The organism is Corallococcus sp. CA054B (assembly GCF_003611625.1).
Taxonomy (GTDB): Bacteria; Myxococcota; Myxococcia; order Myxococcales; family Myxococcaceae; genus Corallococcus; species Corallococcus coralloides.
In genome coordinates this window covers 1-41,325 of record NZ_RAVY01000069.1, presented here as the reverse complement: position 1 = coordinate 41,325, position 41,325 = coordinate 1, and the positions used below count along the sequence as shown (strand labels likewise).

Sequence of the window (41,325 nt, the reverse complement as noted above, 5' to 3'; positions counted from 1 at the left end):
TCCCTCCTCGCTGCGCTTTTCAGCGCTGCTCTTGGAGGTGAAGATGCCCTCAAAAAATTGACTGCGGTTTCCGCAATCCATTACTGCTTGGGCTTGCTATTTGGTTTTCAAAGACCGAGCCGCTTGTTTTGCTTCGCGACTTTTGCTACCGTCTACTTCGTTGCCGGTTTTGTTTCAACCGGCGGGGTTGCAGCTTCTATTTCAGTTCGCAGTCAGCGTCAACTTCGCTTTTGCGTCCTGCGGGCTGCGGGCTGCTTCGAAGTTCGTCGGCGCCGTCCAGTGACTTCCGCCGCTTCTTTTCGAAGGGGAGCGGCTTCTACTTCAGCGCCGCGCTCCCTGTCAACCGCTTGCTGTCAGCTTTTCCCACCACTTTGCGTCCGTCGTGTTGCCTTCCGGACTGCTGCTGCTTCGGTGGGGCGCGGCTTCTATCTCTTCGCCGCGTTTGCTGTCAACTCGCTCGTTGACTGCCCTATTTCCTTGTCGGTGCCGATCTCTCCTCGAAGTTCCTTCCGCGCCAGTGCGCGGGCTTCGAAGCGAGGGGCGCGGCTTGTACCACCACCGCGTTTTGTGTCAACCGCTCGACTGCTGCTTCTGCTTCCCGATCTGCTCCGCCTCCCGTGAGGCGGCAACCCGCTCCGACACCTTCAACGCCCGCTGATCGACTGCCCTGCTGCGGCGAACATCTAAGAATCGGATCGGAGAATGTCAACTTCCCGTCACCGCCACCGCATCGCACAGGTGCCACCGAGGTGACGCCTGCGTGTCGCCGCGAGGTGGGCGGCTTATCCATCAGGCGATCGGGCAGCGCAAGATATTTGATGCAGGCTGCCAGCGCGGTGCGACGTGGTGGAGGGGGAACCCGTGGGGCGGCTCCACCCATTCCCCGGCGGATTTCAGCTTCCGAGCTTGAGCTTGGAGAGGTCCACCCTCCCCCGCCGGCACTTCTCCGCGACCACCACCGAGCGCAGCTCCTGATAGGCGCGCTCGAAGTCGTCGTTCACCACGACGTAGTCGTAGGACGCGATTCCCCGCTCGATCTCCGAGCGGGCGGCCAGCATCCGGCGGCGGATGGTTTCGTCCGAGTCCGTCTGACGATCCCTGAGGCGCCGCTCCAGTTCCTCCATGGAGGGGGGCAGCACGAAGATGAGGACCGCGTCGGGGTGCTTGCGCTTGATGGCCTGCCCGCCCTGGACGTCGATGTCGAAGATGGCGGTGCCACGGCGCGTGCGGGCTTCATCCACCACCGACTGGGGGCTGCCATAGAAGTGGCCGTGTACCTCGGCCCACTCCACGAACTCGCCCTTCTCGATCTTCTCCTGGAAGGCGGCGACTCCCACGAAGTGGTAGTCCACGCCCTCCTGCTCCTTGCCCCGGGGGCGCCGGGTGGTGACGCTGGTGGAGAAGATGCCGTCCGGCATCTCCTTCAGCAGCCGGTGCGCGAGGGTGGTCTTTCCAGCTCCGGACGGCGCGGAGAGGACGAGGAGCAGGCCAGGCTGGAGTCCAGTGGGTTCGTTCATTCGACGTTCTGCACCTGTTCGCGGATGCGCTCGACCTCGGCCTTCATCGAGACCACGCGCGCGGAGATCTCCGCGTGCTGGCTCTTGGAGCCTGTCGTGTTCACCTCGCGGTGCATCTCCTGCACGAGGAAGTCCATGCGCCGGCCCACCGGCTCGGGGCTCGCCATCAGGAGCCGGAACTGCTCGAGGTGGGTCGCGAGCCGGGTCACCTCTTCCGCGATGTCCGTGCGCTCGGCGAAGAGGGCCACTTCCTGCGCCAGCCGCTGCGGATCCACCGCGACGCCGCGCGCGAGCTCCGCGACGCGATCGGTGAGCCGCTGCTGGTAGTCACTGACCGCGCGAGGCGCGAGCCGGGCGACCTCCTGGCTCCAGCCCTCGATGAGCTTCATCCGGGCGTCCAGGTCCGTGTGGATGGACTCGCCTTCGGTGTTCCGCATCGTCTCCAGGGCCGAGAGCGCCTGCTGGAGCGCGGTCTGCGTGGCCTGGGTGGCGGACTCCACGTCCACGCCCTTCTCCTCCAGGCGGATGACGCCCGGCTGGTTGGCCACCTGCGACCAGGCGATCTCCACCGACTGGCCCATGGCCTCGGCGACCTCGCGGAAGGCGCGCGCATATTCGCGGGCCAGGGCGACATCCACCGTGGGGACGTTGCCCGAGACGGTGGCGGCCTGCCGGCGCACCAGGATCTCCACCGAGCCTCGCGCGAGGCGATCCTTCACCTGCTTCACGAGGGCGGGCTCGAGCGCGGACAGCTCGCGCGGAAGCCGGACCTTCACTTCACAGAACTTGTGGTTGAGCGAGCGTGCTTCCACGGAGACCTCTTCGTCCCCCACGCGGGCGCGGCCCGAACCAAATCCGGTCATGCTTTTGAGCATCGGGCCGGGTGCTAGGGGCTTTCGGTCCCAAGGTCAAGCCAGCGTCTTGTGTCCGTTCCAATTCTGGTAGGGTCCGCCGCCGATGGCGTGGCACAAGCGGCTTGAAACGTGGGCGAAGCTGGCACTGGCGCTCCTGGCTTCCCTCCTGTTCTGGCGCCCCGGACGTCGCCGTTCTCCCGGGACGCCCCTCCCCCACCCGCGAAAGGTCCTGCTCGTCCGGCCCGACAACCGCGTGGGCGAGGCCCTTCTCACCACGCCGCTGATGCGGACCCTCAAGGCGCACCTCCACCCGCCGCCGGAAGTGCACGTGCTGGTGCACGCCAAGGTGGCTCGCGTCCTCCAAGGCCACCCTGACGTGGACGCGGTCCTGGCGTTCGACCGGCGCCTGCTCTGGCTGGGGCCGCTGGCGCCTGGCATCCGTGCACTTCGCCGCGCGGGCTATGACATCGTGGTGGACTGCGCCAACTGGAGTGCTCCGTCCGTGACGAGCGCGCTCGTCGCCCGGATGGTGGGCCCCAAGGCGGTCGTCATCGGGCCCGGCATCTGGCCGGTGTCGCTGTTGCAGTCGGTGTCCGTGCCCGCCCGGTCCGATACGCGGCATGAGGCCATTCAGCGCACCCACCTGCTGACACCCCTGACGAAGGGTGCTGTCGCCCAGGGGCTTTCGTTCCGGGAGCCGGTGCTCGGCGAGGCGTTCCGCGGCTATCTGGCGACGTTCTCCGGGCCAGGTTCGCAGCGCGCGGTCATCAACCCAGGGGGGCGGTTGGGTGAGCGCCGCATTCCGGCGGAGGCGTTCGCGGCGGCGGCCCGGGAGCTGATTTCGCTCGGATATTCGCCTGTCGTGACGTGGGGGCCGGGAGAGGAGGCCCTGGCTCGCACCGTGATCTCCGGCGCTCCGGGCGCGGAGCTGGCTCCGGCGACGAGCATCGATGAGCTGGGGGCTCTCATGCGGACCGCGGGCCTTACCATCTGCAACAACACCGGGCCCATGCACCTGTCGGTCGCCGTGGGTGCACCCACGCTCGCGTTCTTCCTACGCATCGAAATGGAGCGCTGGGGCCATGCGGTGTCGCCTCACCGGATGGTGGACCTGACGCCCATCGTGGATGGGGCTTCCGGCGTGGGATTGGAGCAGCGCGTGGCCTCGGAGGTCCGGGCGTTCGTCGCGGAGCGGGTCTCGCTCACGGGGTGAGCGGTCGCTCCCGCTCGGGCACCATCTGGGGGACGCCTTCCTCCACGGGCCAGGCTCTCAGGCAGTTGCCGCAGCGGACTTCGGGCAGGGGGCCCCGGTGCTCTTCGAGCCGGCCCTTGCAGTGGGGACACCCCAGGATGGACCGCAGCGCCGGGTCCAGGACCATGGGCTACTTCGCGCCTTCGCGGCCGAGCCTGCGGGCCAGCTCCGTGGTGCTGTGGTCCTTCGGGTCTCCCGCCACCGCCGTCCTGCCTCCGTAGGCCCGGACCTCGTCACCTTCCGGAATGGAGTCCGGCGTGTAGTCCGTCCCCTTCACGTGCACGTCGGGCTTGAGGGCTCGGATGATGGTCCGCACGTTCGGCTCATCGAAGACGACGACGCGGTCCGTGCAAGCCAGCGCCGCGACCAGCTCCGCGCGCTCCGCTTCCGGGATGTGCGGACGGCCCGGCCCCTTGTAGGCCCGGGTGGAGGCGTCCGAGTTCACCGCCACCACCAGCACGTCCGCCAGGGCCTTTGCCCCTTCCAGGTAGCGGACGTGACCGACGTGCAGCAGGTCGAAGACGCCGTTGGCCAGGGCCACCGTGCGGCCCTGCTCGCGCCAGCGTTCCCGTTCCTCCGCGATGGCGGCGAGGGGCCGAAGCTTGTCCAAGGTGTTCATCTTGAGCTCCGCAGCGCTTCGAGGAGTTCTTCGCGGGAGACCGTCGCCGTGCCGGGCTTCTGCACCACCAGCGAGCCCGCGACGTTCGCGAGCCTGGCGGCTTCACCGAACGAGGCTCCGGCCGCGAGTGACAACGCGAAGCTCGCGATGACCGTGTCGCCCGCTCCCGTCACGTCCACCGCCGACTTCGCTCCGTGCACGGGGATGAGGTCCACGCCGCCCTTCGCGTCGAAGACGGCCATGCCATGCCGGCCTCGCGTCACCAGCAGTGCCTGGCAGCCCAGCTTGCGGACCGCTTCGTGGCCTGCCTCCAGGAGCTCTTCCTTCGTGCGCACCGGACGGCCCGTGAGCGCTTCCAGCTCCGGCTCGTTGGGCTTGCACACCGTGAGGCCCGCGAAGGCGGCGAGCGCGTAGCGGCTGTCCACGCAGACCGGGAGGCCGTCCGCGGCGAGCTTTCGCAACACGGTCCGGACCTCGTCGCTGACGACGCCCGCGCCGTAGTCAGAGACCACCACCGCGTCCGCTTCCTTCGCCGCGACCTCCACCTGCCTGGCGATGGCCTTGCGCATCCGGGGCGGGAGGGGGCCTCGCTGGCCCCGGTCGACCCGGAGCATCTGCTGCCTCGTCGTGCTGATGCCCCCCGCGAGGATGCGCGTCTTCGTCTCCGTCTGGATGCTCCGGCTGCTGACCGCGTCCAGCCGGATGTCCGCGGCTTCGAAGAGCTTGCGCAGCTCGCTGCCCATCGAGTCCACGCCCAGGGCGCCCACCGCCGTCACCTGCCCCGACAGCGCGCGGATGTTGGCCGCCACGTTGGCCCCGCCTCCGAGCTTCACCTCCGAGGACTCGTACCGGACGATGAGCACCGGGGCCTCGCGGCTCACCCGGTCCGTCTGTCCGTAGAGGTAGTGGTCGGCGACCAGGTCTCCCACCAGCAACACCCGACGGCGCGCGAAGGCGAGTGGCAGGCGCGAGGACGAAGCTGCCGGACGTGAAGACGGGGCCGCTGGCATGGCCGCGCGTTGTCCCACAGCGGTCCAGCCCTCACAAGTCGCGCGTCTCTCCCGCAAGCCCGAGCGCCCGCTTCAGCTGCGCTTCGCCCTCCAGGACCTCCACTCCCAGGCGCACCACCCAGGCCTCGAAGCCGGCGGGCAGGCGCACCGCGTCCTTCTCCGTCGTCACCACGAGCGCTCCCTGCTGGCGGGCCCGGACTTCGACCTGGCGAAGCTCGTCCGCCGTGAAGCGATGGTGATCCGGGAAGAGGGCCGCGTCCCGGACCTCCGCTCCGAGCGTGGTCACGGTCTTCAGGAAGCCTCCGGGCCTGGCCAGCCCCGCCAGGGCGAGGACCGGCTTTCCTTCGAGCGCGTTCGTCGCGTGCTCGATGCCTGAAGGATCCCACCACCCCGTGGGCCCATAGCGCGTCCGGACCCTGGGGGCGGTCACTGCTTCGAGCCAGGGGTTGGGGGCGGCGTCTCCCGAGGCGGCTCTCAGCCAGAGGAGCGTGGCGCGGCGCAGGGCCGATGGGGGCTCTCGCAGCGGGCCTCTTGGGAGCAGCTGGCCGTTGCCCAGCCCCACGGCTTCGTCCACGACCACCAGGTCTTCGTCACGGTGCAGGCGGCGGTGCTGGAAGCCGTCATCCAGCAGGACCGTGTCCAGGCCGAAGTCGTCCCTGGCCCGGAATGCAGCCGCGACGCGGTCCGCTCCCACGAAGAGCCGGGCCCTCGGACACCGGCGTGCGAGCAGCAGGGGTTCGTCTCCGGCTTGTGTCACCTCGGGCAGGGGCTCCGCTCCCGTGAAGGTGAGTGGCTCCTGGGACTCACGTCCGTAGCCTCGGGTGAGGATGCCGACCTTGCGCCCTTCGCGGATCAGCAACTCCGCGAGATGGAGGACCGCCGGTGTCTTGCCCGTGCCTCCAACGTTGAGGTTGCCGAGGGAGATGACCCGCAGGCCTTCGACTTGTTCAGCTCGCTTCAGTCCCGAGTCGTAGAGGGCGCCACGGAGGCGGACCGCTCCGCTGTAGGTCCAGGACAACAGCGTGAGCGGTGACAGGAGGGCACGACGGGTCCAGGGCTCCGGTGCCGGCGGATAGAAGATCCGCTCCAGGGCCGTGGGTCCGCCCGTCATCGCCGTGGCTCCGCTGCCTTCTCATAGAGGGCCAGGATGTCCCGGGCGATGTGCTCGTTCGTCGGGTGCCGGGTGCCTGCCTTTGCTCCGGACAGCGCGGCGGTGAGGACGGCTTCCACCGTGGGCGCGTCCACCTTCGCGTCCGCCAGTTCGGGGAGCGCTCCCTCGTTCACCGCGACCACTCGGACTCCGCAGGCCCTGGCCTGGGCCGCGGCCCTCGCGCTCCAGTCGTTTCCCAAGCCGAGGATCCAGACTTCATCCAGGGCCTGTAGCCACTTCGCGAAGTCCGCTCCCTGCTGGTAGCCCGCGAACGTCACCTGTTCGGTGAGGCCTCGCTCCGACACCTGCTTCCGGGTCGCTTCGAGCAGCGCCCCATCGCCCACCAGCACGAGGCGGGCTTCGGGACGTTGCTGTCGGAACGCGGCGAAGGCTTCGACTCCCAGCGAGTGCCGGCGGCTCTGCTGGAACGTGGAGATCATCCCCACCAGGTGCGTGTCCTCGAGGCCCAGGGTCCGGCGGAGGGCCTTGCGGTCCTTGGGGGGCTCGAACATCGGGTCCACCAACGCGGGCAGGACCTGGACGGGGCGATGCCGGCCTTCGAGCTTCTGCGTCAGGTGGCTCGCGGGCACCGTGTACGCGGCGGCTTCGGGCAGCGAGGAGCGCAGCGACCGGGGCGCGTGGATGGAGCGGATCCGCACCGCTCCTTTCGGCGTTCCCCAACGCGCCACGAGATGATCATGGGTGAAGTGGGCGTGGACCACGTCCACCGTCCTGCGGCGGAGGGCTCGCAGGTCGCTCCAGATTTCCCAGGGTGGGGACTTCACGGACAACGTCAGGCCTCCGTCGTCCAGGAGGCCCAGCTGTTGGAATCTGGGGACGGCGGGCTCCTCGGCGGCGATGTCCCGGCGCTTGCGGTCCACCGCCACCGTGACTTCGTGGCCCAGGGCCCGCTGCGCCTGGGCCAGCAGCGCGACGTTCTCCGCCGGGCCGCTCCAGAAGGGACTCGCCAGCAGGTGCAGGATGCGCATCAGCGGTTCACCAGCGAATGGTAGAGGTCACGGAGCGCCCGGGCTTCGTGCTCGACGCCGCAGCGGCTGCGCGCTTCCTCTTGTGCGTTGCGGCCGACCTGACGAGCCCGCTCCGGTTCGCGGGTCAGTTCGTCCAACAGGTCGCGCAGGCCCTTCACGTCTCCGGGCTCGAAGAAGAAGCCCGTGCGGCCGTGCTCGATGAGGGTGTCCAGGTACGGCAGCTTCGAGGCCACCACGCAGCACCCGGAGGCCATCGCCTCCATGTGCACCAGCGAGTAGCCCTCCGCGTAGGAGGGATGCACCAGGATGCTCAGGCCCTGGTACCAGGGCTCGATGGTGGACTGCTCTCCCGCGAGGAGCACCCGGTCCTCGATGCCCTGGCGCAGCCCGTTCACCCAGGCCAGGTCCGGCCCCTTCGCGAGCCCCACCAGCACCGCCTGCCAGTCCGGCCGCCGCGGCAACAGGGGCCTCAACGCTTCGATGAAGTCGCCCTGCCCCTTCTCCTTGCGGATGCGTCCGATGACGCCAATGCCGTAGCGGCCTCCCTGCTGGAGCCGGGCCCAGGCCGCGTCGCGGTCCTCCGGTGGATGGAAGCGCTGCAGGTCGATGCCGTGCGAAATCACCGTGGAGGGGAGCGCGATGGCGTCGGAGACCTGCTTCGTGAGCGACACGAGCGCGTCCGCGCCCCGGGCCAGCCAGCGGGTGAAGCGCGTGGGGGCCACCGACGTGTGTCTCGTGAAGACAAGTTGGACCCTTCCTCCCAGCGCCTTCAGGAGCATTCCCGCCAGCAGCTCGTTGTTCCGGTGCGCGTGCCAGACGATGGGCTCCTGGTGCGAGCGGCGGATCAGCTCTCCCCAGGTGATGCGCGGCAGGGCTTCCGTCAGGCCGGAGCCGATGACCCGTGTCTCGTCGCCCTGGGCCAGCGCTGGCACCACGGACTCCACGTGCCGGGTCACTCCCGTGTAGCGCTTGTGGAAGTGTGGATGGACGATGAGTGTCATCGAGGCGCCCTCCTTAGCGCGGCCATTGCCTCCGCGTTGCGTTCACTGGCTCCGGAGATGCGGCGCACCGTGGCTTCGGCCCGGGCTCCCAGCTGCTGCCGTCGCTCGGGATGGGCGAGGAGGTCCTCCAGCGCGGCGTGCAGGGCTTCTCCGTCCGCCACTTGAATGCCTCCGTTGCCTTGCAGCACCGCGACGCTGTCGCGGAAGTTGTCCATGTGCGGGCCGAACAACACCGGCCTGCCCTGCCCCGCTGGCTCCAGGATGTTCTGGCCGCCTCGCTTCGTGAACGAGCCTCCCACGAACACCACCGTCGCCAGGCGATAGGCTCGCGACAGCTCGCCCATCGAGTCCATCACCACCACCGGCGCTCGCTCCGGGTTGCCCCGCGAGCGCAGGCCCACGGTCAGGTTCCGCTCCCTTGCGAGGGTCTGGATCCGCTCCGCCCGGTTCAGGTAGCGCGGCGCGATGACCAGGCTCAGCGTGGGCCAGCGTTCCCGTAAACGCTGATACACCTGCAATAGGATTTCTTCCTCGCCCTCGTGCGTGCTCCCCGCGAGCCACACGGGATCCGCTGCGGTCAGGCCGAGGGCGGCTCGCAGGGCTTCATCCTCGGGGGCCGGTCCCGCCGCGAGGGCGTCGAACTTGGTGTTTCCGGTGGTGAGGACCCGCTCGGATGGTGCTCCGAGGGCCTTCGCTCTTTCGGCTTCCTCGTCCTGCCGCATCAGCAGCAGGTCCAGGTCCTTCAGCGGGTTCTCGATGAGGCCGAAGAGCGTCCGGTACTTCCCCACGTTCGCGGGGGAGAAGCGCCCGTTGGTCATCACCACGCTCGCTCCGGATTGCTTCGCGGCTCGGATGAGGTTGGGCCAGACCTCCGTGTACTCGAGGACGAGGAGGTCCGGTTGGAGGGCTCGCACCGCCCTTCGCGTCGCGCCCCAGAGGTCGTAGGGCACGTACACGACTCCGTCGATCTGCTTCGCCAGGCGGTCCCTTGCCATCGCGTGGCCGCTGTCCGTCATGGTCGAGAGCACGATGCGGCAGCCGGGGAAGCGCTGGCGCAGGGGGCCGAACATGGGCGCCAGGGCCAGCAGGTCTCCCGCGCTGGCTCCGTGCAGCCACAGCAGCGGGCCTTCTCCCCTTGGGATGTCGCCCGGCCCGTAGAAGCCCAGCCTCTGCTTCAGCCCGTGACGCGTCTTCCGGTACACGCAGAGCACCGGAAACAGCAGCGCGAAGAGGACGTAGGTGGCGACGACGTAGAGCAGGCGCATGGGCGACGTCCCGCGCTCTATCAGATGCCCGGCGGTCTCGGCACCACTCGCACCGGGCTGGGGACCAGCCAGGGCCGCCACTCATGGCCGAAGAAACGTCCGGGCGCGTGGGCCCAGACCTCCACCTGGACTGCTCCGGGACCGGTCAGCTCGATGTGCTGCCCGTCGGGTTGCAGGCGGCCGTCGCCCCACACCCGGACCTCCAGCGTGCCTGGGGTGTGTTCCGGGAGGCGGACCGTCAGCACCGTGCCCACGGGGGCTTCCCTCGTGTTCGCGTCGAAGCCTTCCAGGGTGAAGCCCTCAGGGGCTCCGAGCGCACGGAAGACGCAGAGGGCCTGACCACTCGCCAGCGCCTGCGTGACCTGGGTCGCGGCTTCTCGCGCGTTCTGGGACAGGGGGCCCTTCAGCACGTCCGGCGGGAGTTCCATGTCGAGCGCGTTGAAGATGTCCTCGTACGCGGGCACGCCGTGCGCGTCATTGCCACACAGGGCGATGCGCTTGCGCTCTCGCGCCAGCTCCAGGAAGCGCTCTGTCGGGCGTGGCTCCGGGACCGCGAGCAGCATCACGCCGTGCACCGGATTCACCAGGGAGGCCCCCACCGCGGGCAGGAGCCGGCTCACGGGGCTTCGCAGTGCCTGCCGGAAGAAGGTGTCCGCGGAGTACAACTCGAAGCCCGAGACCTGATGCGCTGTCGCTTCGTCCTTCCAGGGGTTCTTCGTCTGGACCGGATGCGCGAGGACCGCCGTCCCTCCGGCGGCTTCCACCGCGGCCACCGCCTGCTCCGGTGGCCCCCAGGGCTTCACGCCTTCGATGGGCCGCTGCATGCCGAACGCGGCCAGGTGGCCCGCGTTGGTCGAAATCTCCACTCCGGGGATGAGCAGCACGCCGTCCACCCAGGTCGCGGCGGGCGGCTTGAAGTCGTTGTGGTCGGTGAGCACCACGAAGTCGAGGCCCGCGGCCTTCGCCGCCCGGGCGACCTTCGCGGGCGTCCCGTTCCCGTCCGAGCGCGTGGTGTGCACGTGGTACGCGCCGCGGATCCACGGCTTCGTGTTCGGTGCGGGCTCGACCACAGGGTAGTCCGCGAAGCCCGCCGCGAAGGCGAAGAAGCCCGCGACTCCCAGGAGCAGGAACAGCACACCGAACACGGCTCGGATCGCCAGGGCGAGGGGCCGCTTCGCCGTGCCCGCCTTGCTCACGCCGCTCCCCGCTCGACAGGGCCTGACGTCTGCAGGCGCCACATGGCGGCGTAGCGGCCTTCCTTCTGGAGCAGGTCCGCGTGGCGTCCGCTCTCCACGATGCGGCCCGCCTCCACCACGTGGATGACGTCCGCGTTCGTCACCGTGGACAGCCGGTGCGCGATGACCAGCGCCGTCCGGCCGGGGAGCACCTTCGCCAGCGCGGCCTGCACCTCTCGCTCGTTCTCCGGATCCAGGCTGCTGGTCGCTTCGTCCAGCACCAGCACCGGGGCCTTGGACAGCACCGCCCTCGCGATGCACAGGCGCTGGCGCTGGCCTCCGCTCAGGGTGACGCCTCGCTCGCCGATGCGCGTGTCGTAGCCCTGCGGCAGGCCCTGGATGAAGGCGTCCGCGTTCGCCACCTTCGCCGCGGCCTCCACTTCCTCTTTCGTCGCTTCCGGCTTCGCGTGCCTCAGGTTCTCCAGCACGGTGCCGTGGAAGAGCAGCGGTTCCTGCGTCACCAGCGCGAACTGACTCCGGACGCTCGCCGCCGTGTACGTGTCCGCGTCCACGCCATCCAGGAGGATGCGCCCCTGCTGGGGACGCTCGAAGCGCAGCAGCAGCGAGGTCACCGTGCTCTTGCCGCCTCCGCTGCCTCCCACCAGCGCCGCCACCTGCCCCACCTTCAGGTCCAGGGTCAGCCCGTCCAGCGCGCGGCGCTCGCCGTAGAAGAAGCGCACGTCCTCCATGCGCAGCGACTCATGCAGCGCGGGCGCCGGCACCGCGTTCGCGGCGTCCTCCACGGGGTGCTTCAGGTCGAGCAGCGCGAAGAGGCGCTCTCCCGCCGCTCCCGCCTGCACCGCGAACTGCGTCACCCGGCCCAGGTCCTTCACCGGCTGGTACACGAGGATGACCGCCGTGAGCAGCGACAGGAGCGCCTCCGGCTCCATCGCCCGCGTCGCCGCCGCGTACCCCAGCGCTCCCGCGAGCGCCGCCGCGGCGAGCACCTCCATCACCCCCGGCACACCACCTCGCGCCCAGGCCGCGCCCACCACCGCTTCCTCGTGGGCCTTCGCGTAGGACTCGAAGCGCGCCAGCTCCGCCTCCTGGCCGTTGAAGGCCTGGATGGTGCGCAGGCCTCCGAGCCCTTCGTGCAGCTGGCCCGCGAGCTGCCCCAGGTGGGCCTGCCCTTCTCGCGTTCCCTTCAGCACCTTGCGCGTCAGCTTCGAAGCGGGCAGCGCCGCCAGCGGAATCACCGCCAGCATCAGCCCTCCGAGCACCGGGCTCATCGCCAGCGCCACGCCCGCGAGCACCACCACCTGGATGGTGTCCCGCAGGTACGAACCCACCGTGTACATGGCGGCCAGCTCCACCGCCATCACGTCCGAGGAGAAGCGGCTGAGCAGGTCTCCCGTCCGCTCCTTCGAGAGCTGCGACGGCGACAGCGCCGTGAGCCGCAGGAACAGGTCGCGCCGCAGGTCCTTCACCACTCGCTGCGCGAACAGGCCCATGAAGTAGAACTGGCCCAGGTACCCCACGCCCTTCACCGCGCCCACCGCCAGCACGAACACCGGGAAGCCCCAGAGCGCCGCCTCGCGCGGCAGGTCCGCCAGCCACGGCACCCGGTGCGCGCTCGCGAAGCCTTCCTCTCCTCCCGACAACAGGAAGCGCAGCGCCGGGCCCAGCAGGTACGCGTACGCGCCCGTCGCGAGCCCCAACACCGCCATGCACGCGAAGGCCAGGGCGAGGATTCCCGCGTGCGGCTTCGCGTACCGGAGCAGCCGCCAGAGCGCGTGATGCATGACTACTTCACCACCTTCTGCAACGCCGCCCTCGCGAGCACCGAATACGGGTTCAGCTCCAGCACCTTCATCAGCTTCTTTCGCGCGAGCGGCGCGTCAGCCAGGTCGATCTCGATGATGGCCGCGATGATCTGCGCCCGCTCCAGGTACGGGTCCAAGGTCAGCGCCTGCTTGAGCACCTTGCGCGCCGCGAGCGCCCGCTGCATCAGCGACCCGGGCGACCCCCGGTATTTCGCCCAGGCGAGGTACGAGTAGTACTCGGGCTCGCTGCCGTTGAGCGACACCGCTTCCTCGAAGCCCTGGATGGCCGCCTTGTAGTCGCCCCGCTTCATCGCGGACTCGCCCCGGCGCAGCGCGAGCTCCGCGTCCACGTTGATGGCGGTCGCGCGGCCCACCACTTCCTGCCGGCTGAAGAAGTACTGGAGATAGGCGCGGCGCTTCTCGTCCACGCTCAGCACGCGGTACGCCGCGGACAGCTTCTCCTGCACCTGCTCCAACAGGTCGCGCAGGTCGGAGATGTCGAACTCCGCGTAGGTGTCCGGGTGAAAGCGCATCGCCGTCTCGTGGTACGCGCGCTCCACCGCTTCCTTGTCGGCCGCGAGGTCCAGGCCCAGCCCGCCGAAGTAGCTGCGCGTGATGATGCGCACCGCTTCCTCGCGCAGCGCCGCCGCCGTCTCCGCAGGCAGGCTCTTGCGCTTGCGCGGCGCGATGACGTCCGGCACCGCCGCCGCGCTCAGCACGTCCGACCCCGTGGCCACCGGCGTCGCGGAGAACGTCACGCCGCCCGTCAGCTTGAGGAACCACAGCAGTGTGTACGCCGCGCGCAGCTCCGCGCGCCCGTGCGCCAGCAGGTCCTTGAGCACGATGCGGCCATTCACCTGCATGGCCAGCTTGATGTCCTCCGTGTCCAGCGCCATCGACTGGAGGTCCCGACCGAAGTCCGCCGAGCGCACCGGGTACTCGTTCAGGTGCGCCTTGAGCGCGCCCGCCACCACCCGCAGGGGCATCCGCTTGCGCGCGGCCTCCAGCAGCGGCGCCAGGGCGGGCTGATCCACGGAGGCCACTTCGGAGGAGAACTCGTCGCCCGCGTAGAACGCGTAGCGGCCCTCGCGCATGGCCAGCACGCGTCCGAGCCGATCCCTCGTGAAGTCGCGCAGGAGCGCCAGCAGGTCCTCGCCCACCGCCTCCACGCCCACGTCCGCCAGCGCCGCGCCGATGCGCAGCCCGGAGGCGAGCGACTCCACCACCGGCTGCTCCTGCGCCTCCGTGAGGACCTTCCGCTCACGCAGGAAGCGGGGCAGCGCGTCCTCCCTCGCGGAGGAGTCGAAGTTCACCGGCCCGCCTCGCAGGAAGTACACCCGGCGCGACAGCCCCTTGAGGGCCACCACCAGCACGCCGTCACGGCGCAGCCGGTAGAGCGAGTGCAGCAGCGCCGGCAGCGGGAAGGCCTTCAGCTCTCCCGCCGCCACCGCGGGGCGCGACAGCGTGGCGGCCAGGCCCGTGAGCGGGACGGCCTGGGCGGCCTTCACCAGCGCCTCCAGGCGGGGCACCAGCTCGCCCGGCTTGAGCGGATCCGGGATGTACGCGTTGACCTTCAGGTCCAGCACCGAGCTCACGCCCTTCGCGCGGCCCAGGTGTCCCTTGTCGATGGCCACGATGGGCACCCGCCCGCCCTGGCTGTGCCCTCGGATGAGGTGCACGACGTGCTGCCCCTCCACGCGCGGCAGGTCCACGCCCAGCACCACCACGTCCGGGTTGTCCGCCGAGAAGTGCTCCAACGCCATCACGGCGTCATTCACCGCCCGAACGGTGTACCCGGCCTGCGAGAGCAAGCCCGTCAGGTGCTCCAGGGTCGGGGGGTGGCTCTCAGCGAGCAGAAGCGTCTTCAAGGGGGCCGCAGTCTACAACCTCCCTCCCTCCGCGCATCAGCTACGATGAGGGTCTTGCCTCCCATGACGCAGCCATCCTCCCCCCGCATCCTCGTCGTGGCCGGCGAGGCCTCCGGCGACACCCACGCCTCGGAGCTCGTCGCCGCCCTCCAGGCCCTGCGCCCGGACCTCACCTTCTTCGGCATGGGAGGCGCCCGGCTGGCCGCCCGGGGGGTGGAGCTCATCCACGACGCCCGGGAAGTGTCCGTCATGGGCATCACCGAGGTGCTCCCCCGCATCCCCCGCATCCTGCGGATCATGAAGGACCTGGCCCAGGCCGCCGAGGAGCGCCGCCCCGACTGCGCCATCCTGGTGGACATCCCGGACTTCAACCTGCGGCTGGCCAAGAAGCTCAAGGCCCTGGGCATCCCGGTGGCCTACTACGTGTCCCCGATGATCTGGGCCTGGCGCCGGGGTCGCGTGCGCACCATCCAGCGGCTGGTGGACCGGATGCTCTGCATCCTGCCCTTCGAGGAGGACTTCTACCGGGAGGCCGGGGTGCCCGCACGCTACGTGGGAAGTCCCGTGCTGGAGCAGATGCCCAAGTCCGCCAGCGCCCGCGAGTTCCGCCAGCGCCTGGGCCTGCCCGAGGACGCTCCCACGCTCGCGCTGCTGCCCGGCAGCCGGATGAGTGAGATCCGCCGCATCCTCCCCACTCTCGTCGGGGCCGCGAAGCAGCTCGTCTCCGAGCGGCCCGGCCTCCAGGTGGTGGTGCCGGTGGCGCCCACCATCGCGAAGGAGGAAATCCTCTCCCGCTTCGAGGGCAGCGGCGTGACGCCGGTCCTGGTGGTCGGGCGCGCCCCGGAGGTGGTGGGCGCGAGCGACGCCGCGGTGGTGGCCTCCGGCACGGCGGTGCTGGAGGCGGGGCTGATGGAGCGGCCGCTCGTCGTGGTGTACCGCGTGTCGCTGGTGACGTACTGGGTGGGCCGGCTGATGCTGAAGGTGGCCTTCGTGTCGCTCATCAACCTGCTGGCGGGCCGGCGCGTGGTGCCGGAGCTGCTCCAGGGGGAGATGACTCCGGAGAACATCGCCTCCGAGGTGCGGCGCGTGTGGCTGCCCGGCGAGCCCCGCGACGCCATGGTCCAGGGCCTGGCCGAGGTGCGCGGGCGCCTGGGCGAGGTGGGGGCCGCCCACCGCGCGGCCCAGACGGTGCTGGAGCTGCTGCCCCCGCGCCCTGTCTCCTGAGCCGGAGAACCGACCGGGTTGGCGTCGGTTCTGCTGTTCCAGCGCCGGGTTTGGGGTATGTCCGCCGGGTCATGAACCGTGCGCTGGTCTGCATCCCCACCTACAACGAGCGGGAAAACATCGGCCCCATCACCCAGGCGGTGCTGGCGGCGGACCCCCGTGTGGACATCCTCGTCGTCGACGACAATTCGCCCGACGGGACGGGGCAGCTGGCGGACGAGCTGGCCGCGAAGAACCCTCGCGTGCGCGTGCTCCACCGCGAGAAGAAGGAGGGCCTGGGCCGCGCGTACCTGGCCGCCTTCCGGTGGGCCCTGGCCGAGGGCTACACGTTCATCCTGGAGATGGACGCGGACTTCAGCCACGACCCGCGCTACCTGCCCACCTTCCTGGATGCCGCGGAAGGCGGCGCGGACCTGGTGCTGGGCTCGCGCTACGTGGATGGCGGCGGCACGGTGAACTGGGGCGTGGGCCGGAAGATCATCAGCCGCGGCGGTTCGCTCTACGCGCGCAGCATCCTGGGCGTGGACGTGCGCGACCTCACCGGCGGCTTCAAGTGCTTCAACCGCCGCGTGCTGGAGAGCATCAACCTGGATGAGGTGCGCAGCACCGGGTACGCGTTCCAGATCGAGTTGACCTACCGCACCCTGCGCAAGGGCTTCACCGTGCGCGAGGTCCCCATCGTGTTCGAGGACCGGCGCGTGGGGCACTCGAAGATGAACAAGAAGATCTTCGTCGAAGCGCTGGGCATGGTCTGGAAGCTGCGCTTCACGGTCTAGAGCACCATGACGATGTCCGGGATGGTGTCCACCTTCCTCGTGTCGCTGTCCGCCATCTTCTTCGTGGTGGACCCGATTGGCGTCGTGCCGCTGTTCCTGGCGATGACGGCGGGGGACACCAAGCAGCAGATACGAAGCACCGCCCTGCGCGCCTGTCTGGTGGCGTGCGGGATGATGCTGTTCTTCGCCGTCTTCGGCCGCGTCATCTTCCAGGTGTTCGCCGTGTCGCTGGGCGCCTTCCGCGTGGCGGGCGGCATCCTGCTCCTGATTACGTCCCTGGACATGCTGCGCGCCCGTCCGTCCTCCACGCGCACCAGCCCCACGGAAGAAGAAGAGGGCGTGGTGAAGGAGGACGTGGCCATCGTCCCGCTGGCCATTCCGCTGCTCGCGGGGCCGGGCGCCATCGCCACCGCCATGGTGCTGATGGCGCGCTCCGGGACGTCCTTCGTCTCCGCGCTGCCGGTGGTCGCGGCGGTGGTGCTGACCTTCACCGCGACCTACTTCATCCTCAACGCGTCCAGCCTGGTGCAACGGGTGCTGCGTCAGTCCGGCGTCGCCATCCTGGAGCGCGTGTCAGGGCTCATCCTGGCCGCCATCGCGGTGCAGTTCATCGCGGACGGGGCGAAGGACCTGCTCAAATAGCGTCCGCGCCCGCCACCCACACGGCGCCGTCCTTGCGCACGGTGCCCTGGGGACGGCCCTCCATGGTGAGGCGGTCCGGGCTGGAGCGCTGCGCGTCGTACGCGTAGCCGCCCTGGACCTCCTGCAGGTACACCACCACGGCGTCCACCACGTTCTCCTGCACGACCTTGAACGACTCGTTCGCGCACTGGGTGTCGCCGGTGAAGAAGCGCTCCAGCGTGGCCTCCTCCGGGTGGCGCACGTAGACGACCACGGGGGCCCTCTCCTCCTTGCCCTCGGCGACGAACTTCTGGATGGCCTTCGCGGGCGCGGGCTGGCGCATCAGCGCCTGGAGGAGCGTGCACTTCTCGTCCTCGACCTCCACGCGCTGCGCATACGGCACGGTGCGCACGCAGCCCACCGTCCCCAGCAAGCCCAGGCCCGCCACGGCGAGCGCCCAACGGATGCGAGGAAGTTCCACCATGTGACACCTCAAGGCTTGCGCCAGCGAGGGGCGAAGGGCGCGTTCGTCAGGGACGGGTCCTCCACCGCGATGATGTATTCGGCGCGGCGGTTGGCCGCCTCCGCCGTCTCGTCCGGCGTGGGCACCGCCGGGGACTGCTCACCAAAGCCCTCGTAGAACACTGGTACCTTCAGGCCGCGCTGGCGGAAGTAGGACGCGATGCTCTTCGCCCGCTTGAGCGAAAGCTCGCGGTTGTCGTTCGTGCTGCCCACCGTGTCGGTGTGCCCGAGCACGTACAGGCGCAGCGACGCCCACCGGCCATACTTATTCAACGCCTCCGTGATGCTCTTGTAGCTGGCGTCCAGCTTGCCCTTCTCCGCCGGAGGAATGTCCGAGCGGCCGGAGGCGAAGGTCACCTCCTCATGCGGGATGTCCACCTGCCACGGGTACAGGTCCACGCCCGTGTAGAAGTCGGAGGTGTCGTAGGCCCTCAGGCGGATGTGCATCACCTTGCCCTCCGCCGGCAGCCACTTCACTTCCAGCGGCGTGCCCGCGGGCGCGCCCTTGAAGTCCACGTCGCCCGCGAAGGCCGTCTTGCCGGTGTCCATCTTCACCGTGACTTCCGTCTTCGCGGCCGGGCGGGACAGCGTGAAGCGCAGCTTGCGGCCGGGCACGTCCACGTCCTCCGGGCGCACCTCCATCTTCAGCGGGCCATTGAGCTCCGTGTCGAAGGAGAGCGGCATGGAGCCCGGCTCCGCCCCGCCCGGGAAGCGCACGGTGAGCTCGCCCTCGTAGTGGAACTTCCCTTCCGGCTGCTCCAGGGCGACGCGGCGGGTGATGCCCGGCTTGCCGCCCCCCTTGAGTTCCACCGTCTTGCCGTCGCTGCGCTTGAGCTTCACCTCGAAGCCGTCGATGGGCTCCTCGATATGGATGAGCAGCGCGGGCACGCCTTCACCCAGCGCTGCCTTGCCTTCCAGTGACACCCGGATGGCCTCCGCGGAGGCAGTGAGCGGCAGGCCCAGCAGGGCCACGAGAGGTAGGAGTCGGACGGACATGCGGCGTCAACCTCGGCGTCGCGGGGGGAGGTGGGGAGGCAACTCCAGCCCGGGGGAACGGATTCCCGCGGAAGCCTACCGCACGCCCACCAGGGTGATGCCCCGCGCGGTGGCCCCTGCGAAGAGGGCGGGTGCGTCCAACAGCACCGTGCGCCCTACCTCCAGCGCCAGCACCCGGGCGCCCACCTCCGCCATGACCTCCAGCGTGCGAGGCCCCACGGCGGGCAAATCAAAGCGCAGGTCCTGCTCCGGCTTGCAGCGCTTCACCACCACCGCGCCCGGGCCGCCCAGCTTCGCGCCCCGGCGGATGGTCTCGTCGGTGCCCTCCACGGCCTCCAGCGCGAGCACGTGGCCATCCCGCACCACCACCGTCTGGCCCACGTCCGCCTGCCCCAGGAGCACCGCGACCTCCCTGCCGAGGGCCACGTCCTTCTCCTGCGCGGGCTTCAGCGCGGGGCCGGCCAGGTGCCCTTCGGGGCACAGCACCTCACCCAGGAAGTCCGTGGGCGCGATGATGGTGATGCCCTGGGCCTCGAAGTCCGCGGCCACGGCGCGCAGGAGCGCGTCATCCCGGAAGCTGCGCAGGCGGGAGATGATGCGCACCGCGCCCAGGTCCGGCCGGGCCTCCGTGAGCGCGCGCACGTGGCCGATGCCGCCCGCCATGGCCGCCCGGGTGACGCCCGCCTGGCGGAAGACCTTCTGGATGCGGCCCACCTGCCCCACGCGCACCCAGGCGAAGTGGCCGACCTCCTGCTCCAGCGCCGGGTCCGTCTCTCCCCGGTGCGCGGCCACCACCACCTCCAGGCCGCGCGCACGGGCGGCCCGCGCGAAGAGGAAGGGAAGCTGGCCGTTCCCGGCGATGAGCCCGATGCGCTCCACCCACTCCCCTTTCGTTCCCTCGTGAAAGGGCCTAGCGCGTGACGCCGCGCTTGCTCGTCTCCACGAACCGGACCAGGTGCTCCACCTCCGGGTGGCCGGAGAGCTCCCCGCGAAGCTGCGCGAGCGCGTCCTGGAGGCCCAGCTTGGAGCGGAAGAGGATGCGGTAGGCCTCCTTCACGCGGCCAATCTGCTCCTCGGTGAAGCCGCCGCGCTCCAGGCCCACGGTGTTGAGGCCCACCAGCGTGGCCCGGTCCCCCTGCACGGTGCAGTACGGGGGCACGTCCATGGTGACCATGGAGCCGCCGGAGATGAACGCGTAGCGCCCCAGCCGGGTGAACTGGTGCACCGCCACGAGGCCCGAGATCTTCACCGAGTCCTCCACCACCACGTGGCCCGCGAGCGCGGCCCCATTGGCGAGGAGGACTTCATTGCCCACGATGCAGTCGTGCGCGATGTGGCTGTTGGCGAGCAGCAGGTTGCGGTGGCCCAGGCGAGTGGCCCCGCCGCCGGCCACCGTGCCCAGGTTCACCGTGACGAACTCACGGATTTGGTTCTCGTCGCCAATGACGAGCTCCGTGTCCTCGCCCGCGTACTTCAGGTCCTGGGGCGCCGCGCCCACGGAACAGAACTGGAAGAGGTTGTTGCGCTCCCCCAGCGTGGTGCGGCCCTCGATGACGACGTGCGGCCCGATGCGGGTGCCCGCGCCAATGACGACCTGCGGCCCGATGACCGAGAACGGCCCCACCTCCACGGTGTCGTGGAGCCGGGCCCCCGGATGGACGACCGCGGTGGGATGAACCTGCGCCATGTCCTTCTCTCCTCAGCAGCGCGAATGACGCGCCCTACGGCGCCGCGCTCTCGTCGCCCTTGGCGGCCTTGTTCTTGTCCACCACGGTGGCGAGGAACTCCCCTTCCGCCACCTTGGCGCCATCCACCGACGCCACACCCTTGGTCTTCCAGATGGCGCCCTTGTGGCGGATGACTTCAATGTCCAGCTGGAGCCGGTCTCCGGGCACCACCGGCTTGCGGAAGCGCGCGTTGTCCACGCCCATCAAGTACGTGACGAGCCGCGTCGGGTCCATGGCTTCCGTCTTATACGCAAGGATGGCCGTCGCCTGGGCGAGCGCCTCCAGGATGAGCACGCCCGGCATCACCGGGTGCCCCGGGAAGTGGCCGTTGAAGAAGGGCTCGTTGATGGTGACGTTCTTGTAGGCCGTGAGCTTCTGGCCCGGCACGATTTCCACCACCCGGTCCACCAGGAGGAACGGGTAGCGGTGCGGCAGCAGCGCCTGGATCTCGCCAATGTCCATCATCCGCCCTTCTCCTTCTCCAACAGCTCCACCCTCTTGCGAAGGGCACGCACTTCCTTGAGCAGGTCCGCCAGCTGCCCCGACGCGGCGCTGGCGCGCAGCCATTCCTTGTGGGGGATGGCGGGGCTGCCACTGACGACCTGCCCGTCTGGAACGTCATGGGCGACGCCGGACTGCGCGCCCACCTTGGCCAGGTCTCCCACGCGGATGTGGCCCACCACGCCCACCTGCCCCGCCAGCACCACGCCGGTGCCCACCTCCGCCGAACCCGACACACCCGCCTGCGCGCAGATGAGCGACAGCGGGCCCACGCGCACGTTGTGGGCGATCTGCACCAGGTTGTCGAGCTTCGTCCCGCGGCCCACCACCGTTTCACCCACCGTCGCGCGGTCGATGCAGGTGCAGGCCCCGACTTCCACGTCGTCCTCGATGCGGACGATGCCCACCTGGGGAATCTTGAAGTGGCGGGGGCCGTCCTCGCCCTCCGCGTCGAAGGCGAAGCCGAAGCCGTCCGCGCCCACCACCGACGAGGCGTGGAGGATGACGCGCGAGCCCACCACGCACCCCTCACGCACCGTGGCGTGCGGGTAGAGCACGCAGTCGTCGCCGACGCGCGCGTCCTCCCCCACGTAGGCGCCGGGGTGCAGCACCGTGCGGGCGCCGACGTGGGCGCCCTTCTCCACCACCGCCCCGGCCTTCACCGTGGCCTCCGGGTGCACCGTGGCCTCCGGGTGCACGTGGGCGGCCGGGTGGATGCCCGCGGCGGGCCGGGGGGCCGGGTGGAACAGGGTGAGGAGCTTCGCGTAGGCCAGGTGCGGGTTGGGCACCCGCACCAGGGCCACGCCGTCACGAGCGGGGGCATCCGTCCCCACCAGCACCGCCGAGGCGCGGGTGGCCTCGAACTGCTTGCGGTAGCGGAGGTTGCCGTAGAACGACACCTCCCCCGGGACTGCCTCCTCCAGGCCGTTCAGGCCATGGACGAGCAGTCCGGGGTCGCCGAGCAGCTCACCCCGGACGTGGGTGGCGATGTCCCCCAGCCGGTGCGCGTTGGGTGCGGAAGGCACGGGGGTGTCCAACGCCTACTTCTTGACCGGGGCGTCCTTGGCCGCCGGCGCAGGCTTCTTGGAGGCGCTGTTGTTGTAGCTGCGCACGACCTCGTTGGAGATGTCGTACTGGGACAGCGCGAAGACGATGCCGGAGTCGCGCTTGTCCAGCACCATGCCCAGGCCGTCCCGCTCCGCGATGGACGCGATGACCTGGTCGATGCGGTTGACGATGGGCTCCATCTCCTGGCGCTCCTTGTTGGCGGCCTCGGCGCGGCTGCGCTCGTACTTCTGCGCCAGCTCCATCACCTTCTTCTGGAGCTCGGTGGCCTTCTGGGTGCGCGTGGCCTCGCTCATGGCGCTGGCCTGCTTGTCCAGGGTGTCCTTCTCCTTGCGGAGCGTCTCCTGCTCCTTGTCGATCTCCTTCTGGCGGTCCTCCAGCCACTTCTGGAGACGGGCCTTGGCGGCCTTGCCGTCATCCACCTCCAGCAGCACGCGCTGCAGGTCGACGTAGGCCACCTTGAGCTCGGCGGCCGAAGCGGCAACCGGGAGGGCGAGCGACAGGACAGCGGCGGCGGCCGCCAGGGTGCTTCGAAGCGACATGGGTCAAGGCTCCTCGGAAAGGGTGCTGCAGGCTCCGACGTCCGCCATCCCGGCCTGTTCACTTCCGCCCGGGTGGGGCGGAAAAGGGGTGGGCCGGGAAGGCCTTGGGGTCAATGCCTATCAGAAGAAGTTACCGATCGTGAACTCGAACAGGATGTTGTCGTCCGACGGCCGCTTGGTCAGCGGGATTCCCCACTCGAAGCGCAGGGGCCCGATGGGCGAGAACCAGCGGAAGCCGAAGCCCGCCGCGTGGAAGAGGCCCAGCGGCAGCTTGTCCTGCCGGTCCTCGAAGAACTTCTCGTTGGAGCCGAAGGCATTGCCGGCGTCGTAGAAGAGCACGCCGCGCAGGCCGGCCTTCTCGAAGATGGGGAACTCCAGCTCGAAGTTGAAGATGAGCTGCTTGTTGCCGCCCACCCGGAACTCGGTGACGTTGGCGTCCGGGTTGTCCGCGCGCGGCACGAGCAGCGTGGGGCTGATGCTGCGCAGGTAGTAGCCGCGGATCGTGTTGATGCCGCCCACGTAGTAGAGCTCGCTGATGGGCAGCGGCTTGCTGGAGTCCAGCTGCTGCACGTAGCCCAGCGTGGCGTTCGTCTTGAAGACGAAGCCGAGCGGCATGGGGAAGTACAGGCGCGAGTAGGCGGTGTAGCGGTTGAAGAGGAACGTGCCGCCCAGGAACGAGGGCGCCGTCTCCACCGAGCCGTAGTGGATGAAGCCGCGCGACGGGAAGAGGCGGTTGTCGCGCCGGTCGAAGGACACGGACAGGCGCAGCGCGCTGGTGACGCCGGACTGGAACTGGTTGGCGAGCAGCACCGCGCCAATGCCCTGCCCCGCCTGCACGTCCACGTACTCCCGCGAGTAGCCAACGGTGGCGAGCACGTCGTCCACCAGCTGGCGGCCCAGGGAGATGGTGCCGCCCGTGGAGTTGCGGATGAAGCCGTCATAGTCCGCCTGGACGCGGAAGAACTCCGCGGACAGGAGGTAGTTCGTGTCCAGGAAGTACGGGTCGTAGAACGACAGCTGGACAAGGGAGCGCAGGCCCGAAATCTGGGCGGACGCGGACACGCTCTGGCCCCAGCCGAGGAAGTTGTTCTGCGACACCTGGGCCGTGAAGATGAAGTTCTCCACGTTGGAGAAGCCCAGGCCCACCTGGAAGGTGCCCGTGGCCTTCTCCTTCACCTCCACCTGCAACACGATGGCGTTGTCGGAGCTGCCCGGGTGCTGGGTGATTTCGACGGTCTCGAAGAAGCCCAGCGCGGTGACGCGCTCGCGGCTGCGCTTCACGCCGGTGCCGTTGTAGAGCTCGCCTTCGTAGACGCGCAGTTCGCGGCGGATGACCTTGTCGCGCGTCTTCGTATTGCCGACGACGTCGATGCGCTCGATGTTGACGAGCGGGCCCTTCTGGATGTCGAAGGTGAGGTCCACCGTCCGGTCTTCCGCGTTCACGGAAGTGATGGGGTTGATGTTGGCGTACGCGTACCCCTTGTCGAAGTACACGTCGGAGATGTTGGAGATGTCCGTGGAGAGCTGGCCGCGGTTGAAGCGCTCCTTGGGGCGCGACTTCATCAGCCGCAGCAGCTCTTCCGGCGGGCGCTCCAGGTCGCCCGCGAAGTCGATCTTCCCGATGTCGTACGGCTCACCCTCGGTGATGTGCAGGGTGATGTAGATGTCGCGCTTGTCCGCGGACAGCTGCACGGTGGGCTTGTCCACGCGCACGTTGATGAAGCCGCGGTCGTAGTAGGCGATCTGGATGACGGCGAGGTCGCGCTGGAAGGCCTCCTCGCGGTAGGTGCCCTCGCCGGTGAAGAAGGACAGGAAGCCGCCCTCCTTCGTGATCATGGTCGCCTTGAGCTCCTCCGGGGACACCTTCTCCGCGCCCTGAAGGACGATCTGCTTCACCATCACCTTCGAGTGCTCGTTGATGATGTAGACGACGGTGACCGCGGCGCCGCCATCCACCGGCTCCAGCTTGTAGGTCACCTCCGCCAGGAAGTAGCCCTTCTCGACGTACTTCTCCTGGATCTTCTTCTGCGTGGCGCGCACGGCCTCGATGTCGAGGATGGTGCCGATTTTGAGATCCAGCTGCTCCTTCAGGTCCTCCGCGTTGAGCTCCTCGTTGCCCTGGAGCGCCACGGCGCGGATGGTGGGGCGCTCCGCCACGCGCACCACGTACGCGATGCCGTTGGCCATGCGCTGCGCGAGCAGCTGCACGTCCGTGAAGTAGCCCAAGGCCCAGATGGCGCGGAGGTCCTCCGCGGAGCGGTTGAGCGGATCACCGACCCGGGTGCGCATGGCACGGCGGACGGCCTCCGACTCCACCCGCCGGTTGCCCTCGATGCGGATCTCCACCACGCGATCCGAGGAGGAGACGTTCGTGTCCTCGTCGTCCGGAGAGGACGCCAGCGGCGCGTCCGCGCCCGAAGGAGAGCCCCCATCCGGAGGCGAAACGGGCGTGGCGGCGGGAGTGGACGGGGGGACGACGGCGGGCGAACCCGCGTCCACGTCCACCTGGGCGTAGGCGGAAACGGGCCCGAGCGCCCACAGGGCGACCGCCAGCAGCGGGAGCAATGACTTGCGCAGAACGGTGAGCCTCAAGTGCAGTCCGGCCAGGAAAAGGCGGGGCAATGTACGGGATGGGGGGAGGGCCCCTCAATCCAAAAGCGAGCGGCCATCAGGCCTCCGACACCTGCCCGCCAGCCAGTCTCAGGCGGCGGGGCATGGAGCGAGCAAGCGTCTCGTTGTGCGTGACGACGACGGCGGTGATGCCCAGGTCCCGGTTGACGTCCCGGAGCAGCTGGTGGATTCCCTCGCCTGTCGTGGGATCCAGGTTGCCCGTGGGTTCGTCCGCGAGCAGCACCGCGGGCTTGAGCACCAGGGCGCGCGCCAGGGCCACGCGCTGGGCCTCGCCGCCGGACAGCTCGCCGGGGCGGTGGTCCACGCGGCTGCCCAGGCCCACGCGCTCCAGGAGCTCCCGGGCGTAGGCGTACGACGGGCCGCGGTCCCTGCGCTGGATGAGCGCGGGCATGGCCACGTTCTCCAGCGCGGTGAACTCCGGCAGCAGGTAGTGGCTCTGGAAGACGAAGCCGATGGTGCGGTTGCGGAACTCGGCGATCTCCGCGTCGTTCATGGAGAAGACGGACTTGCCGTCGAAGAGGACTTCACCGGCGGCGGGGGCGTCCAGCGTGCCCAGCACGTGCAGGAAGGTGCTCTTGCCCGCGCCGGACGCGCCAATCATGGAGACGAGCTCGCCGGCGTTGATGTCCAGCGACACGTCGCGCAGCACGTCAATGCGCTTGCCGTGCAGGAAGTAGCTCTTGAAGACGTTGCGGATGGACAACAGCGCCATGGCTACTCCGCCTTCAGACCTTCCACCGGTTCCACGCTGCTCGCCTTGAGGGCCGGGTAGATGGACGCCAGGTAGGTGACGAGCACCGCGATGATCACCGCCAGCGCCGTCTGCACCGGTTCGATGCGCACCGGCAGCGCGGGGATGTAATAGACCTCCGGATCCAGCTTGATGCCGACCTTCTCGATGAAGAGGCACCACGCGAGGCCGGAGAACAGGCCCAGCACGCCGCCGGCCACGCCAATCTGGAGCCCTTCGGCGAGGAAGATCTTCACGATGCCGCCGTCCGGGACGCCCAGCGCCTTGAGGACGGAGATCTCCTTCCGTTTCTCCAGCACCAGCATGATGACCGTGGCGACGATGAGGCCCGCGGCGACGATGATGATGATGGACAGGATGATGCCCATCACCAGCTTCTCCAGGCGCAGCGCGGAGAAGAGGTTCTTGTTCATCTCGCCCCAGTCGCGCGCGCGGTAGGGGTAGCCGCCCAGCACGCGCACCACCTGGTTGGCGATGCGGCGCGCGTCGTCGATGTCCGCCACCTTCAATTCGATGCCGGTGGCGCCCTTCACGGCGAAGAAGTCCTGCGCTTCCTTGAGCAGGATGTAGACAAACTTGGAGTCGTACTCGTACATGCCCGAGTAGAAGACGCCCGCCACCCGGAACGCGCGGCTCTTGGGGATGGGCCCGGACGGCCCCAGCTCCGTGCCCAGCGGGGAGACGACGTTCACCCGGTCCCCCACCACCACGCGCAAGGACGCCGCCAGCTCCCGGCCGATGATGATGCCCGGCAGCACCGTGGGCTTCGCGGGCTTGGAGGGCTTGCCGATGATGGGGTCCTCCTCCTCGGCGTCCTTCCGGCCATCCGCGTCCTCCACCGCGCTGCTGGGGAGGATCTTCGCGGGCTGCTCCAGGTGGCCCAGGTCGCCGCCGGGCAGGATGTTCTCGGGCAGGTCCGTCACCGAGCCGACCGTGTGCGGGTCGATGCCCTTGATGATGACGCCGTCGACGTTGCCCTCCGAGGCGATCATCACCTGGTTGATGATGAAGGGCGTCTGGCCCACCACGCCGGGCACGCGCTTCACCTGCTGCATCACCTTGTCGTAGTCCGGAAGGTCCCCGGCGTAGCGCGACACCACCGCGTGCGCGTTGGTGCCCAGGATCTTCTGCTGGAGGTCGGCCTCGAAGCCGCTCATCACGCTGAGCACGATGATGAGCGCCATCACGCCCACGCCCACGCCGCCCACGGACAGCGCGGTCATCATCATGGTGGGCGACTGCTCATGCAGCTTCATCCGGTGCTGCGCGGACGCGGCGGCGAGCGGATCCGCCAGGCCCAGGGACTTCACGCGCGTGCGCTCCACGGCGGCTTCCGCCCCGCGGATGATGAAGTAGACGATGAGCGGCGGGATGATGCCGAACATCAGCACCGCGAGCGCGCCCAGCAGCAGCGACGGACGGAACACCGCCACGTGCCGGCGCGCGACGAAGAGCTCGAACCCCAGCCGCAGGTCCACCCGGCCGCTGCCCGCCGCGATGAAGCCCGTGTTGATGCCCAGGACCAACGCCAGCACCAGCGCCGCGAAGACGAGCCAGTACGCCAGCTCCGGCCGGCCGATGAGCCCCGCGACGTACGTCACCTCGCGCAGCCGGTAGCCCAGCGCCAGCTGCAGGGACGGCACGCGCTCCATCAGCGACAGGAGGATGGGCACCGGCAGGCCCAGGTAGAACACGCCGATGGTGGCTTCCGGGAACGACAGCCGCTGCGCCCGGGACGCGCCCACGAAGCCGGACGCGAACGCCACGCCCATGCTCACCATGAACGCGATGGCGAAGGCGATGGTGGGCGGCAGCGAAAGCCCCCCACCCGCCTCGCGCGCCGCGCCGCCCAGGTCCGACGGCACGCCGCTGGAGAGGACGGTCTGGAGGAGCAGCAGCACCAGCTCCGCCAGGAGGATGCCGCCGCCGTAGGCCCCCAGCGTGCTCCAGTAGAAGTCCCGGTAGCGCGCGAGGCGCGGGTACAGGGGCGCACCGGCGGCGGGGCTCGGCCCCTCACCGGAGGCTGGCGCCCGGCGGATGCCGGCGGCGATGAGGCCCCAGCCGGCCAGCCAGACGAGCGTCCCGGCCACCAGCGCCTTGGGGCCGGCCACGGCCGTGGCCTTCTGGGCGCCCAGGGCGAGCGCCCCGGCGTCGAAGGACTGGACGAGCCCGCCCCACCCCACGAAGGAGAGGCCCAGGGCGCCGGCCACCTCGGCCCACGCCTCGGACTCGGAGATGGCCACCCCCAGGAGGATGGCTCCCACGAGGGCCACGAGGGCGCCGGCCCACAGGAGGGGCCAGCGATAGTCGGTCTGCCGTTCGGCGGGGTGCACGAGGCCTCGTGGCTACTTCGCCAGCGGCTTGAGGAGGGGGAAGAGAATCACGTCACGAATGCTGGCGGCGTCCGTGAACAACATGGCGACGCGATCAATCCCGATGCCTTCACCGGCCGTGGGCGGCATGCCGTGTTCGAGGGCGCGGATGTAGTCCTCGTCGTAGTCCATGGTCTCCTGCTGGCCCCGCTGCTTCGCGTCCAGCTGGGCCTGGAAGCGGCCCTTCTGGTCCAGGGGGTCGTTCAGCTCGGAGAAGGCGTTGGCGATTTCCCGGCCCGCGACGAAGAGCTCGAACCGGTCCGTGATTTCCGGGTTCTGGTCGTTGCGGCGGGCGAGCGGGGAGACGGCGGTGGGATACTGGGTGATGAAGGTGGGATGGATGAGCGTGTGCTCGACGTGGGCCTCGAAGAGGGCGCCCACCAGCTCACCGTGGTTCATGGCGTCCACGGCGCGGCGCTCCACCTCCGAGTGCACCGTCTTGAGCAGCTCATGGCGCAGGCGGTCCACGTCCACCATGTCCTTGTCGGACAGGCCGGGGACGGCTTCCCGGATGGCCTCCGGCATGGGGATGCGCTTCCAGCCCTTGCCGAAGTCCACCGTGTGCTCGCCGTACTTCACCTTGGAGTCGCCGGTGACGTGGCGGGAGGCTTCCGAGAGCATCTCCTCCGTGAGGTCCATCAGGTCCTCGTACGTGGCGTACGCCTGATAGAACTCCAGCATCGTGAACTCCGGGTTGTGCCGGGTGCTGATGCCCTCGTTGCGGAAGTTGCGGTTGATTTCGTAGACGCGATCCATGCCGCCCACCACGAGCCGCTTCAGATAGAGCTCGGGCGCGATGCGCATGTAGAGGTCGATGTCGTACGTGTTGTGGTGCGTGATGAACGGCCGCGCCGCCGCGCCCGTCACCAGCGGGTGCATCATCGGGGTCTCCACCTCGACGAAGTCCCGCCCGTCGAGGAAGCTCCGGATGAACTTCACCAGCTTGCTGCGCTTGAGGAAGACCTGCTTCACGTCCGGGTTGGAGACGAGATCCAGGTAGCGCTGGCGGTAGCGGACCTCCACGTCCGTGAGGCCGTGCCACTTCTCCGGCAGGGGGCGCAGGGACTTGGTGAGGGGCACGAACTTCGTGGCGGACAGGGACAGCTCGCCCGTCTTGCTGCGGAAGACGGGGCCCTGCACCGCGACGAAGTCGCCCAGGTCGCACTGCTTGAAGACCTCATAGAGGTCCCCGAGCGCGTCCTTCTTCACGTGCGCCTGGATCTCCCCGGAGCGGTCGCGCAGCTTGATGAAGGCGGCCTTGCCGAACGAGCGCATGGCCACGATGCGGCCGGCGACGTCGTAGACGGGCGCGTCCTTCTCCAGGTCCTCCATGGAGCGGTCGGCGTGCGTGGCCAGGATGTCCGCGGCCCGGTGCTTCGGGGCGTAGCCGTTGCCGTAGGGGTTGAAGCCGGCCTCGCGCCACTTCTGGGCCTTGTCCAACCGCTGCTGGTAGATCTCCTGCTCCTTGGAGCTGGAGTCCGCCGCTTCGCCGCTCTTCTCACCTGGGGGGGTCTTGTTCTCGGGGTCGGCCATGACGCGCTCGTATGAAAGGCGCGGCACCGTAGCCAAGCCTCCCCCGGTACGCAACGCATCCCAGGGGGTGGCGGCCCCGGAAATGACCGTCAGGAAGACATCAAGAGAAATGCGCCCACCGCCGCGGCCAGGAGCAGCGGGATGAGGATCTCCACCGGGAAGCGGTGCTGGGCATGCGCCAGGTGCAGGCCCTTCAGGCCGAAGCGGCGCTGGCGGCGCACCCGGGCGGCCACGAGCGACGCGAGCGCGGGCGGGGCCTTCTCCCGCTCCACCGTGCGCACGCGCTCCACCGTGCGGGCGTACCGGTCCCACCCCTGGCGGCACTCCTCACAGCCGTCCAGGTGGCTGCGCACCGCCTGCTCCTGGGGGGCGGCCAGCTGTTCGTCGGCGAGCGCTAGAAACAGCGCCCTCGCCTCACGGTGATCCAATCGCGGTTCCACGTCCGTTGACCTCCACCCGCCGCCGCTCATGGTTCGAAGCGCCCCAGCAGGTCCGCCAGCTTCTCGCGTGCCCGGTGGAGCCGGCTCTTCACGGTTCCCTCGGGCAGCTCGGTGATGTCGACAATCTCGTCGTAGCTCAGGCCCTCGATGTCACGCAGCGCCACCAGCATGCGCGCATCGGGGTCCAGTTGGGAAATGGCCCGCTGCACCCGGGCCCGCTCACGCGCCGCTTCCAGGGCGGCGTCCGGCTGCGGCGGGGCGCCCCCACCCTCCGCGATGGCGGCGGCGCTCACCTCGTCGAAGACGTCCGAGCGGCCCCGCCCCCGGCGCTGGAGGTACTTCAGCCGGTTGAGGCATTGGTTCTTGGAGATGCGGAACAGCCACGTGGACAGGCGCGCGTCCTCGCGGAAGCGCCGGACGTTCTGGTGCACGCTGACGAAGATCTCCTGCACCAGGTCGTGGGCCTCCTCGCGGTCGCCCAGCATGCGGAAGCAGAAGTCGTAGAGGCGGTCCTGGTGCTGGTGCACCAGCGACTCGAAGGCCTCCGGGTCGCCGCGCCGCAGCCGGACGAGCAGCGCCTGTTCCTCGCGGCGCGGGTCGGCCAGGGCCTCGGAGGCCAGGGCCTGCTGTCCGACGTCGAGCACTCCGCCCGGTGACACCCGCGCCTCCTGTGGGTACGGCCTACTCCATCCTACCGCACCCCCCTGCCCCGCCCCCTGACACCGGCTCCGGGAAAAAGGTTCCCGGGCCAAGAAAAACCCCTCCCGGACCTCAGGGCCCGGGAGGGGTGGGATGCGTCCGGACAGGACTTGGGCGCCCTTAGTCCGCGGCGGCGTTGCGGTTGGGGTTCTTCACGCCCAACAGCTGCGCGGTGACGAACTCCTCCAGGTCACCGTCCAGCACCTTGTCCACGTTGCCCGTCTCCACGCCGGTGCGCAGGTCCTTGACCATGCGGTACGGCGCCAGCACGTAGCTGCGGATCTGCGAGCCGAAGGAGATGTCCTTCTTCGCCGCCTCCGCCGCGTCGCGCTCGGCCTCGCGCTTCTTCATCTCCAGCTCGTACAGGCGGCCGCGCAGGATCTTGAAGGCCATGTCCTTGTTGGCCGACTGCGAGCGCTCCGTCTGGCAGGTGATGATGATGCCCGTGGGCAGGTGGCGCAGCTGCGCCGTGGACGACGTCTTGTTCACCTTCTGTCCACCCGCGCCACCGCCGCGGATGAACTTCAGCTCGATGTCCTTCTCCGGCAGGTCGATTTGAATGCTGTCGTCGACCTCCGGGTACACGTCCACGGACGCGAACGCCGTCTGGCGGCGGGCGTTGGCGTCGAAGGGGCTGATGCGCACGAGCCGGTGCACGCCCACCTCCGCCTTGAGGTAGCCGTAGGCGTTCTCGCCCTCGATGCGCAGGGAGACGTTCTTGAAGCCCGCCTCTTCGCCCGGCACCTCGTCGCTGAGCTCGACCTTCCAGCCCTTCGTCTCACCGTAGCGCGTGTACATGCGCAGGAGCATGGCGGCCCAGTCCATGGAGTCCGTGCCGCCGGCGCCCGCGTTGATGTCCATGAAGCAGTTGCTGCGGTCCTGCGGCCCGGAGAGCATGCGCGCCAGCTCCAGCTTGGCGACCTCGCCCTCCAGCGACGCGAGCGTGCCTTCCGCTTCCTGCGCGCTCGCCTCGTCGTTCATCTCCGCCGCCAGCTCCAGCAGCGTCTGCGCGTCGTCCAGCCCGCGCATCGTCTTGTCGAAGGCACCCACGCTGGCCTCCAGCGTGGACTTCTCCTTCAACAGGCCCTGGGCCTTGGTGTTGTCGTTCCAGAAGTCAGGCTGCGTGGAGTCGCGTTCAATCAGCGCGATGCGGGACCGCTTGCGGTCGAGGTCAAAGATGCCCCCGGAGCGCGTTGAGGCGCTCCTTCAGGGCCTGGATCTTCTCCATCGAATCGTTCGCCATGGTGTTCGTCGTCTCCTTCGTTGCGAAACAGTTGGGAAAGCCGGGGTGTTTCAGGAGGCCTTGAGCGAGGTCACCTGCGCATCCTGACGGGGCGGCGTGCGCGCCGTTCCTGGCACGAGCGCCCGGAGCCGGTCCAGCCAGAACGCGCCGGCCATGCCCAGGGAGATGGGCAGGATGAGCGCGATGGCGCGCCAGTTGTCCTGGTCGAACCAGGGCAGGACCTTGAGGACCAGGCCCAGCGCGCCCGTGGCCGCGAGCAGGCCCCACACCCACTTGAGCCGCGCCCGCGCCTTCGCGCTGTTCCAGGTGAGGCGCAGACCGTACGGCACGGCCAGCAGCGTCAGCGGGTTCGCGAGGAAGAGGTTCTCGTTGTGGTGCGTGACGACGTGGTTCGTGCCCGCCCACATGACGACGAGCGCCAGCCCCGGGATGCCCAGCACCAGCCCCACCACCACGTTCTCCAGGCCCAGGAGGATGCGCGCCGCGCGGCTGCCCTTCTTCTCCCACGCGGCCAGGCCCAGCGCGGCGCCGCCCAGGAGCACGCCCAGCGCGAGGATGTACGGGCCGAAGGCGGGCGGCTGCGCGGGGGGCCGGGGACGCGTGGGCGACGCGTAGAAGTTCCACTGCTTCTCCACCAGCGACACCGGCTGTCCGTCCGGGCCCGGCACCTTCAGCTCCGCCACCTGCTGCTCCAGCTCGTCCGGGAGGAAGGCCTCCTCGCGGCGGGTGATGGGCTTGTCGATGGAGTCATTCATCATGAAGTCGAGCAGGAAGCTCACGGGCGGGCTCACCGCCGTGTAGCGCCGCGTGTGCTCGCGCAGCGTCATGCGGGCCGGGGCCTTCTCCGCCTCCGACAGCCGGCCACCCACGGCCACGTCGATCATGTCGCGCAGCCGCGTGACGCAGTTGTCGCTGTAGTGCTCGTAGAGATAGTCGCGGTTCTCCGGCAGCACGTTGTCCGCCAGCTTCTTCGCCACCGTCACGCGCTGCTCCGGCGTGAGGTTGAGCTCCTGCACGCGCACGTCACGCCCCAGCGACTTGTAGAAGCGGAAGGTGCCGTTGACGCTCGACTCGCCGACCCAGAACTCCAGGCGGCCCTTGGCGAAGTGGACCACCGTCTGGTCGTCGAACGAGTACATCCCGTAGTTGTAGAGCCGCTGCATGTTGCGGGCGCGGTCCTCCACCACCAGCGAGCCGTGGCCCCACCACGAGAAGACGTCGTCGCCGGGGCTGAAGGTCACCAGCCAGATGGACAGGTCCTCGCCCCGGCTCTCGCCCGTGCCCCACGGCGGCACCGACGCGGCGCGCGCGGGGGACGCGGACAGCAGGAGACCCAACAGGCTTGCGACGATGAGAGACGACAGGCGGGGCATCGTTCCATCCAACACGAGGCACGGAGGGCCGCAAGCCCCCCGGCGGGGATTTCAGATGAGCTTCGCGCGGCGCTCGCGCGAGTCGATGGTCAGCGAGTCCGCCACCATGCCCCGCTCACCCAGGAGCTGCTCCTCCAGGGCCGCCATGCGCTTCGCGTCGCGAGGCTTCTCATGGTCATGCCCCAGCAGGTGCAGCAGGCCATGCGCGAGGTAGCGGCCCATCTCCGACTCCAGCGTGCGGCCGTACTCCTTCGCCTGCCGCTTCGCCGTGTCCAGGGAGATGACCACGTCGCCCAGCGGGCGCGGGCCCGGGGTGCCCTTGGGCAGGTCCCCGGCGGGGAAGGACAGCACGTCCGTGGCCTTGTCCTTCTGCCTCCACGTGCGGTTGAGACGGCGGATGGCCCGGTCCCCCACGAGCGACAGCGACAGCTCGCAGTCGGTGAGCCCCAGGCGCTTCAGGTAGTCGCGGGCCCAGGTGGTGAGCAGGCGCTCGTAGTCCGCGCCCTGCCCGTGCGCCACCTGCACCGTCACGTGGTTGTCCGCGGCCTTCGCCTTGGGCGCCGGCTTCTCGATGTGCGCCAGCTCCACGCGGAACGCCGGGGCGCAGATGGACCAGTAGTCACACGCGCCTTGCGAGTCGTTGCGGTACACCACGCGCTTGCCGCGCGGCACCAGGCCCACTTCGCCCGCGCCAATGCGCTCGCGCTTGCCGTCCACCACCAGGGTGAGCTCGCCCGTGAGGACGAGCACCACCTCGTCGAACTCCGGCGTCTGCGCGGGTTCGCTCCAGCCCGGCGGCGCACGCATGCGCGCCACGGACGCGGACTCCGTCTGCGTGCTGGCCACGCCGACGAACTCCTCGATGCGCTTGCCGTCGTCGCGCGGAATCACCTTGCCCTTGCGCAGCTTCACGCCCTCCACCTTGCGGCTCATGACATGCCCGCCGTTCGCACCTTCGTGTCCTTCGCTTCCGTCTTGGCGGGCGCGGGCGCCATCATCAGCGGCGCGCCTCCGCCCTTGCCCCCACCCATGGCGCCCGCCGGGTAGACGGGGCGCGTGTGGTAGATGCCCTCCAGCGTGTGCAGGAAGGACTGGGCGATGAGGTTCAGGTCCTTGAGCGTCAGGTCGCACTCGTCGAGCTGGCCCTCGGAGAAGATGATGTTGATGATCTTCTGCACCTGCGCCTGGAGCTTCGCGCTGGTGGGGTCCGGCATGGAGCGCGTGGAGGCCTCCACCGCGTCGGCGATCATCACCAGCGCCGCCTCGCGGAACTGCGGCTTGGGGCCCGGGTAGCGGTAGATGCTCTCGTCGATGGGGGGCGCGCCTTCCTTGCCCTCCTGCTCCTTCAAGGCCTTGTGGAAGAAGAAGCCCACCGTGCGCGTGCCGTGGTGCTGGGGAATCGCGTCCGCCACCAGCTTGGGCAGGCGGTACTGCCGCGCCATCTCCAGGCCTTCCGTCACGTGGCGCTTGATGATGACCGCGCTCATCGCGGGCGCCAGGCCGTCATGCCGGTTCTCGCCCTTCTGGTTCTCCCCGAAGTAGAGCGGGTTCCGGCCCTTTCCGATGTCGTGGTAGTACGCGCACGAGCGGGCCAGCAGCGGGTTGGCGCCAATCGTCTCCGCCGCGTTCTCCACCAGCGTGCCGATGATGATGGAGTGGTGGTACGTGCCGGGCGCCTGGACGATGAGCTCCTTGAGCGCCGGGTGGTTCAGGTTCGCCAGCTCCAACAGCTTGATGTCCGACGCGTAGCCGAACGTGGCCTCGATGAGCGGCGTCAGCGCCATCACCATGACGGGGACGGCGAGCGCGGTGCCGAAGAACGCGCACACCGCGGTGATGACCGTGTCCCCGGCCAGGCCCTTGCCCTCCACGAGGAACAGGAAGAGCACCGCGATGAGGTTGGCCACGCCGGTGACGAGGCCCGCGCGGAAGATGCCCACGCGGTCCTTCGCCTTGACGATGCGGTCCGCCGCCACCAGCGAGCCCACCAGCGTGTAGATGCCGAACGCCAGCGAGTTGCCCAGCATCACGCCCGCGAGGCACGCGATGACCATGGCGAAGAACAGCGCCAGCTCCTGCGCCAGGATGAAGCGCACCAGCATGGCGCCCGCCGCCACCGGGAAGGCGTAATAGAACGCTTCGATGGGCAGCGCCGTGTAGCGGTCCTGCACCGCGTCCGCGATGGACACCCAGACCTGGAGCAGGCCCAACAGGCCCACCAGCAACAGGCCCAGCAGGACGCCGTCCTTGCGCGTGGGGCGGAAGCGGCGGAAGGCCGCGCGGCAGAAGCCGTAGAAGGCCACGACCAGCAGGGCCACCAGGCCCGTGCCGCCCACCTGCAACTGGAGCAGGTCCAGGCGGTCCGTCTGCGCGCGCATCCCGCGCAGCATGACGAGGTGCGTTTCGTTGACGAGCTCGCCATCGCCGATGACGCGCTGGCCCTTCTTGATGGCGATGACGGCGTCCTTCACCGCGTCGCCCGCGAGCCGGCGGCGCAGGTCCGTCTCCGCGATGTTGATGGTCAGGCTGGGGCGCACGAGCCGCTTGGCGATTCTCAGCACCGCGCGGCGCTGCACCGCCGGAGCCTCCGGCATCACGTTGCCGGGCACGGAGGCGAACCGGTCCTGCTCCTGGTGCGCCTCCCGGATGTCCACCACCTGGGCGGCGCCCGCGGGCAGCATCTCTTCATTCTTGTGCTGCACGTCGCGCACGGTGAGGCCCTGGGGCGCTTCGCGCACCAGCTCATCCCGCGAGCCGGCCACGTACACCTGGCTGCCGTCCGCGCGGTAGGCCCGGTCCAGCAGCAACAGGGTGGCGGTCTCCGCCTCCTCCGAGAAGCCGTTGGCGACGAGCGCCTGGAAGTCCTCGGACTCCAGCCCCGCGTCCCGCTGACCGAAGAGCTGCTCCTGGAACCGGGCCTGCATCTCCTCGCGGTCACGGCGCTGGCGCTCCAGGGCCTCCGGGGTGAGCGGCGTGGGGCGGCGGCGCTTGGCCTGGCCCTCCTCCGGCGGGGTCTCCTCGGCGCGGGCGTCCTTCTCCTCTTCCAGGTGCTCGCGCGCGGAGGCGAAGGCCGCGCGCACGGACGCGCGCAGGTTGCCCACCACCGCCGGGTTGAGGTCGTACACCGGGCGCACGGCGCTCCGGGCCTCGCGGCGGCGCTGCTCCGTCATCGACTGGTGGACGATGTCGTAGTCGCGCGCGGCCTTGAAGCCGGCGGGCGAGTTGGCCCGGAAGGGCTTGCCCAGGGCCTCCGTGGTGAGCGCTGGAATCTGCTGGCTGTAGAGGCCCGGGGAGATGACGAAGCCCGCGCCCACCGAGACGACGAGCAGCAGCAGGGCCTGCACGATGCGCCGGCCCCACTCCCCACGCCGCCCGAGCCCCAGGCGGACCGCGAGCGCGTCCAGCGGACTGGGCCCGGGGGTTGGTGATTCAGGATCGGCCATGGGGGAACTCCTCACCCTGCGAAGACGTCAGGCTCCCTAGAAGGAAGCAGCGACGGGGAAAATTCGTGAGGGTGGGACAGCCGCCGCCTGGATGCCAGTTCGCTCTGCGAAATTTGCGGGTAAGCCAACAGGCAGCAGTGTGGGTCACCCAGCGACTCCACCCCCGTCCCGGCGCAAGGCCGGGAGGGGGTGGCGGGTGCGGCGTCACGACTTCAGGACTCCGTGCCTTGCGCCGCGGGAGCGGACTGGGCCTGCTTCTGGGCGGCGTCGGAGCGCTCGTAGGCGCGGATGACCTCCTGCACCAGGGGGTGGCGCACGACGTCCACGTCGGAGAACTCCGAGAAGTGGATGCCTTCGATGTTCCGCAGCACGGAGCGCGCGTGGTTCAGGCCGGACAGCTTGCCCGTGGGCAGGTCCACCTGGGTCACGTCGCCGGTGATGACCGCCTTGCTGTTGTAGCCCAGGCGGGTGAGGAACATCTTCATCTGCTCCACGGTGGTGTTCTGCGCCTCGTCGAGGATGACGAAGGCGTCGTTGAGGGTGCGGCCGCGCATGAACGCGAGCGGCGCGACCTCCACGACGCCCTGCTCCACCAGGGTCTGGGCGCGCTCCAAGGCCATCATGTCGTGCAGTGCGTCGTAGAGCGGGCGCAGGTACGGGTTCACCTTCTCCGCCAGGTCGCCGGGCAGGAAGCCGAGCTTCTCACCGGCCTCCACGGCGGGACGCGCCAGGATGATGCGCTTGACCTTGCGCTCCTGGAGGAAGGCGACCGCCATGGCCATGGCGAGGTACGTCTTGCCGGTGCCGGCGGGGCCCACGCCGAAGACGATGTCGTGGGCGCGGATGGCGTCCACGTAGCGCTTCTGCGCGATGCTCTTGGGGGCGATCTGCCGGTTGCCGGAGCTCTTGAGGACGGTGCCGAGCATGACCTCCTGCAGCGACTCCGTGCCGCGGCCCAGGACCTTGATGGCCTGTTCCACGTCCTCGCGGTAGACGGGGCGTCCGGCGCGGATCATCTCCTCCAGGTTCTCCACCAGCCGCACGGCGAAGGCGACCGCGTCCGCGGGCCCCGAGAGAAGCAGCTCCGTACCGCGCTGCCCCACCCGGACCCCCAGGCGCCGTTCCATCAGCTTGAGGTTTTCGTTCTGGTTTCCGCAAAGGGCCTGGGTCGTCTCGTTGTCACGGACGTCCACCTTCGCGGAGGTGGGGGTGGTTTCAGCGCGAGCTGCGGGCACTTCCAGCGTGGCGGGATTTCGCAATGCGCGTCATTCCTCGTTCAGTGATCGCTCGCCCTCAATTTAACGCCACCCCTCCCCTCACGCCCGCCATCTCTCGACGGCGAGCCTGCCCGCGGGCTAGCGCACGGGCGGTAGGAGGATGAACTGCCGGGCGGCCGTGCGGCGGTAATAGTACTCCTCCCGCCACGGGTAGCGCAGTTCCTCCGGACTCAACAATCCGGCATCCACCAAAGCATCCAGCCGCTCCGGGAGGGTTCCCTTCTCCAGTTGGAACACCTCCAGCGCGGCCTCGATGCGGACGCGCTGCGCGTGGGCAATCTGACGCTGGGCGGCGGGATCCCCCAGCCGGGAGGCGCCGGGCTCGTGCCCCTGCCTGCCGACCCAGCGGGACGCGATGAAGGCCAGCCCCGCGATGACCGCCATGGTCACCGCGACGCGGCCCAGGAGGCCGCCCACCCGGGCGACGAGGCGGGTGTCCTCCGGCACGGGCGCTCGACCTTCCGCGTCGATGGCACGCACGTAGTCGCCCTTGACCAGGTTGTAGAGCGCCTTGCAGGTCTCGAACTCGCCCAGGCCGCAGAGGTCCACCATGCGGCGCAGGTCGCGCCCCGCGGCGATCTCCTCATAGACGTGGCGCTCCGTCGGACCGATGACGCCCAGCTCCCCGCCCTCTTCCGCGTGGGCGCGGGGCGGCGGGAGCGCCTTGACGCGCTCGAAGGTCATGTCGTCGCGGTGGATGCGCTTCCGGATGACGGGCCACTCGTCCACCATCCGGAAGCCCTCCATCAGCACCGTCTCCGCGCGCAGCGGGGTGATGCCTTCGGGGCCGGGCTCCACGGGCTCCTGGATGAATTCGTAGGTGCCCGCCTTCCAGGTGAAGAGGCGGTAGAGCGTCTCCGTCACCTGGAGCTGGGCCATCTGCTGGAAGCGCTCCGCGGTGAGCGCGTGGCTCTGCACCAGCACGTCGCCCAGGCGCTTGAGGGTGCGCTTCTGGACCTCCAGCGCCGCCTCCAGCTGGGTCTCCGTGATGATCTCGGCGCGCACCAGCATGGCGCCGATGAGCTCCTTGCGCTTCCGGGTGAGGCTTTCGGCCTTGATGATGTGGCCGTCCTGGAAGCCGACGCGCACCTCCTGGTCCTTGTTGCGCAGGTGGAGCGTGCCCGTCTTCTGCTGCTGACCAATCAGCTGCAGGATGTCACCGATGCCGAAGTCCTTGAGGGTGCCCTTGAGGGCCATGGCTCAGGCCTCCCCCCGCTGGTGGCGGCGCAGGCCGCGCAGGGTCAGCAGGTAGACGAAGAAGAGGACCGTGCCCGCGGGCACGAGCTTGAGGTACAGCGGCGCGTCGCCGTAGGGCGTGCGGACCAGGCCCCGGTGGAGCACCAGCGCGGCCACGGCGAAGCTGAACACGAAGGCATAGAGGGCGCCCCGCACCGGCAGGCCCGTGCCCACGTGGCCCGCGCCGGACACCAGGGTGCCCAGCGCGTACGTCACCCGCTTCGTCCAGGCCTGGTGGCGGTCCACCTCGCCCTGCTTGCGCGAGCGGAACTCCTTGGGCACCTGGCTCTTGCGCGCGTAGACGTGGACGCACTGGCCGCACATCGCGCCGCCCACGGACAGGTCCTTGTCGCAGCGGAGGCAGACGGCGTTTCCGCACCGCTCACAGCCGCGCGACGCCTTCATGCGCCGGGAGGCTTCTCCGAAGACGGCGACGAGGGCCGCGAGCCCCGCGGTCAGCCCCCAGCCCACCGGGCCTGCCGGCAGGAGGGGCGACAGCCACCGGCCCACCTGGCCCTCCACGCGGGCGCCTTCCTGGGTGCCGTCCGCCAGGCCCATCCAGTCTCGCTCCGGCACCGTCGGGGCCAGCAGCAGGAGGTTGAGCAGGGGGCGGTCCTCCGGCGGCGGATCCCTGCGCAGGAGCGAGCTGTCCAGGGCCTGCGCCTGGGCGATGGCGGAGGTGGAGCGGTCCAGCTCCTTGCCCAGCTGATCATCCGGCAGGAGCCGGGCCCGGCGCCGGTACACCTGCCCCAGGTTGTAGTGCGGCGCCGCCATGGACGGATCCGCCTTGGACGCCTGCGTATAGAGGAGCACCGCGCCGTCCACGTCGCCCAGGCCCAGGAGCGCGTTGCCGAAGCGCGTGAGCATCCGCGCGTCACCTGACTTGAGGGCGGAGGCGGCCTTGAAGTCCGCCCGCGCCTCCTCCAGCAGCCCCCGGCGCGCTTCGTACCAGGCGAGCGCGCCCAGCTCCTGGAAGCGGGCGGTGCGAGCCTCCGCGCGGGCGCGCACGCGGGCCGCCGCGCCCTCCGCGGACAGGCCCCCGCGCTCCAGGAGGTAGACGTCCTCCGCGGGCGTGCCGGCGAAGACGGTGAAGCGCGTCAGCGTCCCGGCGGCGAGCGGCATCACGCCCAGGCCCATCAGCAGCACGGCGGCCACCCAGCGCTCGGCGCGGCCCACGTACAGCGCGACCGAGGCGAAGAGCAGGAGCAGCACCGGCACCAGCCCCGCGCCCAGCACCACGGGCAGCGCCAGGAGCATCAGGCCCAGGAGCCCGGACTGCCAGCGCGTGACCGCCCGGGGGAACAGGTGGTGGAAGTCGTGCAGCGCGTAGCGGATCCGCCGCAGGAAGAGCACCGCGACCACCGCCACCGCCGTGGCCGCCCACGCCGCGAGCACCAGCGCGCCCAGGTCCGTGAGCGCGGGCCGGCGGTAGCGGGCGTCACCGAGCAGGGTCACGAGGGCGGTCTTCCACTCGCCCAGCCCGCGCGACACCTTCAGCGGATCCTCCACCACGTACGTCTCCGCCCGGGCGAAGCGCGCGGCGGGCAGCCCGGGCGACAGGGCCACGGCCACGTCCAGGAGCGCGAGCGCGCCCTTCAGGTCTCCAGCGCGGCGGCGGACCCCGGCCTCGCGCACGAAGCCCATGCTCAGGGGTTCCAGGTCGGAGGCCAGCACCTCCTCGCGCAGCGTGAGCAGCTCCTTCTGGGCGGCGTCCGCCGCGGCCAGGTCGTTGCGGGAGCGGGCCGCCTTCCACTTCTCCCAGACGGCCAGCAGCTCCGCGTCCGTCACCTTCGGCGCCATCACCGGGGTGACCGCGGGACGGGCCGGGAC

The 41,325-nt window shown here is 69.6% G+C and carries 36 protein-coding genes; 4 read left to right on the top strand and 32 right to left on the bottom strand.

All coding sequences use genetic code 11. From position 1 onward, the window contains the following. Positions 1-893: 893 nt before the first annotated feature. Both gmk and D7V80_RS18610 read right to left on the bottom strand, forming a co-directional pair. Entirely contained in the window at positions 894-1,517 is a 624-nt protein-coding gene (gene gmk, locus D7V80_RS18615) for a guanylate kinase (protein WP_014395515.1), read from the bottom strand. Continuing rightward, entirely contained in the window at positions 1,514-2,392 is an 879-nt protein-coding gene (locus tag D7V80_RS18610; RefSeq protein ID WP_120589427.1) for a YicC/YloC family endoribonuclease, read from the bottom strand. The genes gmk and D7V80_RS18610 overlap by 4 nt, the downstream gene beginning before the upstream one ends. An 82-nt stretch (positions 2,393-2,474) precedes the next feature. Here D7V80_RS18610 and D7V80_RS18605 point away from each other — a divergent pair, with 82 nt between their 5' ends. Beyond that, positions 2,475-3,584: a glycosyltransferase family 9 protein gene (locus tag D7V80_RS18605; RefSeq protein WP_120589426.1), complete on the top strand. Its 1,110-nt coding sequence runs from the start codon at positions 2,475-2,477 to the stop codon at positions 3,582-3,584. On the opposite strand, the gene D7V80_RS42275 is transcribed toward D7V80_RS18605, so the two are convergent. The 10 genes from D7V80_RS42275 to D7V80_RS18560 are packed head-to-tail and all read right to left on the bottom strand — an operon-like array spanning position 3,574 to position 14,523. Continuing rightward, positions 3,574-3,750: a Trm112 family protein gene (locus D7V80_RS42275; protein ID WP_199738745.1), complete on the bottom strand. Its 177-nt coding sequence runs from the start codon at positions 3,748-3,750 to the stop codon at positions 3,574-3,576. The two genes, D7V80_RS18605 and D7V80_RS42275, sit on opposite strands and share 11 nt — an antisense overlap. 3 nt (positions 3,751-3,753) lie before the next feature. Continuing rightward, entirely contained in the window at positions 3,754-4,242 is a 489-nt protein-coding gene (locus D7V80_RS18600; protein ID WP_014395511.1) for an adenylyltransferase/cytidyltransferase family protein, read from the bottom strand. Then, positions 4,239-5,252 (bottom strand): bifunctional heptose 7-phosphate kinase/heptose 1-phosphate adenyltransferase, encoded by a 1,014-nt coding sequence (locus D7V80_RS18595; RefSeq protein ID WP_120589425.1) that lies wholly within the window; start codon positions 5,250-5,252, stop codon positions 4,239-4,241. Before D7V80_RS18595 ends, D7V80_RS18600 begins: the two co-directional genes overlap by 4 nt. A gap of 31 nt (positions 5,253-5,283) precedes the next feature. Next, entirely contained in the window at positions 5,284-6,363 is a 1,080-nt protein-coding gene (gene lpxK, locus D7V80_RS18590) for a tetraacyldisaccharide 4'-kinase (RefSeq protein ID WP_120589424.1), read from the bottom strand. Then, on the bottom strand, positions 6,360-7,391 hold the full coding sequence (locus D7V80_RS18585; RefSeq protein ID WP_120589423.1) for a glycosyltransferase: 1,032 nt from the start codon (positions 7,389-7,391) through the stop codon (positions 6,360-6,362). Before D7V80_RS18585 ends, lpxK begins: the two co-directional genes overlap by 4 nt. Beyond that, complete coding sequence (locus tag D7V80_RS18580) at positions 7,391-8,392, bottom strand: glycosyltransferase family 4 protein (protein WP_120589422.1); 1,002 nt, start codon at positions 8,390-8,392, stop codon at positions 7,391-7,393. The genes D7V80_RS18585 and D7V80_RS18580 overlap by 1 nt, the downstream gene beginning before the upstream one ends. Then, entirely contained in the window at positions 8,389-9,657 is a 1,269-nt protein-coding gene (locus D7V80_RS18575; protein ID WP_120589421.1) for a 3-deoxy-D-manno-octulosonic acid transferase, read from the bottom strand. Before D7V80_RS18575 ends, D7V80_RS18580 begins: the two co-directional genes overlap by 4 nt. Positions 9,658-9,677: 20 nt before the next feature. Beyond that, positions 9,678-10,853: a PHP domain-containing protein gene (locus D7V80_RS18570; protein WP_120589420.1), complete on the bottom strand. Its 1,176-nt coding sequence runs from the start codon at positions 10,851-10,853 to the stop codon at positions 9,678-9,680. After that, the gene (locus tag D7V80_RS18565) at positions 10,850-12,634 is read right to left on the bottom strand and encodes an ABC transporter ATP-binding protein (RefSeq protein WP_120589419.1); all 1,785 of its coding nucleotides are present in this window, start codon (positions 12,632-12,634) and stop codon (positions 10,850-10,852) included. The genes D7V80_RS18570 and D7V80_RS18565 overlap by 4 nt, the downstream gene beginning before the upstream one ends. Positions 12,635-12,636: 2 nt before the next feature. Next, positions 12,637-14,523, bottom strand: a complete 1,887-nt coding sequence (locus tag D7V80_RS18560; protein ID WP_120589418.1) for a DUF4388 domain-containing protein — start codon at positions 14,521-14,523, stop codon at positions 12,637-12,639. Positions 14,524-14,586: 63 nt separating this feature from the next. Here D7V80_RS18560 and lpxB point away from each other — a divergent pair, with 63 nt between their 5' ends. From lpxB to D7V80_RS18545, 3 genes are all read left to right on the top strand, one after another. Further along, entirely contained in the window at positions 14,587-15,747 is a 1,161-nt protein-coding gene (gene lpxB, locus D7V80_RS18555; RefSeq protein WP_120589417.1) for a lipid-A-disaccharide synthase, read from the top strand. 71 nt (positions 15,748-15,818) lie between these two features. Beyond that, entirely contained in the window at positions 15,819-16,523 is a 705-nt protein-coding gene (locus D7V80_RS18550; protein ID WP_014395501.1) for a polyprenol monophosphomannose synthase, read from the top strand. 12 nt (positions 16,524-16,535) lie between these two features. Next, positions 16,536-17,165, top strand: a complete 630-nt coding sequence (locus D7V80_RS18545) for a MarC family protein (RefSeq protein WP_043323010.1) — start codon at positions 16,536-16,538, stop codon at positions 17,163-17,165. On the opposite strand, the gene D7V80_RS18540 is transcribed toward D7V80_RS18545, so the two are convergent. The 20 genes from D7V80_RS18540 to D7V80_RS18445 all read right to left on the bottom strand — a co-directional run. Continuing rightward, complete coding sequence (locus D7V80_RS18540) at positions 17,158-17,628, bottom strand: hypothetical protein (protein WP_120589416.1); 471 nt, start codon at positions 17,626-17,628, stop codon at positions 17,158-17,160. The genes D7V80_RS18545 and D7V80_RS18540 overlap by 8 nt on opposite strands. A gap of 8 nt (positions 17,629-17,636) precedes the next feature. Beyond that, positions 17,637-18,662, bottom strand: a complete 1,026-nt coding sequence (locus D7V80_RS18535; RefSeq protein ID WP_120589415.1) for an OmpA family protein — start codon at positions 18,660-18,662, stop codon at positions 17,637-17,639. A 75-nt stretch (positions 18,663-18,737) separates the two neighbouring features. Continuing rightward, positions 18,738-19,541 carry an LpxI family protein gene (locus D7V80_RS18530; RefSeq protein WP_120589414.1) on the bottom strand — a complete coding sequence of 268 codons (804 nt, stop codon included), beginning with the start codon at positions 19,539-19,541 and terminating at the stop codon, positions 18,738-18,740. A gap of 31 nt (positions 19,542-19,572) precedes the next feature. Beyond that, positions 19,573-20,349, bottom strand: a complete 777-nt coding sequence (lpxA, locus tag D7V80_RS18525; protein WP_120589413.1) for an acyl-ACP--UDP-N-acetylglucosamine O-acyltransferase — start codon at positions 20,347-20,349, stop codon at positions 19,573-19,575. Between the two features lie 34 nt (positions 20,350-20,383). After that, positions 20,384-20,854, bottom strand: coding sequence for a 3-hydroxyacyl-ACP dehydratase FabZ (gene fabZ / locus D7V80_RS18520; protein ID WP_014395495.1), 471 nt, complete (start codon positions 20,852-20,854; stop codon positions 20,384-20,386). Beyond that, positions 20,851-21,915, bottom strand: coding sequence for a UDP-3-O-(3-hydroxymyristoyl)glucosamine N-acyltransferase (lpxD, locus tag D7V80_RS18515; protein WP_120589429.1), 1,065 nt, complete (start codon positions 21,913-21,915; stop codon positions 20,851-20,853). The genes fabZ and lpxD overlap by 4 nt, the downstream gene beginning before the upstream one ends. Positions 21,916-21,930: 15 nt before the next feature. Next, complete coding sequence (locus D7V80_RS18510) at positions 21,931-22,497, bottom strand: OmpH family outer membrane protein (RefSeq protein ID WP_014395493.1); 567 nt, start codon at positions 22,495-22,497, stop codon at positions 21,931-21,933. Between the two features lie 120 nt (positions 22,498-22,617). Continuing rightward, positions 22,618-25,089, bottom strand: a complete 2,472-nt coding sequence (bamA, locus tag D7V80_RS18505) for an outer membrane protein assembly factor BamA (RefSeq protein ID WP_233585487.1) — start codon at positions 25,087-25,089, stop codon at positions 22,618-22,620. 76 nt (positions 25,090-25,165) lie between these two features. Continuing rightward, positions 25,166-25,840 (bottom strand): ABC transporter ATP-binding protein, encoded by a 675-nt coding sequence (locus tag D7V80_RS18500; protein WP_120567698.1) that lies wholly within the window; start codon positions 25,838-25,840, stop codon positions 25,166-25,168. 2 nt (positions 25,841-25,842) lie between these two features. After that, entirely contained in the window at positions 25,843-28,212 is a 2,370-nt protein-coding gene (locus D7V80_RS18495) for an ABC transporter permease (protein WP_120589411.1), read from the bottom strand. A gap of 12 nt (positions 28,213-28,224) precedes the next feature. Beyond that, entirely contained in the window at positions 28,225-29,784 is a 1,560-nt protein-coding gene (lysS, locus tag D7V80_RS18490) for a lysine--tRNA ligase (protein WP_120589410.1), read from the bottom strand. An 89-nt stretch (positions 29,785-29,873) separates the two neighbouring features. Continuing rightward, entirely contained in the window at positions 29,874-30,254 is a 381-nt protein-coding gene (locus tag D7V80_RS18485; RefSeq protein WP_014395488.1) for an anti-sigma factor, read from the bottom strand. Next, entirely contained in the window at positions 30,251-30,883 is a 633-nt protein-coding gene (locus D7V80_RS18480; protein WP_120589409.1) for an RNA polymerase sigma factor, read from the bottom strand. Before D7V80_RS18480 ends, D7V80_RS18485 begins: the two co-directional genes overlap by 4 nt. A 160-nt stretch (positions 30,884-31,043) precedes the next feature. After that, positions 31,044-32,166 (bottom strand): peptide chain release factor 2 gene (gene prfB, locus D7V80_RS18475; protein ID WP_233585485.1). Its coding sequence is split into 2 segments (ribosomal slippage): positions 31,044-32,096 and positions 32,098-32,166, totalling 1,122 coding nucleotides; the frame shifts between segments, so codons are not numbered across the junction. A gap of 50 nt (positions 32,167-32,216) precedes the next feature. After that, positions 32,217-33,539, bottom strand: coding sequence for a DUF4105 domain-containing protein (locus D7V80_RS18470; protein WP_120589408.1), 1,323 nt, complete (start codon positions 33,537-33,539; stop codon positions 32,217-32,219). A gap of 51 nt (positions 33,540-33,590) precedes the next feature. Further along, positions 33,591-34,472: an rRNA maturation RNase YbeY gene (ybeY, locus tag D7V80_RS18465; protein ID WP_199738744.1), complete on the bottom strand. Its 882-nt coding sequence runs from the start codon at positions 34,470-34,472 to the stop codon at positions 33,591-33,593. Then, positions 34,469-36,982: an HD family phosphohydrolase gene (locus tag D7V80_RS18460; RefSeq protein ID WP_120589407.1), complete on the bottom strand. Its 2,514-nt coding sequence runs from the start codon at positions 36,980-36,982 to the stop codon at positions 34,469-34,471. Before D7V80_RS18460 ends, ybeY begins: the two co-directional genes overlap by 4 nt. A 212-nt stretch (positions 36,983-37,194) precedes the next feature. After that, complete coding sequence (locus D7V80_RS18455) at positions 37,195-38,241, bottom strand: PhoH family protein (RefSeq protein ID WP_120589406.1); 1,047 nt, start codon at positions 38,239-38,241, stop codon at positions 37,195-37,197. Between the two features lie 96 nt (positions 38,242-38,337). Further along, positions 38,338-39,456 carry a DUF4388 domain-containing protein gene (locus tag D7V80_RS18450; RefSeq protein WP_120589405.1) on the bottom strand — a complete coding sequence of 373 codons (1,119 nt, stop codon included), beginning with the start codon at positions 39,454-39,456 and terminating at the stop codon, positions 38,338-38,340. Between the two features lie 3 nt (positions 39,457-39,459). Next, positions 39,460-41,325: tetratricopeptide repeat protein (locus D7V80_RS18445; RefSeq protein WP_147447136.1), on the bottom strand; the 1,866-nt coding region annotated here is incomplete at its 5' end.

What these genes read in the sequence shown, in the direction of transcription:
- D7V80_RS18565 (WP_120589419.1), bottom strand. Translation starts at nt 12,634, where the DNA reads ATGCATCACGCGCTCTGGCGGCTGCTCCGGTACGCGAAGCCGCACGCG.
- lpxK (WP_120589424.1), bottom strand. Translation starts at nt 6,363, where the DNA reads ATGACGGGCGGACCCACGGCCCTGGAGCGGATCTTCTATCCGCCGGCA.
- lpxB (WP_120589417.1), top strand. Translation starts at nt 14,587, where the DNA reads ATGACGCAGCCATCCTCCCCCCGCATCCTCGTCGTGGCCGGCGAGGCC.
- D7V80_RS42275 (WP_199738745.1), bottom strand. Translation starts at nt 3,750, where the DNA reads ATGGTCCTGGACCCGGCGCTGCGGTCCATCCTGGGGTGTCCCCACTGC.
- D7V80_RS18550 (WP_014395501.1), top strand. Translation starts at nt 15,819, where the DNA reads ATGAACCGTGCGCTGGTCTGCATCCCCACCTACAACGAGCGGGAAAAC.
- D7V80_RS18510 (WP_014395493.1), bottom strand. Translation starts at nt 22,497, where the DNA reads ATGTCGCTTCGAAGCACCCTGGCGGCCGCCGCCGCTGTCCTGTCGCTC.
- D7V80_RS18595 (WP_120589425.1), bottom strand. Translation starts at nt 5,252, where the DNA reads ATGCCAGCGGCCCCGTCTTCACGTCCGGCAGCTTCGTCCTCGCGCCTG.
- D7V80_RS18535 (WP_120589415.1), bottom strand. Translation starts at nt 18,662, where the DNA reads ATGTCCGTCCGACTCCTACCTCTCGTGGCCCTGCTGGGCCTGCCGCTC.
- D7V80_RS18450 (WP_120589405.1), bottom strand. Translation starts at nt 39,456, where the DNA reads ATGGCCCTCAAGGGCACCCTCAAGGACTTCGGCATCGGTGACATCCTG.
- lpxA (WP_120589413.1), bottom strand. Translation starts at nt 20,349, where the DNA reads ATGGCGCAGGTTCATCCCACCGCGGTCGTCCATCCGGGGGCCCGGCTC.
- D7V80_RS18585 (WP_120589423.1), bottom strand. Translation starts at nt 7,391, where the DNA reads ATGCGCATCCTGCACCTGCTGGCGAGTCCCTTCTGGAGCGGCCCGGCG.
- D7V80_RS18605 (WP_120589426.1), top strand. Translation starts at nt 2,475, where the DNA reads ATGGCGTGGCACAAGCGGCTTGAAACGTGGGCGAAGCTGGCACTGGCG.
- lysS (WP_120589410.1), bottom strand. Translation starts at nt 29,784, where the DNA reads ATGGCCGACCCCGAGAACAAGACCCCCCCAGGTGAGAAGAGCGGCGAA.
- D7V80_RS18470 (WP_120589408.1), bottom strand. Translation starts at nt 33,539, where the DNA reads ATGCCCCGCCTGTCGTCTCTCATCGTCGCAAGCCTGTTGGGTCTCCTG.
- D7V80_RS18580 (WP_120589422.1), bottom strand. Translation starts at nt 8,392, where the DNA reads ATGACACTCATCGTCCATCCACACTTCCACAAGCGCTACACGGGAGTG.
- D7V80_RS18460 (WP_120589407.1), bottom strand. Translation starts at nt 36,982, where the DNA reads ATGGCCGATCCTGAATCACCAACCCCCGGGCCCAGTCCGCTGGACGCG.
- fabZ (WP_014395495.1), bottom strand. Translation starts at nt 20,854, where the DNA reads ATGATGGACATTGGCGAGATCCAGGCGCTGCTGCCGCACCGCTACCCG.
- D7V80_RS18545 (WP_043323010.1), top strand. Translation starts at nt 16,536, where the DNA reads ATGTCCGGGATGGTGTCCACCTTCCTCGTGTCGCTGTCCGCCATCTTC.
- D7V80_RS18500 (WP_120567698.1), bottom strand. Translation starts at nt 25,840, where the DNA reads ATGGCGCTGTTGTCCATCCGCAACGTCTTCAAGAGCTACTTCCTGCAC.
- D7V80_RS18610 (WP_120589427.1), bottom strand. Translation starts at nt 2,392, where the DNA reads ATGCTCAAAAGCATGACCGGATTTGGTTCGGGCCGCGCCCGCGTGGGG.
- gmk (WP_014395515.1), bottom strand. Translation starts at nt 1,517, where the DNA reads ATGAACGAACCCACTGGACTCCAGCCTGGCCTGCTCCTCGTCCTCTCC.
- D7V80_RS18485 (WP_014395488.1), bottom strand. Translation starts at nt 30,254, where the DNA reads ATGAGCGGCGGCGGGTGGAGGTCAACGGACGTGGAACCGCGATTGGAT.
- D7V80_RS18540 (WP_120589416.1), bottom strand. Translation starts at nt 17,628, where the DNA reads ATGGTGGAACTTCCTCGCATCCGTTGGGCGCTCGCCGTGGCGGGCCTG.
- D7V80_RS18575 (WP_120589421.1), bottom strand. Translation starts at nt 9,657, where the DNA reads ATGCGCCTGCTCTACGTCGTCGCCACCTACGTCCTCTTCGCGCTGCTG.
- D7V80_RS18600 (WP_014395511.1), bottom strand. Translation starts at nt 4,242, where the DNA reads ATGAACACCTTGGACAAGCTTCGGCCCCTCGCCGCCATCGCGGAGGAA.
- ybeY (WP_199738744.1), bottom strand. Translation starts at nt 34,472, where the DNA reads ATGAGCCGCAAGGTGGAGGGCGTGAAGCTGCGCAAGGGCAAGGTGATT.